This window comes from Saccharothrix sabaoui, from assembly GCF_051756985.1.
In the GTDB taxonomy this organism is placed as follows: domain Bacteria; phylum Actinomycetota; class Actinomycetes; order Mycobacteriales; family Pseudonocardiaceae; genus Actinosynnema.
Genome location: NZ_JBPKJK010000001.1, coordinates 1 through 57,671, shown reverse-complemented (window position 1 = coordinate 57,671; position 57,671 = coordinate 1). Strand labels below are relative to the sequence as shown.

Here is a 57,671-nt window from a genome sequence, read left to right as displayed (position 1 = left end):
GTCATGCGCGGCGCGGAGTCGGTGTCGACCTACCGGCCGATCCCGGAGTCGGAGAAGTTCCGCATCGAGTACTGGGAGCTGGAGGAGGCGAAGCTGCGGCGGATGCCGAAGCCGAAGCCGCTGGCCGCGCGGGTCGCGCTGGTGACGGGCGCGGCCTCGGGCATCGGCCGGGCCATCGCCGAGCGGCTGGCCGCCGAGGGCGCGTGCGTGGTCGTGGCCGACCTGGACGCGGCGAGGGCGGCCGAGGTCGCCGCCGCGATCGGGAACGCCGACGTGGCGATCGGCGTGGGCGCGGACGTGTCCGACGAGGACGCGGTCGAGCGGGCGTTCGCCGAGGCCGTGCTCGCCTTCGGCGGCGTGGACCTGGTGGTGAACAACGCCGGGCTGTCGATCTCCAAGCCGCTGCTGGAGACCACCGTGCGCGACTGGGACCTCCAGCACGACGTGATGGCGAAGGGCTCGTTCCTGGTGTCGCGGGCCGCCGCGCGGGTGATGGTCGAGCAGGGCACGGGCGGCGACGTCGTCTACATCTCCAGCAAGAACGGCGTGTTCGCCGGGCCCAACAACGTCGCCTACGGCGCGACCAAGGCCGACCAGGCCCACCAGGTCCGCCTGCTGGCCGCCGAACTGGGCCCGCACGGCATCCGCGTCAACGGCGTCAACCCGGACGGCGTGGTGCGCGGCTCGGGCATCTTCGCCGGCGGTTGGGGCGCGCAGCGGGCGGCCGTCTACGGGGTGAAGGAGGAGGAGCTGGGCGCCTACTACGCCAAGCGCACCCTGCTGGGCCGCGAGGTGCTGCCCGAGCACGTCGCCGCCGCGGTGTTCGCGCTGACCGGCGGCGACCTGTCCCAGACCACCGGGCTGCACGTCCCGGTCGACTCCGGCGTCGCCGCCGCCTTCCTGCGCTGATGGACGGGGGTGCGGTCCGGGTCGCGGCGGTCGACCTCGGCGCGTCCAGCGGGCGCGTCATGGCCTTCGACGTGGCGCCCGACCGGGTCACGTCCACCGAGGTGCACCGGTTCCCCAACGGGCCGGTGCGCCTCGGCGGCACGCTGCACTGGGACGTGCTGGGCCTGTACCGGGGCGTGCTGGACGGGCTGCGGGCGGCCGGCCCGGCGCTGGACGCGGTGGGCGTCGACTCGTGGGCGGTGGACTACGGCCTGCTCGACGCCACCGGGGCGCTGCTGGGCAACCCGGTGCACTACCGGGACGGCCGCACCGACGGGGTGCCCGAGGCCGTGCACGCGCGTGTCCCGGCGGCCGAGCTGTACGGCGTCACCGGCTTGCAGGTGCTGCCGTTCAACACCGTGTACCAGCTCGCCGCGGCCTCGGGGACGCCGCAGCTGGCGGTGGCGCACCAGCTGCTGCTGATCCCCGACCTCCTCGGCCACTGGCTGACCGGGGCGCGGGTCGCGGAGGTCACCAACGCCTCCACCACCGGCCTGCTCGACGCGCGGTCCCGGACGTGGTCGGCGCACCTGATGACGCGGCTGGGCCTCGACGCCGGGCTGTTCCCGCCCCTGGTGGAGCCGGGCGCGGTGGTCGGCGAGCTGCTGCCGCACGTGCTGGCCGGCACCGGCCTGACCGGGCCGGTGCCGGTGGTGGCGGTCGGGTCGCACGACACCGCGTCCGCCGTGGTCGGGGTGCCGGCCGCCGGGCCCGGCTTCGCCTACGTGGCCACCGGGACGTGGTCGCTGGTGGGGGTGGAGCTGGACGCGCCGGTGCTGACCGGGGCGGGCCGCCGGGCCAACTTCTCCAACGAGCTGGGCGTCGACGGCACGGTGCGCTACCTGCGCAACGTGATGGGCCTGTGGCTGCTCCAGGAGTGCCTGCGCGAGTGGGGCGACCCGGAGCTGGGTCCCCTGCTGGCCGCCGCGGCCGGCGAACCCGCCCTGGCCGCCGTGGTCGACGCGGGCGACCCGGCGTTCATCCCGCCCGGGGACATGCCGGCCCGCATCGCCGCGGCGTGCGCCCGGACCGGACAGGAACCGCCGCGCACGCCCGCCGCCGTGGTGCGTTGCGTGCTCGACAGCCTCGCCCTGGCCCACCGCCGCGCCGTGCGGCAGGCCGCCGAGCTGTCCGGCACCCCGGTCGAGGTGGTCCACGTCGTCGGCGGCGGCGCGCGCAACGCACTGCTGTGCCGGCTGACGGCGGACGCCTGCGGCCTGCCCGTCCTGGCCGGCCCGGTCGAGGCGGCGGCGTTCGGCAACGCCCTGGTCCAGGCCCGCGCGCTCGGCGTCGTCACGGGCGGGCTCACCGAGCTGCGCGAGCTGGTGCGCGCCTCCACCGACGTGGTCCGCTACGAGCCGACCGGCTCCCCCGCCGCGTGGGACGAGGCGGAGGGCCGCCTCTGAGGCGGGTCACCGCGCGCGGCCGGCGAGCAGGGCCCGGGTGTTGGCGAACACCACGTACAGCAGCGGGGCGCAGGCCACCAGCAGGCCCGCTACGGGTTGGAGCAGCACGGCGAGCGCGGCCAGGCCCAGCACTGCCGCGTTGACCGCGGCCAGGTACCAGCGGCGGGCCACCAGGACCAGGCACGGCCACAGCAGGTCGCGCAGCCGGGCGGTCCCGGTGGACGCGGCCACGAGCACCGCCACCACCGTGCCCACGACGAGCACGGCCGCGGTGGCGAACAGCGGCACGACCGCCGGCCCCCACGCCGTGCGCGACACGACGACCGCGTCCACCCCGAGCACGACCAGCAGGGCCGCGCCGCCGTACCACGCCGCCAGCGCGCGCCCGGCGGCCCGCCGGTAGGCGGCGGCGAACGGCCGCCACACCGCGCCGTCGTCGAGCGCGGCGAAGCAGCCGAACACCCCGGCCAGCGCCGGGGCGCAGCACCCGGACAGCACGGCGAAGAACGGCCACGACGCCACCGGGTCGCGCACGACCGCCAGCGCCAGCAGCAGCGGCGAGCAGGCGAGCGCGAGCAGGACGTTCGCCACCAGGGCCGCGTGGACGAGCCCGAACACCCTCTCGTAGGTCTGCTGGGAGGCCGGGCGCAGCAGCCGGGCGACCACCGCGCTCACCCCTTCAGCCCGGTCGTGGCGATGCCGCGGATGAAGTACCGCTGGCCCAGCAGGAACACCGCGAGGATCGGCAGCACCGACAGCACCGCGCCGGTCATGATCATGGCGTACTCGGCGTCGTACTGGCCGACGAACGAGCGCAGTCCCAGTTGGACGGTCCACAGGTCGTTGCTCGTCAGGTAGATGAACGGCCCCATGTAGTCGTTCCAGGTGTTGACGAACGTCAGCAGCGCCAGGCTCGCCAGCGCGGGCCTGGACAGCGGCAGCACGATCCGCCGGTAGATGCCGTACTCGCTCAGGCCGTCGATCCGCGCGGCCTCGCACAGCTCGTCGGGGATGGACGCGTAGTACTGGCGCATCAGGAACACGCCGAACGCGCCGAACGCCTGGAGCAGGATGATCGACCAGTAGGTGTTCGTCAGCTCCAGCCGCTGCATCATGATGTACTGCGGCACCATGTACGCCTGCCACGGCACGGCGATCGTGGCGATGTAGGCCAGGAACAGCGCGTCGCGGCCGGGGAACCGCACCTTGGCGAACCCGTAGGCGGCGAAGCTGCCGGTCAGCACCTGGAGCGCGGTGATCGACACCGACAGCAGCAGCGAGTTGCCGAGGTAGGCCGCCAGCGGGACGCGGTCCCAGATCTCGACGAAGTTCGACCAGCGCAGCTCGTCGGGTATCCACTGGACGGGCACGGTGAACACCTCGTTGTCGCGCTTGAGCGAGGCGGACACCATCCAGGCGAACGGCACGAGCACCAGCAGGGCGACGGCGGTCAGCGCGGCGTAGGCCACGACCGGGCGGAGCAGGCCGGGACGGCGCCGGGGCCCCGCCCGCGGCGGGTCGACCGGGTGGGCGGCGGGCGGCGCCGGGTGCAGCGCGGTCATCGGGCGTTCCTCCGCTCGTTGAACCGGAACTGGGCGACGGTGACGGTCAGCACGACGACGAACAGCACCAGCGCGATGGCCGACGAGTAGCCGAAGTGGCCCTGGACGATGCCCTCCCGGTACACGAGCTGGGCGAGCACCAGCGTGCTGCGGCCCGGACCGCCGTCGGTCATCACGACGATCAGGTCGAGCACCTTGAAGCTCTGGATGGTCAGCATCACCAGCACGAAGAACGTCGTCGGCCGCAGGCACGGCAGGGTGATGTGCCGGAACCGGTGCCACGCGTTCGCGCCGTCGACCCGCGCCGCCTCGTAGTACTCCTCCGGGATGGCCTGGAGGCCCGCGAGGTAGAGCACCATGTAGTAGCCCATGTCCCGCCACACGCTGGTCACGATCACCGCGGGCATCGCCCAGTCCGTGCTGGCCACCCAGCCCGGCGGGTCGTCGACGCCGAGCGCGCCGAGGAACTGGTTGACCGGCCCGGACGTGGGGTTGAACAGCATGTTCCACACCACCGCCACGGCCACCAGCGACGTGACGTAGGGGAAGAACGCCGCCGTGCGGAAGAAGCCGACGCCGCGGAGCTTGCCGTTGAGCACGACCGCCAGGCCGAGCGCGGCGACCAGCGTGAGCGGGATGTGCCCGGCCGCGTAGTACAGCGTGTTGCCCAGGGCGACCCGGACGTTCTCGTCCTCCAGCATTTCGGCGAAGTTGTCCAGGCCGACCCACTCGGGTGCCCGGTAGGAGTCCCACTCGGTGAACGCCAGGGCGAACGCCGCGAGCACCGGCACGAGGGTGAACAGGGCGAAGCCGAGGAAGTTCGGCAGGATGAAGCTCCACCCGACGAGGGCGTCGCGCCGCGCGCGCCGCCGCCGGGCCGGGGTGCGGGGCGGCACGACCGGTGCCCGCCGCGTCGCTGCGTCGGCCACGCGCGTCAGTCGACGACGTCGCGGACGCGGTCGCGCATGGACCGGATGCCGTCCTCGACCGACTTGTCACCCACCATGATCAGCTCGTGCTCCTCCTCCAGGATCGCGTCCACGTCGGAGGTGTGCTCGCTGACCGGCATCTCCAGGGCGATCTCGTCGGGCTTCAGTGCCTTGGCGGTCAGCTCGTCGGTGGGCATCCCCTCCAGCGAGGCGTACCGCCGGGTGATCTCGGGGCTCTGGAGGGCGGGCACGACGCCGACCCCGGTGATGGCCTCGGCGCCCTCCGCGCTCGCGGCGAACTCGACGAACCGGCGCGCGGTGGCGCTGTGCCGGGCGTTCCCGTTGACCGCGAACGCGGTCGGCGACCCGAACGTGGTGACGCCGGACGCGCCGGGCCGCTGCGGCAGGGGCGCCAGGCCCCACTCCACCCGGGTGTCGCCCTTGGCCTTCGCGGCGAGGACGCCCGCCACGTACCAGGTGCCCATGGGCATCATCGCGGTCTTGCCGCTCTCGAACGCGGTGCGGTAGCTCGCCTGCTGCGAGGTGGCGGTGCCGAAGTCGAGCGCGGCCCCGGCGCCCTGGACGTCCAGCGCGGTGCGGTACTGGTCGGCGAAGAACCCGAAGTCGCCGTTGACCTGGTCGCCGCCGGTCTGCGCCGCCGCGACGGCCTGCACGACCGAGCGCCACGTGTGGTGGTAGGTGCCGTGGACCTTGTCCGCGCCCTCGCCGCCGGTCAGCTCCTTGGCCAGCTCGGCGTACCGGTCCCAGGTCAGGTTCTCCGGGTGGGGCACGCCGGCCTGGTCGAAGAGGGTCTTGTTGTAGTAGAGCACCCAGAAGTCGTGCCGGTAGGGCAGGGCGAAGAACCTGCCGTCCACGTCGAACGCGTCCAGGCCGGCGAGGGCGGCGGCGTCCTTGCCGCGCGCGGCGTCGGTGAGGTCGGCGAGCTGGCCGCGACCGGCGTAGCGGGCGTAGTCGGTGACGTTCTTCATGGTGATCACGTCGGTCTCGTCGCCGCCGGCGAGCATCGTCGTGACCTTCTCGGGGTAGTCGTCGGCGAGGATGTCGACCGGCTCCACCGTCACGTCGGGGTTGGCCCGCTCGAAGGCGTCGAACAGCGCCTGGAACTCGGGCGTGCCGGCGAGGTTCCACACCGACACGCTCAGCGTGACCGGTCCGCTCTCGTCGACCGCGCCCCCGGAGCCGCAGCCGGTCGCGGCGAGCGACAGCGCCGCGAGGACGGTCAGCACGCCGCGGAACCGGCCGCGCCGGTTCCCGGGTCGGAGTGTTCTCGGAGTCACCGTTGATCCCCTCTCCTGTGCTTGGTCAGTCGTGCGGCAGGTCGACCGCGGTGGGGGTCCCGTCGGGCCAGCGGACCACCACCCGGCCGGCTCGCGGGTCGAGCGCGACGTCCGGGGCGTCGCCGGGGAGCGCGTCGCCGTGCAGCCCGATCGCGGCGACCACCCACCGGCCGGGTGCCACGGGGCCCTCGGCGAACGGCGTGGCGGTGTGCGGTCCGAGCGGGCCGGCGTCGTCCTCGCGGTGCACGCCGACGCGGTAGAGGCCGTGGGCCGCGACGACCACCGAGCGCAGGCCGCCGGCACGCGCTTCGGCGCGGTCGGGTGCGGTGGCCGTGACCGGGCCGGTAGTGGCGGGGTCGGTGGCGGGGTTGGTCGCGGCGGGGCCGGTCGTGGTCGGGGCGGTCGTGGTCGGGGCGGTCGCCAGTGGCCAGCCGCCGAGGCGCAGGGAGGTCGCGTCCAGGGGCACGCCGGGCAGCGGGTCGACGCGCGCGCACCGCACCTCCCACGCGCCGCGCACGGCGGACAGCGTCGTGACCAGGGCGACGTCGCGCGCCGTGCCCCGGCGTCCGGAGCCGTGGTCGCGCTGGCCCGGGTCCGGGTCCAGCCGGTGCGCGCGGGCGACCGAGGCGCCGACCAGGACGTCCCCGGCGTCCCGCACGAACAGCGTGCGCATCCCCGCCCGGTGGGTGGCGGCACCCGCCTCGTCCAGCAGCACCACCGACTGGTCCACCGGCGAGGTCCAGGCCCGCTCCGACAGCAGCGGGGCCGTGGCGGTCGAGTAGCCCAGGCGGGCGTAGAGCGGGGAGTCGCCGGCGGACGAGCCCTCGACCTCGTGGTCGGTGCCGTGGTTGACCACCCGGACGACGCCGTCGGCGCGGGTGGCCGAGACCAGCCAGCCCGGCGCGGCGGCGACCCACGTCCGGTCGCCCCGCTCGACGGGCAGCGGCTCCTCGACCGCCGTCCACACCGGGTGGTCGGCCGGGAGCGCCAGGCCGAGCAGCCCCTTGGCCGCCCAGTACGGCGAGGACGGCCCCGAGTAGTCCTGCGCCAGCCGCGGCCACTCGTGGTGCCAGCCCAGCGTGAGCAGGCCGCGGTGGTCGGGCGCGCCCCGGTCGGCGAAGTGCGCGACGATCCCGGACGCGGCGCGGCGCAGCAGGCCGGGCCCGGTGGAGGTGACGCCCGCCAGCGCGCCCACCCACAGCGGCGCCGCCGCCGCGAACCGGTAGACGAGGCTGCGGCCCTGGACCAGCGGCCCGCCGTCCGCGCCGATCAGCCGCACGTGGTCGGTCAGGTAGCGGTCCAGCCTGGCCGTGTCGAGCGCGGTCCGGTCGGCGAGGTCGGCGGCGCCGCGCATCCGCGCCCACAGCACCGGGTACAGGTGCAGCGCCCAGCCGCCGTAGTGGTCGAACGAGCGCTCGTCGCCGTCGGCGAACCAGCCGCCGCCCCGGTGGAACGAGTCGTGCGCGGCCAGGTCGGCCTCGACGTCCTCGGCCCGCCACGGCCCGCCGACCGACCGCAGGAAGGTCTCCACGACGACCCGGAACCACACCCAGTTGCAGCGCGGGTAGGTGTCGTCGCCGACCACGGCGGACAGGTAGTCGACGACGCGGTCGCGCACGGCGTCGTCCAGGCGGTCCCACAGCCACGGCCGCGTCAGGTCCAGGACCAGGGCGATGGACGCGGCCTCGACCTTGGCCTGCGCGTGCTCCTCCGGGCGCGGCCAGCGCTCGGCGGAGGCCGGGTCGGTGCCCGCCGCCAGCCCCTCGGCGTACCAGCCGGCGAGGCCGAGCGGGTCGCGGCCGTCCTCGCCGGCGAGCCGGAAGCCCGCCGCGAGGAACGTGCGGGCGAAGCCCTCCAGCCCGTCCACGTCCGCGCCGTAGCCGCCCGCCGGGCCGGGTGGCGCGATGCGGGCGCGGTGCGGCGAGGCGTGCGGGCGGACGGCGAGCAGCAGCCGGTCGGCCAGCGCGGCCCAGTGCTCCCGGGTCCAGCCGGTGATCGGCGAGGCGTTCACGCGCTCATCCCGAACGTGTCGGGCGTGACGGCGGCGCGCGGCGGCAGGCCGGTCAGGTGGCGTTCCAGCTCGTCGATCGCGCTGTCGCTCATCCGCCGGGCCTCCGGGCCGAGCGACCCCGCGACGTGCGGGGTGATCATCACGTTGGGCAGGTCGTAGAGCACCGAGTCGGCGGGCAGCGGTTCGGGGTCGGTGACGTCGAGGATCGCGTCGAGCCGGCCGGCGGCGCACTCGCGCTCCAGGGCGGCGGTGTCCACGACCGCGCCGCGCGCGGTGTTCACGACCGTCGCGCCGTCGCGCAGCAGCGCCAGTTCGGCGGCCCCGATCAGGTGGTGGGTGGAGCGCAGGGCGGGCACGTGCAGGCTCAGCACGTCGCTGGCGCGCAGCAGGTCGGGCAGCTCGACCAGCCGCGCGCCGGCGGCGGCCACCCGGACCGGGTCGGCGTAGGGGTCGGCCACCAGGACGCGCACGTCGAGCGTGCGCAGCCGGTCCACCACGCGGCGGCCGACGCGGGAGAAGCCGACGACGCCGATGGTGCGGTCCCGGTTGGACAGCTCGCCGCGCGCGGTGGCGTAGGACCAGTCGTCGCGGTGCCGGCGGGCGTCCTGGGCGAGGAAGGGCGCCTTCTTGCCGGCGAAGACGATCGCGGCGAGGGTGAACTCGGCGACCGGGATGGCGTTCTCGTCGGCGGCGTTGGTGACCAGGATGCGCCGCCGCCACACCTCGTCGGTGACGAACGGGCGGACCGTGCCGGCGCAGTGGAAGACCGCGCGCAGCTCCGGGGCGGCGGCGAGGCGCTCGGCGGTCAGCGGCGGGCAGCCCCACGAGGTCAGCAGGACGTCGACGTCGCGCAGCCTGCGGCGCACGGCGGGCGAGTCGAGCTCGGCGGTGCAGGTCGGGTCGCCCAGGTCGACGAGCCGGGCGAGCCGGTCCAGCTGCGGTCGCTGGAACTGGGAGCGGAAGTGCTCCGGTGCCATGACCAGGAGCGCCTGCGGTCGTCGTGGTCGGTCGGTCACGAGGAATCCTCCTCAGCCGGCACGCGCGGGCAATCCGATCGATCATGTGTGCTCGGAGTTGAACAAGTCAAGACCGGATTTGTTCGGTTATGATCAGTTCGATCATCACGGCGGAGCGTGGAGGCAAGCGCGTGACGACCCCCGAACCGCCGGCCCCGCTGCCCTCGGAGCGGCGCGCCCGGCTCGTCGAACTGCTGCGCAGGCGCGGCACCGTGCGCGTGCGCGACCTCGCCGACGAGCTGGACGTCTCGGCGATCACCGTGCGCCGCGACATCACCCTGCTCGCCGGGGAGGGCCTGGTCCGGCGCGTCCGCGGCGGCGCGGCGAGCGCGCCCACCGCGGCGAACGGCGTGCCGCGCGTCGCCGAGCCCCTCGCGGCCGACCCCCGGACCCGGCTCACCGTCGGCATGGTCGTGCCGTCGCTGGACTACTACTGGCCGGACGTGGTCAGGGGCGTGCGCGAGGCGGCAGCCGGGGCGGACGTGCGGGTCGTGCTGCGCGGCGCCACCTACGAGGCCGCCGACGAGCGCCGCCAACTCGCCCGGCTGGTGGAGGCGGTCGGCGTGGACGGCCTGCTGGTGGCACCCACCACCACCGGCGACGAGGGCGAGGCCCTGGTGCGCTGGCTGCGGTCGGTCGACGTGCCGGTGGTGCTGATCGAGCGCACGCCCGCCGACAGCCACCGCGAGCCGGTCGAGTCCGTGGTCAGCGACCACCCGCGCGGTGCCGCGATGGCCGTGCGGCACCTGGCCGAGCGCGGCCACCGCCGGATCGGCGTGAGCACCACCGTGACCAGCCCGACCTCGCCGCACGTCCGGCGGGGCTGGCGGGAGGCGTGCGAGCAGCTCGGGCTGCCGGTGGAGGGCGTGCCGGACGTCGGCACGGTGGACCGGCGCGACACCGCCTGGCCCGCCGCCCTCGACGACCTGCTCGACGCGTGCGTCGCGTCCGGCACGACGGCGCTGCTCGTGCACTCCGACCCGGAGGCGATCTCGCTGGTGGAGCGCTGCCAGGAACGCGGGATCGGGGTGCCGGGGGACCTGGCCGTCGTCACCTACGACGACGAGGTGGCCGAGCTGTCCGACCCGCCGCTGACCGCGGTCCGGCCGCCGAAGGCCGCCGTGGGGCGCGCCGCCGTGGCGCTGCTGGCCGCGCGGCTGCGCGACCCCGACCCGGACCGACCGGCGCACCGGGTCGTGGTCGAGCCGAGGTTGATCGTGCGCTCCTCGTCCTGACCGGCACCGATCAGGACCGATCACCCGGTTCACCCTCCCGGTACGGCCACGCCGTCGGCGGTGCCGCGGGCCGGTGACGTAGGGTTCGCGAGCAACCCTCGCTTTGACCCGTGACTGGAGTGCCCGTGGCCAGGTCCGCCGCCGTTGACGCGCAACGACTCGACCGCGAGGCGCACGAGCTGTTCAAGCAGCTCGGCGTGGTCCCGACGACGGGCCAGGACAAGGACGGCCGCACGATCACCATCACGCCCGGTGAGCGGTTCACCGAGATCAACCGCCGGGCGCGGCTCATCGCCGTGAGCGACACCCTCGCCCAGGCCGTCGCCCACCTCCTGACCACCCGGGGCGTGCGGGCCGAGGTGGACCAGGTCCGGGTGGACCCGGCCGCCGAGGGCGACGAGCAGGTCATGGCCCTGCGGGTGACCGCGGCCGGCGCCGACGCGGTGATCCCCCTCCGCCCGGCCACCACCCGGCTCCGCGCCTACCCGCCCGCGCCGGACATCGACCTGACCGGCCACACCCCGCTGGCCGAGTTCGACCTGGCCCCGGGCGCGGACGGCTGGGTGACGGCGGACGCCATCGCCGACGCCCTCCTCCCCCACCTGGCCGGGGCGGCGGCCCCCGCCGATACGGCACCCGCCGACGCCGCGCCCGCCGACGCGACGCTCGCCGACGCGGCACCCGTCACGGCCTGAGGCGGGCCGCGCCGACCGCGCGCCGGCCCGCGTCAGGTGGTCGCGGCCGCCCTCCGCTGCCACAGCAGCTGGATCTTCGACCCCATGAGCGCGGCCATCTCCGGCCTGCGCTCGTCGATGAAGAAGTGCCCGCCGTCGAACTCGGTGGTGTCCACGCGGTGCTCGGTGTAGCGCTGCCACCCGTCCGTGACGACCCGGTCGTCACGGCCCTCCATCAGCACGACCGGGCACCGCAGCCGCTCGAACGCCGACTCCTCGTAGCCCCCCAGCAGCCTCAGGTCCGCCGCGATGACCGGGGCGAAGTAGTCCATGAAGTCCCGGTCGGCGAGGTTCTCCTCGCCGAGCCCGCCGTAGTCGCGCAGGACCTGCTTGAGGCCTTCCGGCGTGTCGAGGTCGGCCACCGCCCCGAACCTGCTGTCGCACGGCGCGGCCGACCCGGAGCTGAAGAACACCAGCGGCGGGTTGTCCAGGCGTTCCTGGCAGAGCTTGGCGACCTCGTAGCCGACGACGCTGCCCATGCTGTGCCCCCAGATGGCGTACGTCCCCCGGAAGGAGTCGACCAGCTCCGTGAAGATGTCCCGGGCGAGCAGGCGCAGCGACGACGGCATCGGCGTGGTCGTCCGCTGCTCGCGCAGCGGGTACCGGGCGATCCGGACGTCGATGCCGTCGCCGAACGCGGTCTTCCACTTGCTGTAGTACAGCGACCCCGCGCCCGCGTGCGGGAAGCACACGAGCGGGAGCCCGCCGTCCAGGACGCCCACCGGCCTCACGCCCTTTCCAGGAACCGCACGGCGCCGAAGAAGCCGACCACGGTCCACGCGCCGAGGATGATGTAGCTGATCGGCTGCGCCTCGAACGTCGTGTGGGCCAACGACGCCCTCATCACCTCCGCCATGTGGTAGATCGGCAACACCTCGTGCACGGCCTGGACCCAGCCGGGCAGCCGCTCGATCGGGAAGTTGATCGGCGAGAACATCAGCGAGATGAACGCGATCAGCTGCGACAGCGCCATCGCCGGCTCGGCCGGGATGACGAACGAGTAGCCGTAGCCGATGGCGAAGCAGGACAGCACCATGAGCACGAACGCGGGGATGATCGTCCACGAGATCGCGTAGCCGGGCTCGAAGATCAGGTGCGCGACGAAGACCGAGATGGCGATGGCCGGGACGGTCACCATCGCCCAGATGCCGACGTCGGCGATCAGGAACAGCTTGCGGCTCACCGGCAGCGACTTCACGAAGTCCATGTAGCCGGTCATCTTCGCGCCCGCGTTCTGCATGGGCACGGTCACCAGGGCCGTCATGATCAGCACGATCGTCGGCGCGCCGGTCGCCAGGTACAGCATGCCGCCGCCCTCCGGCGACGCCATGAGGTAGGAGAAGCCGATCGCCACGCCGAGGGCGATCACGACCATGATGATCGAGAAGACGACCAGGTAGCTGCCCTGCTTGCGGGCCTGGAGTTCGATCACGTACTTGAGCTTGCTACCGGTGGGCACCTTCGACCGCTCCCCTGGTTCCGACGAGTTCGATGTACATGTCTTCGAGGGTGATCTCGGTGAGGGAGTACTCCGCCAGCAGGCCGCGGTCGCGCTGCTCGGCGGCCCACTTCAGGGCGTCGGAGGCGAGTTCGCGCTCGAACGTGAGGGTCAGCTCCGCGTGCGAGACCTTCAGGTTCTCGCCCCACGCGGGCTTCTCGAACTGCTCCTCGGACGCCTTGGCGACGGCTTCCAGCTTCATCAGGTTGCCGGCCGCCTCGCCCCTGATCCGGCGCGCGTTGCCCTGCTTGAGCACCTTGCCCTCGTTGAGCACGGCCATGGTGTCGACCGTGTTCTCGGCCTCCCGGATGTTGTGCGTCACCACCACGACGGCCGTGCCGTCCTTGGCCAGGTCGCGGATCGCGCTCCACAGGAAGCGCCGGCGGACCGGGTCGACGTCGTTCGTCGGCTCGTCCAGGATCACCGCGCGACCGGGCGCGACGGCGGCCATGCAGAACCCGGTGAGGCGCAGGACGCCGCCGGAGAGCTTGGTGCCCTGCACGTCCGCCCACTGCATGATGTCGAGCTTCTCGAACAGCTCCGTCGTGCGCCGGTCCACCTCCTCGGGGCTGATGCCGCGGAGCTGGCCCATGACGCGGGTGACCGACCGGGGGGTCAGCTCACCGAGCGGCGTCTTGGACTGGGGCTGCACCGAGCAGAGGTAGCGCCCCAGGTTCCGGTTCTTCACGATGTCCTGGCCGGCGATGACGATCGACCCCGAGTCGGGCTTGAGCAGCCCGAGCAGTTGGTTCACGATCGTCGTCTTGCCCGCGCCGTTGTGGCCGAACAGGCCGAACACCTCGCCCTCGTCGACGTGCAGGCTCACGTCGTCGTTGGCCAGTGTCCGACGACCCCTGGACTTGTACGATTTCGTTACGTGGTCCAACTCGATCACAGCCATTGTCAACCTCCTTCGAAAAATTAACGTATCACCCTGCGTCGACACGCCTGGTCAAATACTCGACTTCGTCATCCAGAATTCGCACGATATCGTCCGGATCGTCCACCCACTTGCTCAGGACGAGCAGGTCCAATCGCCCGTTGCCGACTTTCGACACGCCGTAGCAGTCCGCGTAGTCCAGCTTCCCCTGGTCGTCGGACAATTGCGCGAGCGTCATGTCCCAAATCGCGTCGTACTCGTCCTCGACGTTTCCGACGAAGTTCAGCAGGCATGTCGGCCGGAGCGTCTTGCCCATCACCGAGAGGACTTTCCGGTGCTTGACGATCGACCGGAAGCTCTGGACCAGGTTGAGGAAGCTGACGTTGTTCTTGTTCATCATGCGGACCTTGTCGGTGATGATCCCGTCGAGGTCGCGCATCGTGTCGCGCTCCCCGGGCACCAGCACGGGCAGGCTGCCGAGGACCATCCCCATGACCTCGGAGTAGTCCTCGTCCTCGAACACGCGCGACTGGAACAGCATGATCAGCGCCACCTTGTCGATGCCGAGCAGGCGGGAGACCACTCGGGCGTAGAGGTGCACGACCAGGTAGAACAGGTCGACCTCCGTGCCGTCGGCGGCCCGGAGCCGGTCCAGGTCGAGGGAGTAGCGGACGTCCCGGATGCGGCTGTTCGCGAACCGGGCGGACTTCTCCTGAATGATCTTCGCATACCGGACGTAGTCGACAAGGTCGAACTTCTCGATCAGTTCGTCCGGGGTGATGCCGACCGGGCCCTTGGCGATCTGGTCCTGGAGGTGCCGGTAGCTCTTGGCGATCGGCATCGCCCGCCCCGTGCCCGCCGTCAGCTCCTCGTAGCGCTTGAGCAGGTCGCCCCGGAACAGCTGGCCGGACGCCGCGTCGAAGATCGAGTGGTCGAACTGGAAGAGCAGGTCGTGCGAGCGGTCGTTGTACTTGATCAGGACGACCTGGTACATCGGCTTGTCGACGACCTTGAAGTCCATGTTCCACTCGCGCTTGACCAGCTCCGCCCGCAGCTCCTCCTGCTCGCGGGGCTCCAGGCCGGACAGGTCCAGCCGCGGCAGGGCGATGGTCTCCGGCGCCTCGAACTCCTTCCACCGGAAGCGCCCGAACGATCGGCTCAGGAAGCTGCGCATGAGCCCGTGCCGCCCGATGACGTCGCACAGCGCCTGCTGGAGGACGTCGAGGTCGACGAGGTCGTGGAACTGGATCAGGTAGAGCTGGAGGCGCGACTCGGTGGCGAAGTGCTGCTTCTGCATCGCGCTGATCGGGTACGTCCACTTCACCGGCCGGGCCCCGATGGACCGGCGCAGCTCCTCCTGCCGGCGGTCGATCTCGTCGAAGACCTCCGAGTAGCCGCCGTCGTGGGACGGCAGGCCCGCGCTCGCCTTCAGCGTGGCGAAGTCCAACGCCGTCCCGAGTTCCTCCCCGCCGGCCGGGACGACGTAGTGGGGCACGAACTCCGCGGGCACCCGCAGTTCGCCGAACTCCCGGACGACCCTCTTCTTCAGCGCGTCGTCCAGCCCGGTCACGAAGAGCACGACGAGCGCGTCCTCGTCCCGCCCCGACTTCACCTCGCGGAAGGCGCAGGGCGTGCCGAGGCGTTGTTCCAGCACCGCCGCGAGGCCGTCGAACGACAGGTCCTCCGCACCGCCGCGCCTGGCCGTCCGCTCGATGAAGGCGGCGAGCCCGGCGACCGTCGGGTGGTTGTAGACCTCGTTGGCGAGGACCTTGTAGCCGTTCTTCTCCAGGGCGTTGGTGAACTGCACCAGCTTCACCGAGTCGAGGCCGATGTCGAAGATGTCGGCGCGCTCGTCGATCTCGCTGAAGCCCAGCAGCGTCCGGACCTCGCGCTCGACCACGGCCGCGATCGCCTGCCGCTCGTCGCCGCGGTCCGGCTCGTCCTCGACGTCGACGACCTTGGCCGCCGCCTGCGCCCGCAGGGGGTCGAGCCCGTGGTAGGCCGTGCCGATGCCCGCTTCGCGCACCCGGGGCAGCAGGTCCAGCACCGACCGGCCGTCCTCCTGCACCGCCGCGAACGAGTAGAGCCGGGTGAGGCCGGCGCTCGCGCCGTCGTCCTCGTTCCCGGCGAACCAGGTGGTGACGTCGCTGTCCCACCCACCGCGGTCCAGCCCCGGCCGGGACAGCACGTGGCACGGGACGCGCCGCTCGCGGCCCAGTCCCGCCACCAGGCCCAGCAGGGCGCGCCGGTCCACGCCGTCGGGGCCGGCCCCCCGGGCGGGCGCGTCCCACAGCACGACCTCGTCGACCCCCGGCAGCGCGCGCACGCCCGCCGACAGCCGGGCGGACAACGCCTCCCAGGTCGACCCGACGACCGCGGGCAGCACGGTGACGCGCTCGTCCACCGGCCCGACCCGCGTCGGCGGGCCGTCCGCGCCCAGGTCGAACGGCAGCACGTCGAAGGTCCGGGCGGTGTGCGCGCCCGCCAGGTCCCGCACCACGCCCTCGACGTCGCGGGTGCGGCTCAGGACGACCGTCCGCGCGGGCCGACCGGGCGCCGGGTGGCCGCCGTCCAGCGGTACCGCCCTGGGCACGAGCCGCCGGCCCCGTTCGTAGCGGACCGCGACGTCGTCGGGCCGGTGCGCCTCCAGCTCCGCGCGCAGGCACTCGCGCCACACCTCCCCGCCGCGGCGGTCGGCGAGGGGCGCGTCGCACCGGACGGCCCTGACCCGGAACCCCGGGTGCTCGTGGTTGACGCCGATGAGCAGCGGCAGGAAGTCGCCGCGGGTGGCCAGGAAGTCGCCGGTGTCCAGCACCACGACGTCCTTCACGCACCGCTCCCGCATGTCGGGGACGGCCGCGCAGAGCCCGCGCAGGGTCGCCACCGCCGACGCGTGGTCCGCGCGGTCGACCACGATCGTGTCGCCCGCGAGGGCGTGCCGCTCCAGGTCGTCCAGCAGCCGCCGGAGGTCGTCCTCGTGGCCGGGACGGACCACCGCGCCGGACTGCCGGTCGAACCGGTACGCCGGACCGGACGAGACGTAGAGCGCCCGCCAGTGCGCGACCCCGTCCAGCACGCGCTTGAGCCGGCGGCGGTCGTCGGTGAGCACGACCAGGACCCTCGGCTGCTCCTTGCCGGTCGAGGAGGGGCGCACGGATCGCGACCAGGTCAGCCACGAGGCCGGCGCCGGCGCGTGGACGACGGTCCCCGTGACGGCCTGCCGCGCGGGCCGCACGGCGACGGCGCGCGTGCCGCCCCCGGACGGGCCGTCCAGCAGCCGCTGGAACTCCTCGACGTCGACCGGGTACTCGACCCTCTCGAACGGGTACAGCGGGAGCTTCACCTTGCGCGGCTCGCGGCCCCGGTGGAACGCCTTCCAGTCCAGCGGGACGCCGTTCTCCCACAGCTTCCCGACCGCGCGCGCCAGGTGCTCGTCGTCCCCGACCGCCTCCAACCGGTGGCGCAGCGCGTTGATCGCGGTGACGCCGGCGTCGCGGCCGATGGCGCGCACGAACGACGACAGCGACTTCCCCGGCCCCACCTCGACGAACAGGGTTCCGCCCCGCTCCAGGACCGCTTCGACGCCGTCCTTGAACCGGACCGTCTCGCGGGCGTGCGAGCAGTAGTAGTCGCGATCGGTGGCCTGCGCGGTGGTGATCCACGCCCCGGTCACGTTCGACGCGTACGGGATCTTCGGCGGGTGCAGGGTCACCCCCTCCAGCACCTCGCGGAACCGGCCGAGCATGGAATCCATGTACTGCGAGTGGTAGGCGTGGTCGGCCTCGACGTGCGCGAACTCGACGCCCCGCTCGGCGCACCGCCGCTCCAGCTCGGCGACGGCCGCCGGGGTGCCGGACACGGTGCAGTCCGCCGGGCCGTTCACCGCGGCGACGGCCAGCTCGTCGGTCAGCATGGACCGGACGACGTCCTCGGGCGCCCGCACGGAGGTCAGCGCGCCCTCGACCGTGGTGTCCATCAGGCTGCCCCGCGCCTGGACGAGGCGGATGCCGTCCTCCAGCGAGAACACGCCGGCCACGCACGCCGCCGCCAGCTCACCGGTGCTGTGCCCGACCATGCCCTTGGGCTTGAGGCCCCACCCGATGAGCGTGCGCGCCATCGAGGTCTCCAGCATGAACAGCAGGACCTGCGTGGTCTCGATGTTGTTCAGCCGCGCCCCGGTCTCCGGGGAGTCGCCGAAGAAGACCTCGCGGGGCACCTCGCTGCCCAGGGCGGTGCTGATCGTGAAGCACTCGTCCAGGTGCGCCCGGAAGGCGGGCTCCTTCTCGTAGAGGTCGCGGGCCATGCGCGGGTGCTGCGCGCCCAGGCCGCTGAAGAGGAAGTGGACGTCGCCGCGCGCGTTCTTGTGGACGCGCGCGGACGGCTCCTCCGCGTCCAGCGACTCCTGGAGGCGCTCGCGGAGCTGCCCGACGTCCCCGAACGCCACGGCGTAGCGGTGGGCGAGGCGGCGCTGGCGGTTCTGGAGCGTCCACGCCAGGTCCGCGCCGTCGACGTCCGGGTGCGCCGCCAGGTGGTCCACGAGGTTCCGCTTGATCCGCCGGACCGCGTCCTCGGACGTGCCCGACACGACGAGCGTGTTGTGCGCCCGGCCCTTGCCCGAGACCGGCCGCGCCGGGGGCGCCTCCTCCAGCACCACGTGGGCGTTGGTGCCGCCGATGCCGAACGAGCTGACGCCCGCGCGCAGCGGCAGGACCTCGTCGTCCGCCGACCGCTTCGGCCGCAGCTCCTGCTTCTCCGCCACGACGTAGAACGGGCTGCCGTCGAGGTCGATGTTCGGGTTGAGCTCGGTGAAGTGCAGGCTCCGCGGCACGGTCCGGTGTTCGAGGATCTTGCAGGTCTTGATCAGGGAGGCGACGCCCGCGCCGGTGTCGAGGTGGCCGATGTTCGCCTTGAGCGAGCCGATGCCCGTCGAGCCCGGCGACCCCGCCCCGAACGCCTTGCGCAGCGCCTCGACCTCGATCGGGTCGCCGAGGGCGGTGCCGGTGCCGTGGGTCTCGACGTAGGACACCTCGGCGGTGGGCACGTTGGCGACGCGGTACGCCTTGCGGATGACCTCGGCCTGTCCCTCGATGCTCGGCGCGGTGTAGCCGACCTTGCGGTTGCCGTCGTTGTTGACCGCCGAGCCCTTGATCACCGCGTGGACGTGGTCGCCGTCCCGGAGCGCGGTCTCCAGGCGCTTGAGCACCACGACGCCGACGCCGTTGCCCTCGACGGTGCCGCCCGCGTCCTTGTCGAACGGGCGGCAGCTCCCGTCCGGCGAGTGGATCATGTTCTCCTGGTGGCGGTACCCGTTCTTGTGCGGCAGCGTCAGCCCGCTCCCGCCCGCCAGCGCGATCTGGCACGCCCCGGTCCACAGGTTGCGGCACGCCACGTCGATGGCGACCAGCGACGTCGAGCACGCGGTGTGCAGGGTGAACGCGGGGCCCTTGAGGTCCAGGGCGTACGCGATCCGGGTGGCGGCGAAGTCCTTGTCGTTGAGCTGCATGCCGGTGAACGTCATCCCCGACTCCAGGATGTGCCTGGTCAGGGTGTGCGTCTCCCACGCGAGGTTGTTCGTCGCGCCGAGGAAGAGGCCGATGGCCTCGGGCCGCCCCTCCGCCGAGTAGCCCGCGTCCTCCAGGGCGTGGAAGACCTCCTCGTGCAGGGCGCGGACCTGGGGGTCGATCAACGTCGCGTCGGCGGGGGCGTAGCTGAAGAACTCCGCGTCGAAGTGCTCGACGTGCGGGAACACCCCCTTGGCCCGGACGTAGTTCGCGTCGTCCAGCGCCGCCCGGGTCACGCCCGCGTCGAGCAGTTCGTCGTCGGTGAAGCGGGAGACGGCCTCGACGCCCTCGACCAGGTTGGCCCAGAACCGGTCGACGTCCTCGGCCTGCGGGAACCGGCCGGCCATGCCGATGACGGCGATCTCCAGCCCGGTCTCCCGGCGCTTGACGGCCTTGTTGTCCGGCATGGTCAGAACTCCTCTCCCAGCTCGGCGGCCAGCTCCTCGGCCAGTTCCTCGGCGAGTTCGTCCGCGATCTCCCGCAGCAGCGCGCCGGCGCTGAAGGCCCGCTCTTCCTCCTCCTGCTCGGCGAAGGCGTCCTCGGGTCCGGTCTCGTCGGGTCGGACCCCGGGTTCGTCGGCGCCGGTCCTGCCGTCGAGGTAGGCGGCGAGCGAGGCGATCGACGTGTGCTGGAAGAACTGCACCAGCGGCACGTTGCGGTCCAGCGCCTTGCGCAGCCGGTTGTTGATCGTGAGCAGGTTGAGCGAGTTGATGCCCAGGTCGAAGAAGTTGCGGTCGACGTCGATGGACTCGGCGGGGACCAGGTCGGCGATGATGTCGAAGAGGACCCGCGCCGCGCCGGACGCCGGGCCGAGGTCCGGCGCCTCCCGGCGGGCTTCCGGCTCGGGGCGGATCTCCGCCAGCCGCGCCCGGTCGACCTTGCCGCTCTTGTTCAGCGGGATGCGGTCGAGCCGCACCAGGGCCGCGGGCACCACGTACGGGGCGACCAGCTTGACCATCGCCTGCCGCACCGCGTCCGGCGCGACCGGCTCGCGGGAGACGTAGTAGCCGCGCAGGCTCTTCTCCCCGTCCACCTCGACGCAGACGACGGCGGCGTCCTCGACGTGGTCGAGGGACCTCAGCACGCTCTCGACCTCGCCCAGCTCGACCCGGAAGCCGCTGATCTTGACCTGGTCGTCGACGCGGCCGAGGTAGTCGAGCGTGCCGTCGGGCAGCTCGCGGACCAGGTCGCCGGTCCGGTAGAGCCGGCGACCGGGCAGCGCGGGCACCGTGACGAAGCTCGTGAGGTCGAGGTCCGGCCGGTTGTGGTAGCCGGTCGACACGCCGTCGCCGCCCACGCACAGCTCGCCGACCGCGCCGGGCGGCAGGGGGTTCAGGCCCCGGTCCAGCACGTGGGCCGAGGAGTGCGCCAGCGGTCGCCCGATGGGGACGCGCTCGCGGCGCAGGTCCTCGGCGCGGATCTCGTGCGTCGTGGAGAACGTCGTGTTCTCGGTGGGGCCGTAGCCGTTGGTGATCCGCAGGTCCGGGCAGGCGTCGCGGACCCGCTCCAGGTGCCGGACGGACAGCGCGCTGCCGCCGACGAGGAGGTGGTCGAGCCGGTCGAAGATCGCCGGGTCGTAGGCGCACAGCTGGTTGAACAGCGGCGACGTGAGCCACATGCCCGTCACCTGGTGGCGCTTGACCATGTCGCGCATCAGGTCGCCGTCGAGCACGTCGAGTTCGTCGGCCAGCACCAGGGTCGCCCCGAACAGCATCGTCCCCCAGATCTCGAACGTGCTGGCGTCGAACGCGGGCGAGCCGGTGAACATGACGACCTGGCGGTCGTGGAAGTCGAAGAACTCCTGGTCGGCGACCAGCCGCAGGATGTTGCGGTGGGTGATGCGGCAGCCCTTGGGGTTGCCGGTGGAACCCGACGTGTACATGAGGTAGGCGGTGGCGGCGTTGAGGTTGCGCCGCCGCGGGAACGGCGGCACGTCGGCCGGAGGGAGCTGCGCGACCAGCAGCACCCGGGACGACGCCGGCGCCTTGTCGGCGTGCTCCGGCACCGTGCAGAGGTGCTCCACGCCCGCGTCGGCGACGATGTGCCCGATCCTGGGCCCGGCGTCCTTGGTGTCGATCGGGACGTAGGAGTTGCCGTTCTTGAGCAGGCCGAGGATCGCCGCGAGCAGCTCCGGGCGGCGGTCCACGAGCACGCCGACCGCCGTGCCGGGGACGACGCCCCGTTCCCCCAGCTCCCAGGCGACCGAGTCGGACCAGCGGTCCAGCTCCGCGTAGCTGTACTCCCTGCCCCGCCACACGAGGGCGGTCTTGTCGCCGTGGGTCGCGACGACGCCGGCGAACACGTCCACCACGGACGAGTCCAGGATGGACGGACCCGCTGCCGCCGAACCCGGTGCGGTGGAACCCGGCGCGGTCGAGCCCGGCACCGCCGAACCGGACTCGGCCGGGGCGTCCTCCGCCCGGCCGACACCGAGCGCGAGGTCCGCGACCAGCACCCGCGGGTCGGCCGCGACCGCCGTGAACACGCGCACGAGGCAGCGCTCCAGCTCCCGGACCAGCTCCGGCGCGTAGTGGTTCGCGTTGTAGGCGAACGTGACCGCGAAGTCGCGGCCGGGGTTGACCACGACGTGCAGGTCGTAGCTGGTCCGCTCGAAGACCTCGACGCCCTCGAACGCGATCCCCTCGCCCGTGTCGCCGCCGAAGTCGCGCAGCTGCTCGGACAGCGGGTAGTTCTCGAAGGCGACCACGTGGTCGAGGAGCTTGTTCTTCAGCGGGGTGACGCCCTGCACGTCGTGCAGGGCGTAGTCCTCGAAGGCGCTGGCCCGCAGGTAGGACTCCTGCACGTCGCGGCACAGCCCGGCGAAGTCCTGGTCCGCCGCGGTCGTCACGCGGACCGGCTGCGTGTTCGCGAACAACCCCACCGCGTCGCCGATGCCGGCCAGCTCGGAGCCGCGACCGGACACGACGCTGCCGAAGACGACGTCGTCGGCGTAGTTGAACTTCTGCAGCACGACGCCCCAGGCGGCCTGGAAGACGGCGCTCTGCGTCACGCCGGTCTCCTGCGCGAACCGCTTCAGCCCGTCGTGCAGCCCGGCGGGGAGGGTGAACCGGTGCGCGGCCCCCCGGTAGCCGCCGGGGCGCGGGTCGGCGGGCAGGACGGCCGCGTCCTCGTAGCCGTCGAGCACCTCCGCCCAGTACCGCCGGGCGTCCTCGCCGCGCCGCCGCTCGTGCCACGCGATGTAGTCGCGGTACGGCAGCGCCTCGGTCCTCGGCCGGAACGAGCCGGTGCCGGTCAGCTCCTCGTAGTACCCCATCAGCGTCGCGAACAGCGGGCCGAGGGACCAGCCGTCCAGGATGATGTGGTGGAACGTGAACACCAGGCGCCAGCGCCGGTCGCCGACCCGGATCAGGGTCGCCCGCAGCAGCACGTCCGCGCTGAGGTCGAACCCCTTCGCGCGGTCGGCGACCTTGAACTCCTCGACGTCGCGGTCGAGGTCGGGCCGGTCGCGGTAGTCGCGGACGTCGAGGTCCGGCGCCCACTCCTTCAGCACGACCTGGTACGGCTCGTCGGTGTTGCGGTAGGAGAAGATCGTGCGCAGGGCGCTGTAGGTCCGGGACACGCCCGCGAGCGCCGCGCGCATGTGCCCGGCGTCCACCTCGCCCGCGATCGCGAAGTCGAACTGCTCCACGTAGGCGTCCGAGCCCGTGTCCACCGCGTGGCTGAAGAGCATGCCCTCCTGCATCGCGGCCAGACCGGAGATGGACTCGATGTTGTCTTTGTCAATCATGAACCAGGCTCTCTGCTTCGCCCTGACGCGGTGATCGGGTCGTGGTGGCCGGCGGGCCCGTGCTGGGGTGCGGTGGTCGTCATGGCGCCGATCGGTCCCCGCCCGCGACGTCCAGCAGGATGTCGGCGAGCACGTCCCGGTGGATCGGCGACGACACCCGGAAGCCGCGCGGCGCGGCGGACCGCAGGGCGTCGCGGACCTCGTGGAACGACCTGTCCACGGCCGCCGCGACCCGCCCGGCCACGCCGCTCCGCTCCCACGTGCGCGGGTGGCGCACCTCGACCAGGAGGTCCCGGCCGCTGCGGGACGCGACGACGTCGAGGACGTGGGGTGAGCGCAGCTCCGCGTCGGTGGTGATGTCCGCCGGGAGGTGGGTGACGGCGATGCCGTCGGTGCCGTCCTGGCCACCCAGGTAGTTGAAGCAGACCCGCGGTCGGACCGCGGCCAGCGCGTCCCGGTCCCCGCCCAGGCCGGTGTCGAACCGGAGCAGGGGGCCGAACCCGGCGCCCTTGTCCGGCAGCCGCTCGAACGAGCGCCGCACGGCGTCCAGGGTGTCCTCGACGGTGGGCGCGACCTCGACCAGGTGCGGGAACGTGCTGGTGAACCAGCCCACCGTCCGGCTGAGGTCGTGGTCGCCCGCGATGGGCTCGCGGCCGTGCCCCTCCAGGGTGAACAGCACCCGGTCCCGGCCGGTCACCGAGGCCAGCGCGCGCGCCACGACGGCGAGGACGGTCTCGGCGGCGCTCGCGCCGTGGGCCTCCCGGGCGGCGTCGAGGAACGAGAAGTCGTCGGTCTCGGCCAGCCGGACGACCGTCGCGGCGGTCTCGGACCGCTTCAGGCCGCCCTCCTCGAACACCTCGCCCGCGTCGCCGGCGGCGCGGGCCAGGTCGAGCCAGTAGGGCAGCTGCGGGCGGAAGGCGCCGTCCCGCGCGCGCCGCTCCACCTCGGCGGTCCACGCCGGGAACGGCATGGTCTTGGCCGGCAGCACGGCGTCGGGGTGCGCGAGGCAGGTGAGCAGGTCCTCCAGCAGGACGCCCCACGACACGACGTCCACGGCCAGGTGGTGGATGGCGACTGCGAACTGCCGGCGCCCCTCCCCCAGCCCGGCGGCCAGGCCGACGACCGGGCCGCCCCGCACGCCCACCCGGGCCTGCACCGTCCTCAGGTACTCCGCGAGGTCCGCCCCGGACAGCCCGTCCGGCGCCTCCTCGCCGTGCACGAGCGACGGCGCGTCGACGTCCCGCAGGCTCAGCCCGCCCCGGTCGTCCACCTCGACGCGCAGCAGGTCGTGGTGGCGCGCGAGCCGTTCGGCGGCCCGCACCAGCAGGTCGAGCGTCGTCGGCTCGGTCGGCGTGACCAGCAGGCACTGGGTGAACACCCGGTCGAGGTCGGCCGGGTCGTCGAGGAACGCCCGCTGGACCGCGCTCGGCGTGATCGGGCCGGACAGCGGCGCCGGGTCGTACGCACCCGGCCCGGACCCGGCGTCGGCGGCCCCGGCCAGCTTCTCGTCCAGCGTCCGGAGGGTCGCGTTGCCGAGCAGGTCCGCGACCCGGACCGGGACGTCCCGCTCCTTGAGCCGGGCCACGATCTGGATCGCCTTGATCGAGTCGCCGCCCAGCGCGAAGAAGTTCGCGTCGATGTCGTCCACCGGGACGCCCAGCACGTGCCGCCACGCGTCGGCGAGCACCCGCAGCGAGTCGGTCGCCGGCATCGCGGCCGACGCGCCGGCCGTGAAGTCGGGCTTCGGCAGCGCCGCCACGTCGACCTTGCCGCTGGCGTTCAGCGGCAGCTCGTCCGCCCGGACGATGAAGGACGGCACCATGTAGTCGGGCAGTCGCCGCGCCAACGCCGCGCGCAGCACCGGCTCGTCGTGCTCCCGGCCCTCCTGGTAGCCCACCCAGAGGCACAGGCTCCGGCCGCCCCCCGCGGTCTCGTGCAGGCCGGCGTGCGCCCAGCGGACGTAGGGCTCGTCGAGGGCGACCTGGATGACCTCGGCCAGCTCGATGCGGTAGCCCCTGAGCTTGACCTGCTGGTCGACGCGCCCGGTGTAGTAGAGCAGCCCGTTGCTCTTGAAGGTGACGATGTCGCCGGTCCGGTAGAGCCGCTCGCCCGGCACCGCCGGCACGTGCACGAACCGCTCGGCGGTCAGCTCGGGCTTGTTGAGGTACCCGTCGGCCACGCCCGCGCCGCCGATGTACAGCTCGCCGCTGACGCCGATCGGCACCGGCCGCCGCTGCTCGTCGAGCACCCACAGCGAGGTGTCGTTGACGGGCCTGCCGATCGGGACGGCGTCGTCGGGGTCCAGCGCGTCGAGCGTGTGCACGGTGGCGAAGACCGTGGTCTCCGTCGGGCCGTAGGCGTGGCCGATCCGGCCGGGCCCCAGCAGGTCGAACGCCCGCTTCACGTGCACCGGCGAGGCGATCTCCCCGCCGAAGACGACCTTGCGGACGCTGCCGAGCGAGCCCGGCACGTGGTCGACCACCGCGTTGAACATCGCCGTGGTGATGAAGAAGCGGGTGACCCCGTGCCGCTCGATCGCGGCGCCGAGCCGGTCGAGGTCCAGCACGGACTCCTTGTCCAGCAGCACGAGCGCCGCGCCGTTGGTCAGCGCGCCGAACAGGTCGTAGACGGAGCCGTCGAACGAGTAGTCCGAGATCATGAGGAACACGTCGCTCGGGTCGGCGGCGTGGAAGACGGACCGGTGGACCACGCGCAGCACGCTCCGCTGCCGGATCACCGACCCCTTCGGCACGCCGGTGGTGCCCGAGGTGTACATGACGTAGACCTCGTCGGCGCTGCTGCCCGGCAGGTCCGGGTCGTGGCTGCCGGCGTTCGACCCGGCGAGCGCCCCGACGTCCGCGACGCGGAGCCGCTCGGAGATCAGCTCCGCGGCCTGCTCGCTGCGCGCGGCGGTCGTGAGGAGGGTGCCGGCGCCCGCGTCCTCCACCATCACCCGCAGGCGTTCGACGGGGAAGTCGGTGTTCAGCGGCACGTAGTAGCACCGCGCCTTCAGCACGCCGAGGACGGCGACGACCAGGTCGGCCGAGCGGTCCACGAGCAGCGCCACCGGCGAGCCTGGCGTCACCCCCAGCCGGAGCAGGCCGTGCGCGACCCGGTTGGCCCTGGCGTTCAGCTCCCCGTAGGACAGGCGCTGGTCGTCGGTGATCAGCGCCGTCCGGTCCGGGTCGGCCGCGACGTGCTCCTCGAACAGCCGGGCGATGCCCCGGTCGTCCACCGGCGGCGCCTCGACCGTCGCGAACGCCCGGATCAGCTCGGCCTCCCGGGCGGGCAGCAGGTCGAGCGCGCCCACCGGGTCGTCGTCCGCGGCGGTGACGAACGAGGCGAGCAGCGTCGCGTAGCGCTCCGCGTAGAGCGCCACGGTCTCCTCGCGGAACAGCGCGGTGGAGTACTCCCACTCCAGCAGCAGCGCGCCGTCGGCCTCCCTGGTGCTGAGCGTGATGTCGTACTTGGCGCTGCCGTCGTCGAACGGGACGACCCGCTCGTCGTCGGGCTCCAGCCCCATGTCGGTGTTCTGGTGCACGAAGCAGACGTCGAACAGCGGGCGGCGGCCGGGAACGCGCGGTGGGTCGAGCTCCTCGACCAGGGACTCCAGCGGGTACTCCTGGTGCTCGAAGGCCTCCAGCACGGTCGTGCGCAGACCGGCGACGAAATCGCCGACCCGGGTCGTGGGCGCGGCGGTGACCCGGATGGGCAGCGTGGTGACGAACATGCCCACGAGGTCCTGGTAGGACAGGTCGGGCCGACCCATCACCGGCGCGCCGACCACCACGTCGCCCTGCCCGCTCAGCCGGGACAGCAGCTGCTGGAAGACGCCCAGCAGCACCACGTAGAGGGTGACGTCGTGCTCGCGCGCCCAGCGCTTGGCGGCCTCCAGCAGCTCCCCGTCGACGGACGCGAACAGCGTCGCCCCCGCCGCGGTGACCGCCTCCGACCGCTGCCGGTCCGTGGTGAGCTGGAGCGTCGGCGCGCCGTCGGCGAACCGGGAGACCCAGTAGTCGCGGTGCGGGCGCATGGCGGGGCCGCCCTGCCGCTCCAGCAGGCCGCGGACCGCCGAGCGGTGGTCCCGGCGCAGCGGCGGCAGCGGCGTCCCCGCGGCGATCGCGGCGAGGTCGCGGAACAGGATGCCCATCGAGGTGCCGTCGGTGACGATGTGGTGGATGTCGATCGCCACGCAGGACACGCCGTCGTCGAACTCGAAGCAGCCGACGCGGAACAGCGGCGCGGTGTCGAGCCGGAACGGCCGGACGAACCGCGCCATCTCCCGGCGGGCCGCGCCCTCGTGGTTCTCGCCCGCCGCGGGCGCGCCGAGCCGCCGGTGCTCGACGGCGACCGGCACCTCCTCGTGCACGCGCTGGAACGGCACCCCGTCGCGCAGGTGGAACGTCGAGCGGAGGCCGGCGTGCCGCCGCACCAGCGTGCGCAGCCACCCCTCCAGCTCGGCGACGTCGGGCGCGCCGGCGCGGATCGTCAGGCCGCTGACGTTGTACGCCACCGAGTCCTCGTCCACCTGGCCGGAGACGAACATGCCGCGCTGCGACGCGGTCAGCGGCAGCTCGTAGGACTCGACGACCTCGGCCGCCGGGACCGGGCGGGCGGCGGCCAGCCGCGACCGGACCAGCCGCTCGTCCAGCCGGAAGTCGCCGATCACCGCGTCCGCGAACTCGTCGAACGACGGTGTCGCCAGCAGCGTGGTCGGCGGGATGTCGAGGTCGAGCACCGCGTTGAGCAGCTGCGTGATCTTCACCGACGAGACGGAGTCGCCGCCGAGGGCGAAGAAGTCGTCCGCGCCGCGGATGACCGGGTAGCCGAGGACCTCGGACCACACGCCGGCGATCACCGTGCGGGGCACCGCGTCCTCGGCCGACTCGTCGAGCCCGTCGAGGTGCGCGGGACGCGCCAGGATCGCGCGGAGCAGGTCGACCGGGTCGGTCGACGCCCGCTGCTCGACGCCGGCCGCCGGCCGCGCCCGGACGGTCTCGTCCCACAGCCGCACGTGGTGGAACAGCTGGGGCGGCAGCGGCACCCGCCGCACGCCCGCGTCCCGGTCGAGGCCGGCGAACGGCCGCGCGCGGCCCGCGAGGAAGGCGGTGGCGGCGTCGCCGAGGTGCCGGGAGCCGCCGAGCGGGGACGACGGCGGCTCGCGCAGCACGAGGCCGCCGTCCACCAGGGGCGAGTCGTCCGCCCGCGCCGGGTCCAGCAGCCGCCGCAGCCCGTCGCGCAGGCCCTCCCGGGTCTCGCACAGGACGACCGCGCGGACCGCCTGGTGCTCGCGGCCCACCTGCATGGTGAAGCACACGTCGGCCAGGTCGTGCCCGGGGTGGCGGTCGAGGTGCGCCAGCTGCGCCGCGGCGGTCCGGGCCAGCAGCTCCTCGGTGCGCGCCGAGATCGGGTAGAGCCGGGGCGCGCGGTCGGCCGCCGTCCGGTCGGCCGCCGCGCGGGCGGGTGCCTCCTCCAGCACCACGTGGCAGTTCGTCCCGCTGAGGCTGAAGCTGCTCACGCCCGCCCGGCGCGGGGTGTCGGCGGCCTCCCACGGGGTGAGGCGGTCGGCGACGTAGACCGGCGCGGTGACCAGGTCGAGGAGCTGGTTCGGCACGTCGAAGTGGATCGACGGCGGGATGGTCCGGTGCTCCAGGCACAGCAGGGTCTTGATCAGCGACGCCAGGCCCGCGGCGCCGACCGCGTGCCCGATGTTCGTCTTCACCGAGCCGAGCGCGCAGAACTGCCTGCGGTCGGTGAACTCGGCGAACGCGCTGGTCAACCCCTTGATCTCGATCGGGTCGCCCAGGGTCGTGCCGGTGCCGTGCGCCTCGATGTAGGACACCGACTCCGGCGCGATGCCGGCCCGCTTCCACGCGCTGACCAGCAGGTTCTTCTGCGCCTGCGCGTTCGGGGCGGTGAGGCCGTTGCTGCGGCCGTCGTTGTTGACCGCGCTGCCGAGGAGCACGCCGTAGACGTGGTCGCCGTCGGCGAGCGCGCGCGACAGCGGCTTGAGGTAGACCCCGGCCACCCCCTCGCTCCACACCGTGCCGTCGGCCGCGGCGTCGAACGCCCGCACCCGGTGGTCGGCGGACTCGGTCTCGTTGCCGAGGCTGGACGGCGACAGGAACAGGTTGATCGCGGCGACGAACGCGGTGTCGCAGTCGCCGTCGCGCAGCGCCTTGATCGCCGCGTCCACCGCGACCAGGCCGGACGAGCACCCGGTGTCGATGACGGAGGCGGGTCCGCGGAAGTCGAGCAGGTACGACAGGCGGCTGGCCAGGATGCCCGACCACGAGCCGGTGATGGCCGAGAAGTCCAGCTCCGAGAGGAACGGCAGGTAGGACGTGATCAGCCGGTGCGTGTGGTCGTTGCCGACGAACACGCCGGTGTTGGACCCGTACAACGCGCTCTTGGCGTACCCGGCGTCCTCCATCGTCTCGACCAGCACTTCGAGGAGGTTGCGGTGGTACGGGTCGAGCTGCGTCGCCACGTGCGGCGGGATGCCGAAGTACTCGGCGTCGAACAGGTCGACCCGGTCGAGGTAGCCGCCCTTGCGGACGGCCGAGGTGCCGCCCTCGACCCGCCGCAGGTCGTCCAGCCGCAGCGGCGGGAAGTCGCCGATCGACTCGCGGCCGTCGACCAGGTTGCGCCAGAACTGCTCCTTGTCCGGCGCGCCGGGGAACCGGCAGGCCATGCCGATGACGGCGACGCGGTCGTCGTCCCGGCCGGAGTCCCCGATCGCGCGGATGAACTCCTTCGCCCGGTCGACGTCCAGCGCCTCCTGCTTCACCTGCATGAGCAGGTACCGCAGCAGGTCCTTCTTCAGCTCCGCGGTCGGCTTCATGCCTGCGCCCTCCCGGCACCGTCGGCGTCGGCGGCGAACATGGTCATCAGCTCGGCGTCGCCGATCTCCTCCAGCACGTCCTGGAGCGACCGGTCCACGCCGGGGTCCGCCACCCCGGCACCGGCCGCCTTGGACCCCGCCGCCTTGGACCCCGCTGCCCCGGACTCCGCCGCGATGCGCTCGTCGACGTAGTCGGCGAGGCTGGTGACGGTCGCGTAGGAGTACAGGTCGGCGATGTCGATGCGGCCGGGGTAGACGTCCTCGACCTTCTGGAGCAGCTGCGCCGTCATCAGCGAGTTGCCGCCCAGGTCCTGGAAGCTGGCGTGGACGTCGACCTCCGCCAGGCCGAGCACCGCGCCGTAGACGGCGCCGATCCTCAGCTGGGTCTCGCTCGGGTCGGACAGGCCGACGAGGCGCACCTCGGTCACCCCGTCACCGGTCGCCGGGGCGCCCGTGCCCGCCCGCGCGACGGCGTCGGCGACGGCGTCCTCCACCAGGAAGGGCATCTCGCCCAGGCGTTCCCGCAGCACCCCGAGGTCGAACGCGGCCGGGACGACGCCGTCCGCCGGGTGGCGCAGGAAGTGCGCCAGCCAGGCCAGGCCGTCCTTCACGGTGAGCGCGCGGAACGGCGCGTCGCCGTCGCCGACCCCGTACCGCACGGCCATGCCGACCTCGGACCACGTCGGCCAGTTGACCGACAGCGCGCGGACCCCCTCGGCCCGCGCCCGCACGGCCAGGGAGTCCGTGAACGCGTTGGCGGCGCAGTAGTCGCCCTGCCCCTGCCCGCCCGTGATGGCGGTGATGGACGAGAAGAACACCAGGAACGCGCCGGGGTGCTCCTTCGCCAGCTCCACCAGGGCCAGGCTCCCGTCGACCTTCGGGGCCAGCACGGCGTCGAAGGTCGAGCGGGACTTGCCGGCCAGGAACCCGTCGCCCGCCACGCCCGCCGCGTGGACGATGCCGTCGAGGGTGACGTCCTCCTCCCGCAGCCGCTCGGCCAGCCCGCGCACGTCGGCCTCCCGCGACACGTCGCACACGACGTGCTCGGCGGCGGCGATGCCCGCGACGCGCCGGGCGGTCGTCTCGTCCAGGGGCCTGCGGCCGAGCAGGATGATCCGCTCGGCGCCCTCGCGGGCCATCTCCTCGGCGACGGCGAGCCCGAGCCCGCCCGCGCCACCGGTGACCACGAACGTCCCGCCCGCGTACAGCGGCCCGGCCGCCTCCTCCCCCTCCGGGTCCACCCCTTCCGGGTCCACCCCTTCCGGGTCCACCCCTTCCGGGTCCACCTCGGCGTACCGCAGGCGCCGCAGGTGGGTCTCCTCGCCCCGGACGGCCCGCGGCACGCCGCCGGCCCCGCTCAGGGCCTCGGGGAGGAGGAAGCCGAGGTCCGCGTCCGCGCTCGCGTCCACCACGTCCACCAGCAGGTGCCGGTGCTCCTGCCCGACCACCAGCGCGAGCGCCTCGGTGGCGGCGGAGTGCGGGTCGGTGGCGCCGTCGCCCGGCACGACCCGCCAGGCGTCCCGGCCCAGCACCTTCAGGCCGTGCGGGAGCTTGACCCGGTGCGACACGAAGGCGCGGTACAGCTCGAACAGGGCGTCCACGCCGGTGGCCCGCCGCCGGTCGGTCGGCCCGTCGGGCGCGGTGGAGTCGGGCGAGGTGAAGTCGGTCGCGAACAGCACGCCCTCGACCCCCTCCTGCCGCAGCCGCTCGGCGAGCAGGCCCGCGCCGTGCTCGTCGGGGGCGTACACGTGCCGGGCGGGGTCGGTCCGCTCACCCAGGTAGCACGGCACGACCCGGTGCCCGAGCGCCTCGACCCCGGCGGCCAGCCGCCGGCCCCGCGCGGTGTCCAGCACCACCGGTGCCCACACCGCGGGCGCGCCGACGTCGGCCCGCGGCCGGGGCACGGGCAGCCACTCGACCTCCAGGTACCGGCGCGGCCCGGCCAGGTCGAACCGCCGCCAGTCGACCTTCTTCACGGTGTAGTCGGTGATCCGCCCGAACGGCCGGCCGTCGACGTCGAGGAGGTCCACGTCGTAGGTGATCGTCTGGCCGTCGCGGCTGTCGTCGCGGACCGTGCGGATCAGCGAGTAGAACGTCTCCGGCATGGGCCGGTGGAGCACGAAGCCCTTGTAGACGTAGGGCAGGAACGTCTCGCCGCTGTTCTGCGAGATGAGGTTCACCGCGTTGTCGAGCTTGGCCGGGTGCAGCCCGAAGGTCTCGCTCGGCACGCCCTCCGGCAGCCGCAGCAGGGTCAGCGCGCCGGTCTCGTGCCTCCACACCGCCCGGACGTTGTCCCAGCGCGGGCCGAACTGGAACACGCCGGTGTCGGTCTCGGTGGGGTAGGGGTCGGTCACCTCGACCGCCGCCGCCTTGAGGGCGTCGACGTCGACGGGGTCCGCCGGGGCGTCGTCGTGCGACGCGCTGATCCGGCCCTCGACGTGCACGACCCACTCGCCGTCCCGCGAGCCGGCCACCTGGAACGAGTAGCCGTGCCCCACCCGCTCCAGGCTGGTGCGCACGGTCGCCCCCTCGCCCTCCTCGACGGCGAGGGGCACGAGGAAGAACACGTTCTCGAACCGCACGGCCGGCGCGTCCTCCACGGCGGCCAGCGCGGCGCGCGCCATCTCCAGGTACGTCGTGCCCGGCACCACGGGCCGGCGCTCGATCCGGTGGTCGGAGAGCACCCAGTGCCGGTCGACCGACAGCGTGTTCTCGAACACGACCCCGGCCCCGGAGCGGCTGACCTCCTCGCCCAGCAGGGGGTTGGCCTCGGCGGTGGCGAAGCCCCGCACGCTCGTCCGCAGGGGCTTGGCCCAGTGGCGGGTCCGCTCGAACGGGTAGGTGGGCAGCGGCACGCGGCGGCGCGGCTCGTCGGCGTAGAACGCGGCGAAGTCGACGCGGGCGCCGCGGACGTACGCGGTCGCCAGCTCGGTGAGCGCGGCGCGGTCGCCCCGCGCGCGGTACTCGGCGAGCTTCGCGTTGGCGGAGTCGGAGAGCCGCTTGCCGGTCTGCGCGGTGATGTCGCCGGGGCGCAGGTCGCCCCTCTTGTCGCTGACGACGGCGTGCACGCCGTGGAAGACGCCCCGCTGCTCGTCGGTGCCGGGGCCGCGCTCCCGCAGCCGGTCGACCGACTCGGCCAGCTGCTCCTTCGTCGCGGCGACGACCACGACGCGGTGCTCGTGGTGGCCGCGGCCCACGTTGGACGTGTAGCAGATGTCGGCGAGCGACCACGGGCTGTCCGCCAGCACGGCCGCGTACCGGTCCAGGAGCCCGGTGAGGGCCGCCTCGGTCTTCGCGCTCGCGGTGAAGCAGTAGCGCTCCCGCAGCTGCGGCTCGGCGCGGTACCGGGGCGCCTCCTCCAGGACCATGTGGCAGTTCGTGCGGATGAAGCCGAACGAGCTGATCCCGGCCCGCCGGGGCTCGCCGCCGGTGTCCCACTCCACGAGCCGGTCGTTGACGTACAGCGGGCCGTCGGTGAAGTCGATGTACGGGTTGGGCACCTCGAAGTTCACCGAGGGCGCCAGCAGGCCGGATTCGAGCGACTTCACGACCTTGGCCAGCGAGGCCGACCCGGAGGCCGCCACCATGTGGCCCATCGTGGTCTTGAGGGAGCCGATGCCGCAGAACTGCTTGCGGTCGGTGTGCCGGCGGAACGCGTTGGTCAGGCCCTTGACCTCGATCGGGTCGCCGAGCACGGTCCCCGTGCCGTGCGCCTCGACGTACGTGATCGTCTCGGGCGGGACGCCGGCCTTGGCCCAGGCGTCGAGGACGACCCGCTCCTGCATCAGCGCGTTGGGCGCGGTGATGCTGTTGGACGTGCCGTCGTTGTTGATGGCGGAGCCCTTGATGACGGCGCGCACGTGGTCGCGGTCGGCCAGCGCCTTGCGCAGCGGCTTGAGCAGCACGATGCCCGCGCCCTCGCCCCACAGCGTGCCGTTCGCGCGGGCGTCGAAGGTGCGCACGCTGTCGTCGCCCGAGACGACGTTGTCCATCGTCGCGCCGGACAGGAAGCTGGTCTTCGGCTCGCCGCCGGAGGACAGGTTGATGCCGCCCGCCAGCGCCATGTCGCACTCGCCGAGCAGCAGCGACTGGATGGCCTGGTGCACGCTGACGCTGCCCGCGGAGCACGCGGTGTCGGTCATGACGCAGGGGCCCTTGAGGTCGAGCACGTAGGAGATGCGGCTGGCGACCATCCCCTCCCAGGAGCCGGACAGCTGCATCGGGTGGCGCTCGGAGAACATGCGGTAGTACGAGTAGTTCGACTGGTCGCGGCCGAGGAACACCCCGGTCCGCGACCCGACCGCGGCCTCGCCGCCGTAGCCCGCGTTCTCCAGCGCCTCGTACGCCACCTCCAGCGCGATGCGCTGGTTCGGGTCCATGTAGTCCGCTTCGAGCGGGGGGATGCCGAAGAAGCGCGAGTCGAAGTGGTCGATGCGGTCGAGGTACCCGCTCACCGAGTAGAGCCGGTCGAGGTCGGCCTCGGCGACCGGCCGGCCCAGCAGGACCTCCGCGTAGTACGGGTTGCGGAGGACGTCGTACATGTCCTCCTTGCGCGACCGGGGGTAGTCGCGGATGCAGTCCCGGCCCACCTTGAGGAAGTCCCAGAACTGGTCGACGTCCGTGGCCTCGGCGAAGCGGCCGGCCAGGCCGATGACCGCGATGTCCTCGTGCGCGTTGGCGCCCGACAGTTCGAGCAGCAGCCTCTTGGTGCGGTCGCGGTCGATCTGCTTGTTGACGAACTGTTCGAGGATGAAATCCTTCACGCTGTCCATCTGGTGTCCGTCTCCTCGACCGTGATCGCGCCCTGCTCCAGCAGGTCCAGCAGCTTGTCGATGTCGCCCTCGTCGGCCTCGGCGGCGGGCGGCGGGCCCGCGTCGGCCGGTTCGCCCACGCGCAGCCTGGACCTGAGGCAGTCCACCTGGGCGGCGACGGTGGTGAAGCGGAAGAGGTCCGTGATGTCGACCAGGCCCGGGTAGCGCTCGTCGTAGAGCTTGAGCACCTGCGCCGTGAGCAGCGAGTTGCCGCCCAGGTCGCCGAACTCCTCGTGCGCGTCCAGCACGTCGAGGTCGAGCGCCTCCGCCCAGATCCCGGCGACGGCCCGTTCGAGGTCGCCGACGGGGTCCAGCCCGCGCAGCTCGACGGCCCGCGCGCCCGTGCCCCGGTCCGCCTCGCGCGGCGCCTGCCGGGTCGGTTTCCGCATCCGGCCGGGCATGAGCACCGGCGCGGGGGCGCCGGACGTCATGAGGGCGTCGAGCAGGTCCACCGCCTCGGCGGTGTCCAGCGGCGGGAACAGCTCGTCCTCGTCGGCCGCGCCCATGCGCTCGGCGATCCCCGTCTCGCGCCACGCGGGCCACTGCACGCTCAGGCCGGGCAGGCGCTCGCGGTCGCGGTGCTGGGCCAGGCTGTCCAGCACCAGGTTCGCGGCCGTGTAGTCGGTCTGGCCCTGGTCGAGCAGCAGCCCGGCGATGCTGGAGAACGCGACGAAGTAGTCGGGCCGGTCGGTCAGCGTGGCCTCGTGCAGGTGCACCGCGCCCAGCGCCTTGGGCCGGTACACCTCCCGGAACTCGTCGACGCCCTTCGTGACCAGGAAGCCGACCCCGGGACGCCCGGCGAGGTGCAGGACACCGGAGATCCGGCCGTGCCGCTCGCGGAGGTCGCGCACGGTCCGCTCGACCGCCCGCCCGTCGCCCAGGTCGAGCCGGACGACCTCGAACACGTCCAGGTCGCGCTCGAACTCCGCCCAGTCCGGGCGGGTCGCGTCCGCGCGGTCGGACCCCAACAGGACGAGCTTGCGCACGCCGCGCCGCACCAGGTGCCGGGCCACGGCGGTGCCGAGGTCGCCCGTGCCGCCCGACACGAGGGTCACGCCGTCACCGGGCAGCGGCGCCCGCGCGCCGTCCCGCGACGGGACCGGCTGCCGCTTCACGTGCGGCTCGTGCGGCCGGCCGTCCCGGTAGAGCAGGAACGGCGGCCGGTCGGCGCCCGTGGCCTCGGCCACCAGCGCCGCCGGGGCGGTGCGCTCGTCGCTGTCGACGCAGCGGATGCCGAGGGCCTTGTACTCCAGCGCCGCGACGCGCATCAGGCCGAGCACCCCGGCCTGGCCGGGGTTCACCGAGGTCTCGTCGCCGGTGACCGCGAGCGCGTTGTGCGTCAGGACCAGCAGGCCGTCCGCGAACGCGAGCCGCCGGTCCGAGACGAGCCGGAGCAGGTCCAGCGCCCGTTCGACCGGCTCGCCGGTGGCCTCGGCGAGCGAGGCGTCCCCGGCGGGCAGGCAGGCCAGCACGCCGAACGCGAACGCGCGGCCCTCGCCCACCCGCTCGTCGGCGTCCCCGGCGCCCGGCAGCGGGACGCAGTCGTAGCCGGCGGACTCCAGCTCGCCGCGCACGCCGTCGAGGGCGGTGCCGAAGTCGCCGCAGAGCAGGACGGTGCCGCCGCCCCGCCGCAGCGGGGCCGGCGGGGCGACGGGCCGGTAGCCCTGGGCGTAGCCGTACTCGCCGGACCCCCGCACGTCGAGGTCGACCGCCGACTTGACGCAGTAGTTGTCCACCGTCAGCAGCACCCGGCCGGTCGGGTCGACCACGGTCACGTCGAACGCGTACAGCGCGCCGTCCACGGACTCGGGCCGCTTGCGGAAGTGGGCGAGCACGCGGGCGGGCAGGGAGTCGCGGACGGTCAGGACGCCGTACGAGAACGGCAGGTACAGCCGCTCCTGGTCGTAGACGTTGCTGGGCGCGTTGACCACCGTGTCGAACAGCGAGGGGTGCAGGACGTAGTCGGCCAGCTCGGACCGGTACCGCCGGGGCAGCTCGAACTCGTAGAGCAGCTCGGTCGCGCCCTCGTCGGAGCACCCGTCGCCCAGCGTCGCGGTCCAGCGGTCGCTGACGTCCAGCCCCTTGGCGCGGTCGGAGCCCTCGGGCTCGCGCAGCGGGCGGTCCAACCGCCGGCGCAGGTCCTCGACGTCGAGCGGCGCGACCGCCGCGGCCACGGCGTCGGGCACCAGCTCGGCCCGCGCGTTCTCCAGCCAGTCACCACCGGCGTCGCGGCTGGCGATGGTGACGGCGCTGACGTCGCCCCTGGCCTCGAAGATGACGTGCACCTCCTTCTCCTCGCCGTCGGCGACCGCCAGCGGCGCGGCGAAGAAGACGTCGCGCAGCGTCGCCCCGGCCCCGGACAGGCCGAGCCGGCGGGCCGCCGACACGACCAGCTCGACCAGGCCGGTGCCGGGCAGGACGCCCACGCCGTGGATGCGGTGCTCGGCCAGCTCCCAGTGGCGCTCCGGGGCGAGCCGGCACACGACGGTGTCGCGGCGCAGCGAGCGCACGACCTCGGCGTCGTCGACCAGGCCCCGGCGGCCCCGCTCGACCGGGTCGACCCAGCACCGGGACCGCTCGAACGGGTAGGTGGGCAGCGACGTGCGGCGGGCCCCCTCGGGCGCGACCCGCCGCCAGTCGACCTCGGCGCCGCGGGCGTAGAGGGACGCCAGCCGGCGCAGGGCCGCGCGGTCGGCGGTCGGGGCGGCCTCGGCCGCGGCCTCCCGGGTCAGCCCGTCGCGCTCGGCGTGGGTGAGGTCGTGCGGCTCGCGCTTCGCGCCCTCGTCCGGCACCAGGCGGAACGACCCCCGGCTCACGTCCGGGTCGTCGGCGGAGCCGTCGACGTCCTCGACGAACCGCGCCAGCAGCGCGTCCAGCTCGGCGCGGCTCCCGAAGACGAACGCGGCGCGCACGCCGTGGTGCAGCCGGCCGACCGACGCGGTGAAGGCGAGGTCGGCGAGGTCGACCTCGTGGCGCGGCAGGAAGTCGCGGTAGCGCTCGGCGAGCCTGGCCAGCGCCCGGGGGCTCCGGGCGCTGAGGGGCAGCAGCGAGCAGGACGGGCCCGCCCCGGCGCTGTCGCGGGCCGGGAGCGGGTCCGCACCGCGCAGGACGAGGTGGCAGTTCGTGCCGCTCAGCCCGAAGCTGTTGATGCCCGCGTACAACGTCTCCCGGTCGTCGTCGGACCAGGGCACGGTCCGGTCGTTGACGAACACCGGGGTCTGCGCGAACGCGATGTTCCGGTTCGGCTCCTCGAAGTTGAGGCTCGCCGGGAGGACGCGGTGCTTGAGCGACAGGACGAGCTTGGCCAGCCCGACGAGGCCGGACGCGTTGTCCGTGTGGCCGATGTTCGTCTTGACCGTGCCGATGCCGCAGAACTGCTTGCGCGCCGTCTGCCGGGAGAACGCCCGGTCGATGCCGCTGACCTCGACCGGGTCGCCGAGCCTGGTCGCGGTGCCGTGCGCCTCGATGAAGCTGATCTGCTCGGCCCTGACCCCGGCGTCGGCGAGGGCGTCGGTGATGAGGTCGGCCTGCGCGTCGGCGTTGGGCGCGGTGATGCCGTTCGACGCGCCGTCCTGGTTGACCGCGCCGCCCATGATGACCGCGTGGACGTTGTCGCCGTCGCGCCGCGCGCGTTCCAGGGACTTGAGCACGAACACGACGCAGCCCTCGGCGGTGCTGGTGCCGTCGCCGCGGTGGTCGAACGTCCGGGTGCGGCGGTCGCCGGACAGCGTGTCCTGGATGTCCTTGATGCCGATGCCGGACTCGTCGGCGTCGACCGGGAGCAGGTCGGTCTTCACCGCGCCGACGATCGCCATCGAGCACTCGCCGTTCTGGATCGCGCGGTAGGCCGTGTAGGCGGCCACCAGGCCCGACGAGCAGGCCGTGTCGACCAGCAGCGACGGCCCGCGCAGGTCCAGCAGGTAGGCGATCCGGCTGGCGATCATCGAGCGGATGTTGCCCGCGACCGCGATCTCGGGCGCGTCGGGGTCGACGGCCTGGATCATCGACCGGTAGTCCTCGCCGAAGTCGGCCGACATGCCCGCGTAGACGCCGACCTTCGCGCCGGCGAGGTCCGCGTTCAGGTAGCCGGCGTCCTCCAGCGCGGCCCAGGCGGTCTCCAGGAAGATCCGCTGGTTCGGGTCGATGGACTTGGCCTCCTGCTTGGACAGCGAGAAGAACCGGTGGTCGAACCCGGACACGCTGGGCAGGCGGGCGCCGCCGGAGTAGCGCTCGGCCGCGATGGGCAGCCGCACGCCGCGCGCGGCGAGGTGGGCGTCCACGTCGGCGCGCCGTTCGGCCGACAGGTCGCGGTACCCCTCCTCGCCGCGCACCAGGCCCGACCAGAACTCGTCGAGGTCCTCCGCCTCGCCGACCCGGCCGCTCATCCCGATGACGGCGACGGGTCCGGCCTTCTTGCGCGGGCTGGAACGGGTGACGCGGACGTCGGAGTCGTCCGGGAGCCGCGTCAGGTCCAGGTCGTCGAGACCGAGCAGGGAGCTCATGTGGCGAGTGCCCCCGCGATCGTCCGGAGGCCGGTGTCGCCGGTGCGGCGCAGGATCGACTCGACGCGGTCCCGCTGCTCGGCCTCGGGGACCCGCTTGGTCCTCATGATGGTCAGCAGCAGGTCCAGCGCGGCCTGCTTCCGCTCGTCGGGCAGGGTCGCCTGGTCGAGCTTGGACAGGTCCTGGAGCTCGCGGTACGGCAGGACGACGCCGCGCTGGTACTCCTCGGCGTCGAAGTTCCGGTTCCGGGTGGCCGCGGCGGCGCCCAGGAACAGCCCGACCAGCCCCGGTTCGCGCTTCTTCAGCTCGACGAGCCGGTCGATCACCGCGTCGACCCGCTCGCGGTCCTCGTCGAGGTTGTGCACCTCGCCCGCGCCGACGACGCCCGTCAGCATCTTCTTGAGCACCTGCTTCGGCCCGACCTCGATCCACACGGCGGCCTTGCGGTCCACCAGGGACGCCACGATGCGGCTCCAGCGGACCGGGCTGGTCAGCTGGACCGCGAGGGCTTCCCGGATGGCCTCGGGGCCGCCGTGCGCCTCGCCGGTGACGTTGCTGTAGACCGGCACGGACGGCTCGGTGAACCCGACCGCGTCGAGCGCCTCGGTGTAGGCGGGCACCGCGTCCGCCATGTACGTGCTGTGGAACGCGCCGGCCACGTTCAGCCTGACCACCTTCGCCCCGCGGTCCTCCAGGTGGGCGGTCACGCCCTTCAGGTCGTCCAGCGTGCCCGACAGCACCGTCTGGGTCCCGGTGTTGTAGTTGGCCACCTGCACGTGGTGGCCGGCGGAGTTGAAGTCCTCGACGCACTCCTCCACGTCGGCGACCGGCAGCCGCACGGCGGCGACCATCCCCGTGCCGCCCTCGGCGACGCAGTCCTCCATCGCCTCGCCGCGCGCCTTGACCAGGCGCACCGCGTCCTCGAACGACAGCGCGCCCGCCGCGAGCAGCGCGGTGATCTCCCCCAGGCTGTGCCCGGTCATGCACGACACCGGGACCTCCCGGCCCTCGGTCATCACCTCGTACATCGCGTAGCCGAGCACCAGCAGCGAGACCTGGGCGAACCTGGTCCTGGTCACCTCCGCGGGCGGCGCGGTGAAGCAGAGGTCGGCCAGCGAGTAGCCGACGATGTCGGACGCCTGCGCGAAGCGGTCGCGGACGCCGCGGTTCTCGTCGAACCACGTCCTGCCCATGCCCGCGAACTGGGAACCCTGTCCCGGGAACACGATCACGAGATCCTTCATGACTGCACCTTCTCCTTCGACGCGGGCGGGGCCAGGACTCCGAGGAGCTTCACGTGGCCGCCCAGCAGCTGTTCCACCCGCGCGGGGTCCACCTCGCGGGCGTGGTCGATCCGGACCGCGACGGCGTCGGGCGCGACGTCCACGGCGAGCACGAGGTCGAAGTGGCCGAGGAGGTCGGCCTCCTCGGCCTGCCGAGCACGGCCGCACGCGACGGACACCGTGCGGTCGACGCCGCGGCAGGCGACGAACCGTTCGAGGTCGATCCGGTCGTTGCGGTCGAGCTGCCGCCGGTAGTCGTCCAGGACCTCGGCGAGGTCGGCCTTCCCGGCGAAGTCGAACCGGACCACGACCACGCGGCCGTCGTCGGCCACGACGCACAGCGAGACGTCGTCCTCGCCGAGGAGCTTGTTGAGCGTGACCGCGAGCGCGACGTGCGCCAGGTCCTCCGGCTCGTGCGCCCCGCCGTCCCGCAGCCGTTCCAGGGTGGCCCTGGTGCGCTCGGGCAGCACGGCCTCCACCCGGCCGTCGGTCTGGGCGCCGCTCGTGAACCACGACCCGGGCAGCCGCACGCCGAACCCGGTGACCAGCGCGGCGTCGCGGCGGGCGAGCCCGGCCTCCAGGTGCTTCTGCAGCTTGCCGATCGTCGGGTTCGCGAACAGGTCGCTCACGTCCAGCAGGCCGGGGAACCGCCGGTGCAGCTCCTCCAGCAGCAGGACCAGGCTGAACGAGTTGCCGCCGAGGTCGAAGAAGCTCTCGTCGTAGCCGATCGGGACGTCGCCGAGGACCGTGCGCCACGCCGCGACCAACTCCTGCGCCACGCCCGTGCGGCGCTCGTCGGCGGGTGCGGCGACCACCGGCCGGTCGGCCCGCGCCTCCAGCGCCCTGCGGTCGACCTTGCCGCTCGTCGTCATCGGGATGTCCGGCACCGGCGACAGGGTCGCGGGGACCATGTAGTCGGTCAGGCGCTCGGCCAGCCAGTCCTTGAGCACCTCCGGCGCGAGGTAGGCGCCCTCGCGCACCTGGTAGAAGCCGCGGATGACCTGGCTGCCGCCCGGCAGCCGGTGGACGACCACCGCCGCGCCGGTCACCAGGTCGTGCCCGGTGATGGCCAGCTCGACCTCGCCCAGCTCGACGCGGTAGCCGCGGATCTTCACCTGGTCGTCCACCCGGCCCAGGCAGTGGACCTCGCCGTCGCGCCACAGCGCGCGGTCGCCGCTGAGGTAGATCCGGCCCTCCCCGAACGGGTTGGCGCGGAACCGCTCGCGGGTCAGCTCGGGGCGGTGGAGGTACCCGGGCGACACGCCGAGCCCGCCGATCCACAGGTCGCCGGCCACGCCCTCGGGCACCAGCCGGAGGGCGTCGTCCAGCACGAGGAACGTGGTGTTGGCGATCGGCGTGCCGATGGTGACGTCGCCGGTGGCGCCGGTGAGGTCCTTGGCGCTGGACCAGATGCAGGTCTCGGTCGGGCCGTAGACGTTGTGGACGGTCAGCGACGCGTGCTCGGCCAGCCGGGGCAGCAGGTCCTCCGGGAACGCCTCGCCGCCGACGACGAGCTTGTCCAGCCGCGCCAGCGCGCGGTGGGCGGCCCCGGGGTCGGCGAACAGCAGGCGCAGCCGGGTCGGCGTCACCTGGAGGTACTCGACACCGTTGGCCGTGACGAACTCCGCGATCTCGGCGGGGGTGCGGACCTCCGACCCGGCCGCCACCACGACGGTGCCGCCCGTCGCGAGGGTCAGCAGCGTCTCCAGCAGGAAGATGTCGAAGGACGGGGTGGTGAGGCAGCCCACCACCTTGTGCTCGGCCCACCCGAGCGCCTCGGGCATCCCGGCGAGGAAGTTCGCCAGCGACCCGTTCGTCACCGTGACGCCCTTCGGCGTCCCGGTCGAACCGGACGTGAAGATGACGTACGCGAGGTCGTCCGGCCCGGCCGGCGTCGCGCCGGTCGCGCCACCGTCGAGCGGGTCGTCCTGCCGCAGCACCAGCGCGCGGTCGCCGAGGTCCGCGGCGGCGGCCGACTCCGCGGTGCAGACGACCTTCGCCGGGGCCGCGGTGTCGATGACCAGCCGCAGCCGCTTCGCCGGGTCGCCCACGTCCATGGGGAGCCACGCGGCGCCGATGCGGTTGACCGCCAGCATCGACACCACCAGGTCGGGCGTCGGCGGCAGCAGGAGCCCCACCAGGTCGCCCGCGCCGAGGCCGTGCGCGCGCAACAGGCCGGCGCACCGCTCCACCCGGTCGGCCAGCTCGGCGTAGGTGACGTCCTCGCCGCCGAAGCGGATCGCGGGTCGTCCCGCGTGGTCGCGCAGCGCCGTGCCGAGCACCTCGGCGAGCGGCGGCACGTCCGCGACGACCGGCCCGGTGCCCCACCGCAGCAGCCGGTTCCTGCTCTCGTCGTCCAACCGGGACAGCTCCTCGACCGTCCGGTCCGGCTCGCGCACGACCCGGGCGAGCAGCTCCGCGTACTGCTCGACCAGCTCGGTCATCCGCCGCTCGCCGTAGACGGCGGAGAAGTTCAGGTCGCCGAACAGGCCGCCGTCGCGCTCGGTCAGCTCCAGGGAGAGCGCGAACATCGAGCGCGGCACGGCGACGTCCTCGGACGTGCCCACGACGTCGCCGAACCGGTGCACGCGGTCGCGGGCGTTGGTGAAGGTGAACATCACGTCGAACAGGGCGTTGCGCCCGAAGTCCCGGTCGAGGTCCAGCTCCTGGACCAGGGTCTCGTAGGAGTACGCCGAGTGGTCCACCGCCGCGAGGCTGGTGTCGCGCACCGCCCGGAGCAGGTCCGGGAAGCGGGTGTCACCGGTCGGGCGGACGCGCAGCGGCAGCGACTGGGCGAACATACCCACGGTGCCCTCGAACGAACCGATGATGCGCTGGTCGAGGGGGACGCCGACGCACAGGTCGGCGGAGCCCGCGGCGTTGGCCAGCAGCACCGACCACAGCGACAGGTGGAAGATGAACGGCGTGGTGCGGTACCGCTCGATCACCGCCTGGGCGGCCCGGTGCAGCTCGTCGTCGACCCGGAAGTGGTGGTGCGTCCCGGCGAAGTCGTTCACCGGCGGGTGCGGCGAGTCGGTCGGGAGGCCCAGCGGCGGCGGGACGGTCTCGAACTCGCGCAGCCACCACCGCCGGTGCTCCTCGTACGAGGGCGAGCCGGCGGACCGCGCCTGCGCCCGCACGAACTCCGGGTAGCCGTCGGACCGCACGTCCGCCAGCTCCCCGCGCGCGAGGTGGTCGGCGAGGTCGCCGAGGACGATGTCGATCGACGCGCCGTCGGCGACGATGTGGTGCAGCGAGATCACCAGGTGGTGGGTGCCGTCGGCGTCGACGACGATCCCGCAGCGCCACAGCGGCGGGCGCGCCAGGTCGAACGGCCGGTTCATCACCGCGACGACGTCCTCGGTCCGCAGCCCCGGGTCGCGCCGGTGGTCGAAGACGTGGAACTCCGGGGTGACGTCCGGCGCGACGCGCGCCTTGACGCCGGTCGCGTCGATCTCGTAGTGGCCGCGCAGCTTCGGGTGCTTGCGCGCGATGGCCCGGAACGCCCCGGCGACCCGCTCCGGGTCGAGCGGGCCGTCGAAGCGCAGGCCGGTCAGGATCTGGTACGCCTCGTTGCCGCCGCGCATCCGCGACAGCACGTAGACCCGCTTCTCCTGCTCCGACACGGCGGTGTCGTCGAGCGGTTCGGGGGCGGTGCCCCGCTGTGCGCCGGGCGGCAGGCCGCGCGGCGCGGTCGACGTCGACCGCCGGAAGTCGAACCCGCCGGCGCGCAGCGCCTCGACGCTGGTGCGGATGACCTCGAAGATGCGGTCCTGGTGCTCCCGCGTGTGCGCCAGGGAGAAGTAGGCGGTCCTGCGCTCCCACACGTAGACGCCGTGGAACACCATGAGCTTGAAGAACAGGTTCAGCGTCAGCGACATGTGCGCCATGTCGCGCGGCACGACCGTCTCGTACTTGTAGAGCGACGCGAAGTGCGACACCTTCAGCGGCACTTCCTCCGCCTCGAAGTAGTCGTTCACGCGCCGCGCGAAGTCCGCCGTGAGCCGGTTGACGGCCGCGAGCCGCTCGGCGCCGTGCTCCCGCAGGTAGGACAGCGCGGCCTTGCAGGCGGCCATCGTCAAGGGGTGCTTGCAGAACGTCCCGGCGAAGAACGTCGTGGGCACGGCGGGCTTGGAGTCGTCCACGTCCGACCACGCGCCGCCGTCCACGGCGTCGAGGTACTTGCCCTTGCCGGCGATGATGCCGATCGGCATCCCGCCGCCGACGAGCTTGCCGTACAGCGACATGTCCGACTCGACGCCGAAGTGCTCCTGCGCGCCGCCCAGCGCGATCCGGAACCCGACGATCATCTCGTCGAAGATCAGCGCGATGCCGTGCTCCGTGCAGATCTCCCGCAGCTCCCGCAGGAACCCGGTGGGCTGGAGCGTGGGGTTGCGCGACTGGACGGGCTCGACGAGCACGGCGGCCAGCTCGGCACCGTGGCGCCGGATGCGCTCCAGCGACTCGGCGCTGCCGTAGGTGAGCACCATCGTGTCGTCCACCGCCGACTGCGGGATGCCGATCGAGGTGGGGATGCTGTCCTCGCCGTCGGCCTCCGCGAGCACGGCGTCGTAGCTGCCGTGGAAGGAGGTGAGGAAGCGTGCCACCTTGTCCCGGCCGCTCACGGCCCGCGCCAGGCGCACCGACACCATCACGGCCTCGGTGCCGGTGTTGCAGAAGGCGACCCGCTCGGCGCCGGTCATCTCGTGGACCAGCTCCGCGACCTCGCCCGCCACCCGGTTCTGCGGGCCCAGCTCGTAACCGCGGTCGAGCTGGTCGCGCACGGCGTCGACGATGAAGTCGGGCTGGTGGCCGAAGAAGTGGACGCCGTAGCCCATCGCGGTGTCGACGTACCGGTTGCCGTCCACGTCCCAGAACTCCGCCCCGCGCGACCGGGCCGACACGACGGGGTAGACGGTCTCCTTGATGCTGGGGTTGAAGTTGAGCGAGGCGATCCAGTCCGCCAGCACCTCGCGGTGCTCGCCGGCGTACGCCTTGGAGGTCGGGGTCTTCGCGGTGAACCGCGCCACGAAGTCGCGGATGAACGCGCCCTGCTCGTCGGTGAGCCGGTCATCGGTCAGCTCGATGTCGTTGGTGTGCGTGCCGACCTTGCGGGCCGGGGTCGCGCGGCGCTTCCCCTTGCCCGGCGCGACCGGGGGCTCCGCGACGACCGGCGTGCCCGTCGTGCCGCCCGACAGCAGGGTCAGCTGCTGCCGCATGATCTCCAGCTGCGAGCGGACGATGTCCTCGACGCCGGGTGGCGGCGCGGGGGCGGTCCCGGGCGCGGGGGCGGTCCCGGGCGCGACGGTCGTTCCGGGTGCGTAAGCCCGCGGTGACGGCGTCGGCGTGGCGGCGGGCGCGGGCGGGGCCTGCGGGGCGAGTTCGGCGGGTCGGTGCTCCAGGACGAAGTCGGCCAGCAGGCCGGGCGTGTAGAGGGACTCGAAGAACGCCTTGATCGGGATGTCGACGGCGTACTCGGTCTCGACGCGCTTGCCGAGCTGGACGAGCATCAGGGAGTCGATGCCCAGCGCGAACAGCTGGACGGACTCGTCGATCGCGTCGACGGCGACACCGGTGACCTGGCCGATGCACTGCTTGACGAACGCGACGACCGCGTCCCGGTCGTCCGCGCGCGTGTCCCGGTCGACCACGCGCCCGACCGGGGCGGCCTCCGGCTCGGCGACGACGGGCCGCGTCACCGCGCCGCCCCCCGCGCCGCCCACCGCGCCGCGGTCGGAGTACCAGGTCCGCCGCCGGTCGAACGGGGTGCGCGGCAGGTCGCGGACGAGGTCGCCGGACCCGCCGGGGAGCCGGCCCCACTCCAGCGACCGGCCCAGCTCCCACAGCGCGCCCGCGCTCTCCAGCAGCTGCCGGGTGTCGGAGCGCCCCTTGCGCAGGCTCGGGAGGACGACGGCGTCGTCGCCGAACTCCTGGGCGATCAGGCCGCCGACCGTGGCCGTGGCGCCGATCTCGACGAAGACGCGCGCGCCCAGGTCGACCGCGGTGCCGACGGCCGCCCGGAACAGGACGGGCTCGACCAGGTGCCGGCTCCAGTACGACGCGTCGATCGGCGAGTCCGCCGGGACGACCTCGCCGGTCACCGCCGAGATCCACGGCAGGGCGGGCGGGTCGAACACGTGGTGGCGGACCTGCTCGTGCAGGTCGTCCGCCGCCTGCGCCATCAGCGCGGAGTGGTACGGGTGCGAGACGTCCAGCCGCTCGGTGAAGACCCGCTGCTTGCGCGCGGCCCTGAGCACCGCCGCCAGGCTCTCGGCGGCACCGGCGACGGTGGTGTTCTCGGCCGCGTTCACCGCGGCGACGGAGACGTCCGGGTGGTCGGCCAGCAGCTGCTCCGCCCGCTCCCGCGAGCACAGCAGCGTCGCCATGGAGCCGTCCGCGGAGGAGGCGTTCACGACGCGCGCGCGGCGCGTCACCAGGTCGACCGCCTGGGTGAGGGTCATGACCGACGCGAAGCAGGCCGCCGCGTACTCGCCGACGCTGTGGCCGATCACGGCCGAGGGCGTGACGCCGAGCGACCGCCAGTACCGGGCGAGGGCCAGTTCGACCGCGAAGATCATCGCCTGGGTGTGGAGGGGCGACCGGAACGGCTCCTCGTCGTCGCCGAACATCGCCTCGACCGGGGAGACGTCGCCGATCCGGCGGAACACCCGGTCGATCTCGTCCAGCTCGTCCCGGAAGACCTCGGCGTGCTCGTACAGCTCGCGCGCCATGCCCGGGTACTGCGTGCCCTGGCCGGAGAACACGAACACCTGGCCCTCGCCCGCCCGGTCGCGGGCCGGGAGGGAGCCGAGCGCGGCCTCGACCGCGGCCGGGATGCCCGCGACGGAGTCGCAGACCAGCGCCGCCCGGTGCCGCAGGGCCGCGCGCCGCTCCCCCAGCGTGTGGGCGACGTCGGCGAGGTCGGCGGTCGTGCCCCCGCTCCACGCGGCCAGGTTGCGCAGGGCGGTGCGCAGCGCCGCGTCCGACTTCGCCGAGACGGGCAGCAGGCGGGCCGGGCCGGGCGTCGGCCGCGCGGGCTTCGGCTTCGGCCGGTACTCCTCCACGATCATGTGGGCGTTGCTGCCGCTGATGCCGAAGGAGCTGATCCCGGCGCGGCGCAGGCCGCCGACCGGCTCCCACGGGACCTCCTCGGCCACCACCTCGATCGGGACGGCGTCCCAGTCGATCAGCCGGTTGCCCTCGCGGAAGTGCAGCGTGGCCGGGAGCCTGCCGTGCCGCATGGACACGATCACCTTGCACAACGCCGCCATGCCCGCCGCGGACTCCAGGTGCCCGAGGTTGGACTTGACGCTGCCGACGCGCAGCTTGCCGCGCCTGCCCGCGAAGACCCGCGCCAGGGCGTTGACCTCCTGCGGGTCGCCGATCGGCGTGCCCGAGCCGTGCGCCTCGACGTAGGAGACGTCCTCGATGCCGACCCCGGCCTCGGCCATCGCGGCCTCGACCACGCGCTGCTGCGCGGTGCCGCTCGGCACGGTGAACCCGCCGCCCTGGCCGTTGTGGTTGACCGCCGAGCCGCTGATCACGGCCAGCACGTCGTCGCCGTCGCGCTCGGCGTCCGACAGGCGCTTGAGGACGACGACCGTGCCGCCCTCGCTGCGGATGTAGCCGTCGGCGCCGTCGTCGAAGCTGCGGCACCGGCCGGTCGGGGACAGCGCCTGCAACCGCGACCACGACACGTGGCCCTCCGGGCTGAGGATCAGGTTCACCGCCGCGGCGACGACCACGTCGCAGCCGCCCTGCCGCAGCTCCCGGCCGGCCTGGTGCAGCGCGTACAGCGAGGACGCGCAGGCCGCGTCGATCGCCTGGCTGGGGCCTTCGAAGCCGTAGGTGTAGGAGATCCGGCCGGCCGCCGAGTTGGCCATGTTGCCGGTGTAGCTGTACCGCTCGGCCGGGTGCCCGAGGTTCTTCCCGACCTGCACGTAGTCGTTGGTGTAGATGCCGACGAACACGCCGACGCGCCGGTCGCGCCCCGCCGCGGTCGGGTCCATCCCCGCGTCTTCGAGGGCTTCCCACGTCAGCTCCAGCAGCAGCCGCTGCTGGGGGTCGATCGACTCGGCCTCGGTGGGCGAGATGCCGAAGAACAGCGGGTCGAAGCCGTCCACCTGGTCGAGGTAGCCGCCCTGGGTGGTGGTCACCTCGCCGGTGTCGAGGTCGCTGTGCGACCACCGGTCGGCGGGCACCTCCCGCACCACGTCGACCTTGCCGCTCAGGGTCTCCCAGAGCTGGTCCTCGGTGCTGATGCCGCCGGGGAGCCGGAACGCCAGGCCCACCACGGCGAGGGGTTCGGTGGAGAACGCGGCCACCGGCGCCGGGTCGGGGCGCGCGGCGGCCGGCGCGCGGTCCTCGCCGACGCGCCGGGTCAGCTCGGTGGTGAGCGCGTCCGCGGTGGGGTGGTCGATGATGAACGTGCTCTCCAGCGAGACGCCCAGCTCGCGCGCCAGGCCGCTCTGGAGCTTGATCAGCTGCACCGACGTGCAGCCCAGCTCGAACAGGCTCCTGGCGTAGTCGTCCTGCCGCAGCTCGGTGCCGATCCCCAGCACCTCCGCGACGTGCTGGGACACCAGCTCCGCCAGCGGGGCGCCGTCGGCGGCGGGCCGGGTCGGCGAGGTGCCCGCCCCGGGGCCGGCCGCGGTGGGCGCGTCCAGGTCGGGCAGGTCGACCACCCGGCCGCGCCCGGCGAGCACCGGCTCCCAGTCCACCGCCAGGCCCCGCACGTGCGCCTCGGCGAGCGAGGTGAGGAAGTGGTCCAGGTGCTGCTCGTCGCGGCGCAGGGAGTTCAGCACCGGCACCGCCGAGCCCAGCGCCTCCGCGGTCTGCCGCATCGCCAGGGTCAGCACCGGGTGCACGCTGACCTCGACCATCGCCTGGTAGCCGTCGGCCAGCAGGGCCCTGGTCGCGCTCTCGAAGAGCATCGGCCGGCGCAGGTTGCGGTACCAGTACTCGGCGTCCAGCCCGGCGGTGTCGAACGCCGCGCCGGTCATGCCGGAGTAGAACGGGACCTCCGACGCGCGCGGGGTGATCGACGCGAGCGAGGTCAGCACCGCGTCGCGCACCTCCTCGACCCGCGGCGAGTGGGCGGCCAGGGGCACGGACGTCACGTGGGCGTACACGCCCGCGGCGCGCAGCTGCTCGGCGGCGAGCGCGAGCACGTCGCCGTCGCCGGAGACGACCACCGTGCGCGGCGCCATCACGCCCGAGACGTCGACGTCGTGGCCGTGCTCGGCGAACCACGAGGTCACCTCGTGCACCGGCAGCGCCACCACGGCCATGCCGCCACGGCCGGCCAGCACCGACTGCGCGCGGCTCCACAGCACGGCCGTCTTCGCGGCGTCGTCCAGCGACAGCGCGCCGGACACGAAGGCCGCGGCGGCCTCGCCGATGCTGTGCCCCACCACGGCGTGCGGCCGGACGCCGTGCGAGCGCCACAGCTCGGTGAGCGCCACCATGATCGAGAACAGCACCGGCTGCACGACGTCCGTCCGGTCGTACAGGTCCGTCGCCCCCGACCTCAGCACGTCGACCAGCGACCAGTCCACGTGCGGGGCCAGGGCGTCGGCGCAGTCGCCGATCCGCCGGGCGAACACCGGCGAGGAGTCGAGCAGCTCGGCGGCCATGCCCGGCCAGATCGCGCCCTGGCCCGGGAAGACGAACGCGGGGCGCGTCACCTCCACGGCCGTCCCCTCGACCACGTGCGGGCCGGGCCGTCCCAGGGCGAGCAGGTCCAGCGCTCCGGCGAGGTCGTCGCCGCGGCCCAGCAGCACCGCGCGGTGCGCGTGCGGCGGTCGGGTCGCGAGCGTGCGGGCCACGTCCTCGGGGTCGGCGCCGCCGGCGACGAGGTCGCGCAGCCGCCCGGCGACGTCGCGCAGCGCCCGTTCGCCCGGCGCGCCCAGGATCAGCGGGATCGTCATCGCCACCTCACCACCCCGGTCACGCGGGATGCCTGCCATGACGACCTCCGGGGTGCTCGCGACGCGCGGGACCTGACACGGTTCATTGCCCTAGTTCTTCCTGGCGTGCTTCTTGTAGCCGAAGTCGGCGATCATGACCTGCTGCAACTGGGAGGTGCCCTCGATGACCTCGAGGATCTTCGCCTCCCGGAACAGGCGTTCCGCCGGGAAACCCGACCAGCACCCGTTCCCGCCGAGCACCTGGACCGCGTCCGACGTCGCGCGCTGGGCGATCGTGGACGAGAAGTACTTCGCGATGTTGGTCTCCATCGCCGCGTCGGCGCTGCGCGCCGCCAGGAAGCGGCCCGCGCGCCGGCACAGCTCCCTGGCCGCGGCGACGTTCGTGACGGCGTCCGCGACCATCTTCTGCACCAACTGCTGCGTGCCGATCTTGACGCCGAACTGCTCGCGGCGCGTGGCGTAGGAGCACATCTCCTCCAGCGCCGCCTGGGCCAGCGCGACCCCCGCCCACGCGATGCTGTACCGACCGTGCAGCAGCGCCGTGTTCACCACGAAGCCGAAGCCCGCGCCGATGCCCGCGACGAGGTTCTCCGCCGGCACCTCGACGTCGGTGAGGACGACCTCCGCGATGTGCGTCGCCCGGTTGCCCAGGAACCCCGACATCGGTCGGGTGTCCACGCCCGGCGCGTCCCGCTCCACGACGAACGCGCTCGTGACGCCGTCGTCGGAGGCGATCACCAGGAACAGGTCGGCGATCCCGGCGAACGAGGTCCACTTCTTCCGCCCGTTGAGGACGAACGCGTCGCCCTTCCTGGTGTAGGTCGTGGCCACCGCGGCGGCGTCGGACCCGGCGTCCTCCTCGGACAGCGCGAAGCAGGCGATCCTCTCGCCGCGCGCGAGCGCCGGGAGGTACTTCTCCTTGAGCCGCTTCGACGCCAGCTCCACCAGCGTCCCGGCCACGATGGACGTGTGCACGGTCAGCAGCGCCCGCGTGGAGGCGCACGCCTTGCCGATCACCTCGGTGAGTTCCCCGTACTCCAGCGGGTCCAGGCCGAGGCCGCCCCACTTCTCGGGGATCGACGCGCCGAGGAACCCCTCGTCCGCCATCCTCTTCACGACGTCGGGCGGCAGGTGCTCGTCGCGGTCGAACGCGGCGGCCCTGGGCGCCAGCTCGGTGTCCGCGAACGACCTGGCCCTCGCGAGGACGTCGGACCGGTCGACGTCACCCACCCGACGGGCTCTTCAGGTCGGCGACCATGTCCGCGAGGCGGCGGACCGAGCTGAAGTTCCGCAGCACGATGTAGTCGTCGGGCACCTCCACGTCGAACGTCGACTCGACGTGGTGCAGGAGCTGCATGGCGAACAGCGACGTGAAGAACCCCCGCTCGAAGATGTCGTCGTCGTCGTGGAGCTCGACGTCCTTGAACGCGGTCATGTTCTCCCGCAGGTAGGCCCGGATGTTGGCCGCGGCGTCCGCCACCGTGACGTCTGCCATGTTCACCACCGCCTCGTCACGCATCGATCTCGACCTTGATGTACTCGGGGTACTCCTGGCGCACCGCGAGGTCGTTCTCGTACAGGTGGTCGCTGCCCTCGCTGCTCACCACGCGGAAGTTCGCCAGCTGGTAGGTCACCAGCATCTGGCGGTTGCGGTCCGTGCGGCGGAAGCGGGCGAACAGGCGCTTGCCGTCCTCGGCCGCCCGCTTGACCAGGAAGGACAGCAGGACCGTGCCCACGCCCTTGGACACCGTGCGGCAGGACATGAGCAGGAGGTTGATCGTCCAGCGGTCGTCCTGCTTCTCCACCAGCGCCATGCCGATCTTGCCGTAGGAGCCGTAGCGGTCGGTCAGCTCGCACACCCACAGGTCGTGGTCGGCGCTGCGCACGAGTTCGTCGAGCTGCTCGTGCGAGTACTGGATGCCGGTGGAGTTCAGCTGGTTGGTGCGCTCGGTCAGCTCTTCGAGCCGCAGCAGGTCGTCGTCCTTCGCCCGGGAGACGGTGAAGACCATGCCCAGGCCGGCCAGGAACTCGTCCGCGGCGCCCCGGTGGTCCAGCTCGGCCTCCCGGCGCGCCCGGTCCTCCAGGTACATGAGCCGGCGGCGGCTCGCGTCGGCGGTCACCACCCCGGGGCTGAGGCGCGGCATGGAGAGCAGGGTGGCCAGCAGCGCCGAGTCGACCGTCTCGACCTCGGGGTGGGCGAAGGCGACCTCGTCGCGCTCGAACGGCTGGTCGTCCACGAACATGATCGTGTCGATGCCGATGTTGAGCTTCTCGCGGATCGCGGCGACGGAGCTGGACTTGCTGTTCCAGTTGATCTGCGGGTACAGGAAGTACTCGGCGAGGCCCAGCGCCTCCAGCTCGCGCATCGCGTCGTCGTGGTTGTTCTTGCTGGCGACCGACTGGAGGATGCCGCGGGCGTCCAGGGTCTTGACCAGGTCCACGACGCCGTCGCGCGGGACGAGGTCGTCGCCCGCCGACAGGGTGCCGTGCCACAGCGTGTCGTCGAGGTCCCACACGACGCACTTGACCATCTTCATGAATCGACGTCCCCCAGGGTGTTCGCTGCCGCTGCCGTTCTCGTGGGTCAGCGCTTCGAGTACGTGTAGAACCCCTGGCCGCTCTTCCGGCCGAGCAGACCGGCGGCGACCATCTTCTTCAGCGTCGGGCAGCACCGGAACTTGCTGTCCTGGAACTCCTCGTAGAGCACGTTCAGGGAGTTGACGACGGTGTCGAGCCCGATGAGGTCGGCCGTCTCCAGCGGCCCCATCTTGTGCCCGTAGCCGAGCTTGAAGATCGCGTCGACCTGCTCGGGCTCGGCGACGCCGTCGTGCACCAGGAAGGCCGCCTCGTTCATGAAGAGGTGCGACAACCTGTTGGACACGAACCCGGGCGCGTCGTTGACCACGATGGACTGCTTGCCCAGCGAGCCGACGAACTCCTCCGCCCGCTTGACCGTGTCGTCGGAGGTGTGGAAGCCGCGCACGACCTCCGCGCACCCGAGCAGCGGCACGGGGTTCATGAAGTGGATGCCCACGACGTCGGCGGGCCGTGCCGTGCACGCGGCGAGCTTGGTGATGGAGATGCAGCTCGTGTTCGCGGCGATCTTCGCGTCCTCGCCGCAGACGTCGCGGAGTTCGAGGTACAGCCGCTCCTTCGCGGCGAGGTCCTCGACGATGTTCTCGACGATCCAGTCCGCCCCGGCGAGGTCGCCCAGGTCCGCGCTGAAGCGGATGCGGCCGAGGACCTCGTCGGCCTTCCACGAGGCCGTGGTCGGGGACATCATCCGGAACTGCCGGACGAGCCCGCGGACCTCGCGGGGCGCCGCGGCCAGCACCTCGGGGTCGTGGTCGGACAGGACGACGTCGTAACCGTTGGCGGCGCAGGTGATGGCCACGTCCTTGCCCATCACACCCGCGCCCACGACCCCTACTACTGCCATCCCCAGCCGCCCCCGCGTGTAACGAATGGTGCGCGCAAAGCGCGCGAACGTCCCGCACATTCTTTTCGCGCACGTCACCCACCGACGACATGCCAAAGCCGGCACAACGTCGGGAACGGGCTTCGCGCCGATTTCACCGTTCTTCGGGTGCGGCCACCCGAAAAATCGGGCGCAGCGTGCCCGAACCGTGCGAGGTCAACCCCTACTGGCCACTGTCGCCCGAGAAGAGGCTTTCACTACGCCGTTTGCGCGCTACGTCCGGTTCGCACCTTCCGTGCGAGGGACAATACACAGAACGCCGCAGAAGCGTAAAGGTTTCACCGAAGCTACAGCAGGTAGTCGAGTGCTCGCTGACCGTGCACGGCCGGACATTTCCGCACTTACCGGGAAGCGGGGCGGATAACGCTTCGCAGCCGATCACCACGATGCATCGACCCCGGTCGCCGGCGTCGGGTATTGCCGCCTCCGACCCCGACGAGGATCGCGCGCGAGGGGGAGTACCGCCCGCGCGCATCGGCGAACCAGCACGCCGCGGGACATTCCCGCGAACCCGACAGCCCGTCGACCACCCTCGCCGCCAGGGCACCTCACAGCGATGCGACCTGCGCAGATGAGCGCGAAGCGCTCCGCACGGCGCGTTTTCGGCCGTCCCGCGCCCGGCACCGCACGGGGTGCCCGAAAATTTGACGGAAATTTCGCGTGAAGTTAAGGCAAGACCGATGGAACCGCTCCCAGACGGTCCCCCCAGTACAGCCGAAAGCGACTGCGGTCACTACGTGGTACCGCATCGGAGGGCCACCGTCTCATTTCGCGAAGATTCCCCGACAAATTACGAGGATCACTCGTTTCGCAGGTCTGCCGGTTCCTGGAGACCTGTTCCGCAGGCGTGGACCGGGACATCTCGGAAACCGCTGTAAATCCGTTCCGGGGACGGGGTCGAACGTACCCTTGTCGCTTCCGGGGGCACCGTCTAACATGCCGGGAAGCCGATGGGGGCAATGCGGGTTCTGCGCGCGGCCCGGGCGTGCCCGGCACTGGATTCGTCGTCCGCCGATTCGCCTCGGCGAAACTCCCGACCACCAGGGGACAACCGTGGACAGAACGTTTGCCGAAGACGTCGGCGAGTGGCTCGTCGCCCAGGCCGACGACCTCCTGAAGGTCGGCGGCACGAAACAGCTCATGGGTTTGGACTGGACCGTCCTGCCCGAGGTGTGGCCGCCCGACCCGGCGACCGAGGTGTTCACCTCCGCCCTGCCGTTCGGCCCCGGCACGCGGTTCCTCGAAATCGGGTGCGGCGCCGGCGTGACGAGCGTGGTGGCCGCCCGGAGCGGGTGCCGGCGCGTCGTCGCGGCCGACATCAGCCCGGCCGCCGTCGCCAACACCGAGCTGAACGCCAAGGCCCACGGCGTCGAGCACGAGGTGGAGGCGCTGACGAGCGACCTGTTCCACGAGTTCGGGCCGACGGACGTGTTCGACCTGGTCGTCTCCAACCCGCCCCTGGTCCGGGCACGCGTGGACCGCACCTACGACCGGCTGATCGAGCGGTCGGTGTTCGACCCGGGGTACGCCCTCCACCAGCGGTTCTTCCACGAGGTGAAGCCGCACCTCGCCGAGGGCGCGCGCATCTTCATGAACACGAGCGACACGATGGGCGACCCGAAGTCGATCGTGGCCCTCGCCGTGCGGATGGGCTTCGCCGTGCGGAAGCACCACTCGAACCGGATCGAGATCCCCGGCTCGCTGATCGGCTGGACCCCGGCCATCGCCGCCGCCGCGGACGAGCACGGCATGGTCCACATCGAGTCGTCGATCTACGAGTTCCAGCTGATCTGACCGGACCCCGTGCGGCGACCGTCCACTTCGGAGTGCGGCGGCCACGGCCCCTCCCGGGGCGTGCGCCGGCGTCCCCGGCGGGTGCGGACAGGTACCCGGCCGGGGAGGCCGGCAGCGTCACCCGACCCCGGTCCGCCCCTCCCGCCCCCCGGCGGCGTCCCGGGCGAGGCGTTCGTTCGCCCGGCCGGCGGCCTCGGTGAGCCCGGCCAGGAAGGCGATGACGACGCGCAGCTCGTCGGGGTCGGCGGCGCGGAGGGTCGCCGCGACCTCGGTCCCCGCGAAGGCGAGGAACCCGCGCACCCGTTCGCGCGCCGCCGGGTCGGGGCGCAGGGTGACCCGGCGGCGGTCGGCGCTCTCGCGGCTGCGGTGGACGTGACCGGCGGTTTCGAGCCGGTTCAGCAGCACCGTCGTCGAGCCCGAGGTCATGCCGATCCGCCGGGAGAGCCGGGCGGGCGACAGCGGCGCGCCCGCCTCGGCCGCCCAGATGACGTGGCTCAGGGCGTTGGCGTCGGAGACCGGCAGCCGCAGCCAGGTCGCGAGGTGCCTCGTCAGCCCCTCCAGGCCGACCACCAGGTCGCGCAGGCGGTGCACCACCTCCACCCGGTCCGCCGGCCAGTCGAACGTCAGCGGGTCGACCTCTGTCACGCACACCCCTTCACCGCGAAGTAGCTTCACCGTAAAGCACGGCATCCGGTCGTGCGATCACACCGGAGCAGGGCATGACCACACCGCACGCGGTGGTTTCCGGCGCGAACATCGCCGGCCTCTCGGCCGCCCACTGGCTGCGGCGCACCGGGTGGGACGTCACCCTGCTCGAACGCGCGGCGGCGTTCCGCGACGGCGGGCAGAACGTCGACCTGCGGGGCGTCGCCCGCGAGGTGCTCGACCTGATGGGGCTGACCGAGGCGGTGAGGGCGCAGAACACCACCGAGACCGGCACGGTCCTGGTCGACGGCTCGGGCGGCGTGGTCGCGGAGCTGCCGTCCGACGGCCCGGACGGCGCGACCGCCGAGTTCGAGGTCCTGCGCGGCGACCTCGCCCGCACCATCCTCGAACACCTGCCCGCGGGGGTCGAGGTCCTCTACGGCGACACCGTCGCCGAGGTCGACAAGGACGCCGACGCGGTCACCGTGACCACGGCGTCGGGCCGCACCCTGCGCGCCGACCTGCTCGTCATCGCCGAGGGCGTCCGCTCCGCGACCCGCGACCGGCTGTTCGGCGACGCGGTCGACCGCCGCGAACTCGGGATCACCATGGTGTTCGGCACGATCCCGCGCACGCCGGGCGACGACGACCGGTGGCGGTGGTACAACGCCGTGGGCGGGCGGCAGGTCCACCTCCGGCCGGACAACCACGGCACCACCCGCGCCATCCTCGCCCACGCGCGCGGCGACGACCTCGTGGACCTCGACCGCGCGGACACCCTCGCCCGGCTCCGCGACCGCTACGCCGACGCCGGCTGGGAGGCGCCCCGCGTCCTCGACGCCTTCGGCACCTCCGACGACGTCTACGTCGACCGCCTCACCCAGGTCCGCATGCCCACCTGGCACCGCGGGCGGGTGTGCGTCGCGGGGGACGCGGCCTGGTGCGTCACCCCGCTGGGCGGCGGCGGCGCGTCGCTGGCCCTCGTCAGCGGGTACGTCCTGGCCGCGTGCCTGTCCACCGCCGAGCACCCCGGGAGCGCGCTCACCGCGTACGAGGAGTGGATGCGCCCCCTCGTCGACGACGTCCAGCGGCTCCCGCGCGGCCTGGAGCGCGTCGCCTTCCCGCGGACCCGGTTCGGCCTGGCGCTGCGCGACCTGGTCGCCAAGGCCCTCACCTCACCGCCGCCGGCGTCCCTCACCGCGAGGATCGGCCGGGTCGCCGCCACCGACCGCGCGCTGCCGCGCATCGCACCGGCCGGGGCCTGACCGGTCCGGGCCTGGTGGTCAGGGCCTGGTGGTCGGGGCCCGACGGTCCGGGCCTGGTGGTCGCGGGCCGACGGTCCGGGACCACCGCCCGCGACGCCTGTTCAGCGGTCGTGGCCCCGGCCCGGCGCGAGGAGCCTGGGCCCATGGGACCTCGATACAGCAGGCGCTTCACCGTCGCCGTGGTCTGCACCGCGCTGTCCGGCCTCCTCGTCGGGGTGGGCGTCGCGTACGGCGGCGCGGTGGTCGTGCTGCCGGCCGTGCTGTGCACCCTCGTCTTCACCGTGCTGGCCGCCC

At 73.1% G+C, this 57,671-nt stretch carries 27 protein-coding genes (1 of these 27 running past the window's edge); 6 read left to right on the top strand and 21 right to left on the bottom strand.

Annotation, left to right across the window (positions count from 1 at the left end):
• Both ACR807_RS00135 and ACR807_RS00130 read left to right on the top strand, forming a co-directional pair.
• On the top strand, positions 1-909 hold the final stretch of the coding sequence (locus ACR807_RS00135; RefSeq protein ID WP_438919067.1) for a bifunctional aldolase/short-chain dehydrogenase. 1,146 nt of this gene lie to the left of the window's left edge; only the last 909 of its 2,055 coding nucleotides appear in the window; the start codon falls outside the window, past its left edge; its stop codon occupies positions 907-909.
• Positions 909-2,354, top strand: coding sequence for a rhamnulokinase (locus tag ACR807_RS00130; protein ID WP_438919066.1), 1,446 nt, complete (start codon positions 909-911; stop codon positions 2,352-2,354). The genes ACR807_RS00135 and ACR807_RS00130 overlap by 1 nt, the downstream gene beginning before the upstream one ends.
• A gap of 6 nt (positions 2,355-2,360) precedes the next feature.
• Here ACR807_RS00130 and ACR807_RS00125 read toward each other — a convergent pair whose 3' ends face one another.
• The 6 genes from ACR807_RS00125 to ACR807_RS00100 are packed head-to-tail and all read right to left on the bottom strand — an operon-like array spanning position 2,361 to position 9,170.
• Positions 2,361-3,029: a hypothetical protein gene (locus tag ACR807_RS00125; RefSeq protein WP_438919065.1), complete on the bottom strand. Its 669-nt coding sequence runs from the start codon at positions 3,027-3,029 to the stop codon at positions 2,361-2,363.
• Positions 3,026-3,916 (bottom strand): carbohydrate ABC transporter permease, encoded by an 891-nt coding sequence (locus tag ACR807_RS00120; RefSeq protein ID WP_438919064.1) that lies wholly within the window; start codon positions 3,914-3,916, stop codon positions 3,026-3,028. Before ACR807_RS00120 ends, ACR807_RS00125 begins: the two co-directional genes overlap by 4 nt.
• On the bottom strand, positions 3,913-4,845 hold the full coding sequence (locus ACR807_RS00115; protein WP_438919063.1) for a carbohydrate ABC transporter permease: 933 nt from the start codon (positions 4,843-4,845) through the stop codon (positions 3,913-3,915). Before ACR807_RS00115 ends, ACR807_RS00120 begins: the two co-directional genes overlap by 4 nt.
• A gap of 5 nt (positions 4,846-4,850) precedes the next feature.
• A complete protein-coding gene (locus tag ACR807_RS00110) occupies positions 4,851-6,143 on the bottom strand; it encodes an ABC transporter substrate-binding protein (protein ID WP_438919062.1) in 1,293 nt (430 codons plus the stop codon).
• A 25-nt stretch (positions 6,144-6,168) separates the two neighbouring features.
• A complete protein-coding gene (locus ACR807_RS00105; RefSeq protein ID WP_438919061.1) occupies positions 6,169-8,154 on the bottom strand; it encodes a DUF2264 domain-containing protein in 1,986 nt (661 codons plus the stop codon).
• The gene (locus tag ACR807_RS00100) at positions 8,151-9,170 is read right to left on the bottom strand and encodes a hydroxyacid dehydrogenase (protein ID WP_438919060.1); all 1,020 of its coding nucleotides are present in this window, start codon (positions 9,168-9,170) and stop codon (positions 8,151-8,153) included. The genes ACR807_RS00105 and ACR807_RS00100 overlap by 4 nt, the downstream gene beginning before the upstream one ends.
• Before the next feature lie 131 nt (positions 9,171-9,301).
• Between ACR807_RS00100 and ACR807_RS00095 the strand changes: the two genes are divergently transcribed.
• Together ACR807_RS00095 and ACR807_RS00090 are read left to right on the top strand one after the other, a co-directional pair.
• On the top strand, positions 9,302-10,405 hold the full coding sequence (locus tag ACR807_RS00095) for a substrate-binding domain-containing protein (RefSeq protein WP_438919059.1): 1,104 nt from the start codon (positions 9,302-9,304) through the stop codon (positions 10,403-10,405).
• A gap of 125 nt (positions 10,406-10,530) precedes the next feature.
• Positions 10,531-11,100 (top strand): hypothetical protein, encoded by a 570-nt coding sequence (locus tag ACR807_RS00090; protein WP_438919058.1) that lies wholly within the window; start codon positions 10,531-10,533, stop codon positions 11,098-11,100.
• A 32-nt stretch (positions 11,101-11,132) separates the two neighbouring features.
• On the opposite strand, the gene ACR807_RS00085 is transcribed toward ACR807_RS00090, so the two are convergent.
• The 14 genes from ACR807_RS00085 to ACR807_RS00020 all read right to left on the bottom strand — a co-directional run bounded on the left by ACR807_RS00085 (position 11,133) and on the right by ACR807_RS00020 (position 53,634).
• Positions 11,133-11,870, bottom strand: a complete 738-nt coding sequence (locus ACR807_RS00085) for a thioesterase II family protein (protein WP_438919057.1) — start codon at positions 11,868-11,870, stop codon at positions 11,133-11,135.
• Entirely contained in the window at positions 11,867-12,598 is a 732-nt protein-coding gene (locus tag ACR807_RS00080; RefSeq protein WP_438919056.1) for an ABC transporter permease, read from the bottom strand. The genes ACR807_RS00085 and ACR807_RS00080 overlap by 4 nt, the downstream gene beginning before the upstream one ends.
• Complete coding sequence (locus tag ACR807_RS00075; protein WP_438919055.1) at positions 12,585-13,538, bottom strand: ABC transporter ATP-binding protein; 954 nt, start codon at positions 13,536-13,538, stop codon at positions 12,585-12,587. The genes ACR807_RS00080 and ACR807_RS00075 overlap by 14 nt, the downstream gene beginning before the upstream one ends.
• A 28-nt stretch (positions 13,539-13,566) precedes the next feature.
• Positions 13,567-19,485 (bottom strand): beta-ketoacyl synthase N-terminal-like domain-containing protein, encoded by a 5,919-nt coding sequence (locus ACR807_RS00070; RefSeq protein WP_438919054.1) that lies wholly within the window; start codon positions 19,483-19,485, stop codon positions 13,567-13,569.
• A 2-nt stretch (positions 19,486-19,487) separates the two neighbouring features.
• Entirely contained in the window at positions 19,488-22,826 is a 3,339-nt protein-coding gene (locus tag ACR807_RS00065; RefSeq protein ID WP_438919053.1) for a non-ribosomal peptide synthetase, read from the bottom strand.
• Between the two features lie 79 nt (positions 22,827-22,905).
• Positions 22,906-29,670 carry a non-ribosomal peptide synthetase gene (locus ACR807_RS00060; RefSeq protein WP_438919052.1) on the bottom strand — a complete coding sequence of 2,255 codons (6,765 nt, stop codon included), beginning with the start codon at positions 29,668-29,670 and terminating at the stop codon, positions 22,906-22,908.
• Entirely contained in the window at positions 29,667-34,442 is a 4,776-nt protein-coding gene (locus tag ACR807_RS00055) for an SDR family oxidoreductase (RefSeq protein ID WP_438919051.1), read from the bottom strand. Before ACR807_RS00055 ends, ACR807_RS00060 begins: the two co-directional genes overlap by 4 nt.
• Entirely contained in the window at positions 34,430-38,983 is a 4,554-nt protein-coding gene (locus tag ACR807_RS00050; protein WP_438919050.1) for an SDR family NAD(P)-dependent oxidoreductase, read from the bottom strand. The genes ACR807_RS00055 and ACR807_RS00050 overlap by 13 nt, the downstream gene beginning before the upstream one ends.
• Complete coding sequence (locus ACR807_RS00045) at positions 38,980-40,227, bottom strand: ACP S-malonyltransferase (RefSeq protein WP_438919049.1); 1,248 nt, start codon at positions 40,225-40,227, stop codon at positions 38,980-38,982. The genes ACR807_RS00050 and ACR807_RS00045 overlap by 4 nt, the downstream gene beginning before the upstream one ends.
• Positions 40,224-50,195, bottom strand: a complete 9,972-nt coding sequence (locus ACR807_RS00040) for a non-ribosomal peptide synthetase (protein WP_438919048.1) — start codon at positions 50,193-50,195, stop codon at positions 40,224-40,226. Before ACR807_RS00040 ends, ACR807_RS00045 begins: the two co-directional genes overlap by 4 nt.
• A 90-nt stretch (positions 50,196-50,285) precedes the next feature.
• A complete protein-coding gene (locus tag ACR807_RS00035) occupies positions 50,286-51,425 on the bottom strand; it encodes an acyl-CoA dehydrogenase family protein (RefSeq protein WP_438919047.1) in 1,140 nt (379 codons plus the stop codon).
• Complete coding sequence (locus tag ACR807_RS00030; RefSeq protein ID WP_438919046.1) at positions 51,418-51,714, bottom strand: phosphopantetheine-binding protein; 297 nt, start codon at positions 51,712-51,714, stop codon at positions 51,418-51,420. The genes ACR807_RS00035 and ACR807_RS00030 overlap by 8 nt, the downstream gene beginning before the upstream one ends.
• Positions 51,707-52,732 carry an HAD-IIIC family phosphatase gene (locus ACR807_RS00025; RefSeq protein ID WP_438919045.1) on the bottom strand — a complete coding sequence of 342 codons (1,026 nt, stop codon included), beginning with the start codon at positions 52,730-52,732 and terminating at the stop codon, positions 51,707-51,709. The genes ACR807_RS00030 and ACR807_RS00025 overlap by 8 nt, the downstream gene beginning before the upstream one ends.
• Positions 52,733-52,779: 47 nt before the next feature.
• Positions 52,780-53,634, bottom strand: a complete 855-nt coding sequence (locus tag ACR807_RS00020; RefSeq protein ID WP_438919044.1) for a 3-hydroxyacyl-CoA dehydrogenase family protein — start codon at positions 53,632-53,634, stop codon at positions 52,780-52,782.
• A gap of 1,092 nt (positions 53,635-54,726) precedes the next feature.
• Between ACR807_RS00020 and ACR807_RS00015 the strand changes: the two genes are divergently transcribed.
• Positions 54,727-55,467 (top strand): methyltransferase, encoded by a 741-nt coding sequence (locus ACR807_RS00015; RefSeq protein WP_438919043.1) that lies wholly within the window; start codon positions 54,727-54,729, stop codon positions 55,465-55,467.
• A gap of 117 nt (positions 55,468-55,584) precedes the next feature.
• Here ACR807_RS00015 and ACR807_RS00010 read toward each other — a convergent pair whose 3' ends face one another.
• A complete protein-coding gene (locus ACR807_RS00010) occupies positions 55,585-56,112 on the bottom strand; it encodes a MarR family winged helix-turn-helix transcriptional regulator (protein WP_438919042.1) in 528 nt (175 codons plus the stop codon).
• A 74-nt stretch (positions 56,113-56,186) separates the two neighbouring features.
• Here ACR807_RS00010 and ACR807_RS00005 point away from each other — a divergent pair, with 74 nt between their 5' ends.
• On the top strand, positions 56,187-57,377 hold the full coding sequence (locus ACR807_RS00005) for an FAD-dependent monooxygenase (RefSeq protein ID WP_438919041.1): 1,191 nt from the start codon (positions 56,187-56,189) through the stop codon (positions 57,375-57,377).
• Positions 57,378-57,671 lie beyond the last annotated feature (294 nt).

Coding starts and splice junctions, on each gene's coding strand:
- ACR807_RS00130 (WP_438919066.1), top strand. CDS start 909: ATGGACGGGGGTGCGGTCCGGGTCGCGGCGGTCGACCTCGGCGCGTCC.
- ACR807_RS00120 (WP_438919064.1), bottom strand. CDS start 3,916: ATGACCGCGCTGCACCCGGCGCCGCCCGCCGCCCACCCGGTCGACCCG.
- ACR807_RS00075 (WP_438919055.1), bottom strand. CDS start 13,538: ATGGCTGTGATCGAGTTGGACCACGTAACGAAATCGTACAAGTCCAGG.
- ACR807_RS00070 (WP_438919054.1), bottom strand. CDS start 19,485: ATGCCGGACAACAAGGCCGTCAAGCGCCGGGAGACCGGGCTGGAGATC.
- ACR807_RS00065 (WP_438919053.1), bottom strand. CDS start 22,826: ATGATTGACAAAGACAACATCGAGTCCATCTCCGGTCTGGCCGCGATG.
- ACR807_RS00060 (WP_438919052.1), bottom strand. CDS start 29,670: ATGAAGCCGACCGCGGAGCTGAAGAAGGACCTGCTGCGGTACCTGCTC.
- ACR807_RS00055 (WP_438919051.1), bottom strand. CDS start 34,442: ATGGACAGCGTGAAGGATTTCATCCTCGAACAGTTCGTCAACAAGCAG.
- ACR807_RS00050 (WP_438919050.1), bottom strand. CDS start 38,983: ATGAGCTCCCTGCTCGGTCTCGACGACCTGGACCTGACGCGGCTCCCG.
- ACR807_RS00045 (WP_438919049.1), bottom strand. CDS start 40,227: ATGAAGGATCTCGTGATCGTGTTCCCGGGACAGGGTTCCCAGTTCGCG.
- ACR807_RS00040 (WP_438919048.1), bottom strand. CDS start 50,195: ATGACGATCCCGCTGATCCTGGGCGCGCCGGGCGAACGGGCGCTGCGC.
- ACR807_RS00030 (WP_438919046.1), bottom strand. CDS start 51,714: ATGCGTGACGAGGCGGTGGTGAACATGGCAGACGTCACGGTGGCGGAC.
- ACR807_RS00025 (WP_438919045.1), bottom strand. CDS start 52,732: ATGAAGATGGTCAAGTGCGTCGTGTGGGACCTCGACGACACGCTGTGG.
- ACR807_RS00020 (WP_438919044.1), bottom strand. CDS start 53,634: ATGGCAGTAGTAGGGGTCGTGGGCGCGGGTGTGATGGGCAAGGACGTG.
- ACR807_RS00005 (WP_438919041.1), top strand. CDS start 56,187: ATGACCACACCGCACGCGGTGGTTTCCGGCGCGAACATCGCCGGCCTC.